The organism is Arthrobacter gengyunqii (assembly GCF_023022985.1).
Classification (GTDB): Bacteria; Actinomycetota; Actinomycetes; order Actinomycetales; family Micrococcaceae; genus Arthrobacter_B; species Arthrobacter_B gengyunqii.
Map to the genome: position 1 here is coordinate 565,863 of NZ_CP095461.1, position 57,140 is coordinate 623,002.

The window sequence follows — 57,140 nt, forward strand, 5'->3', positions numbered from 1 at the left end:
CGTTGCCTGAGGCAAACAACAATCCCTCACCAGACAGGTGCTTCGTGGCAGTAAACCAGCGGTCAGCTGAAGAACTAACAACCCTGATTCACCGGCTGCAGCGGCAGCTCCGCTGCATTGCGCAGAAGATTGACGATCCGCAGGGGCCGGGCACCGCTATGCAGGGGGTGATGCGGGTCATTGGTGACCACGGCGAGATCCGCGCCACCGAATTGGCAGAGAAACTGGGCATCGGAACAGCCGGACTGAGCCGGCACCTCTCCGAGCTCGTCGCCATGGGGTACGTCTCGCGACGTCCCCATCCGGGCGACGGGCGGGCGCATCTGGTCAGCCTGACCACCGCAGGAACCCAGGCGGTTGCGGAAGAGATGCGCCGCCGCGGAGCCGTCCTGCAGCACATGTTGGAGGACTGGACCGAGGAAGAAGCCCGCTCAGCCAGTGAGTCCCTGACCAGACTCACGGACACACTGCAAACATCAATCCGCGCGATGAAGCCGGGTACCCACCCAATGCCCACCCCGGCAGGAGAAGACGCCAAGTGACAGAGTCGCAAAGAACCACCACCGCACAGAGTTCCAAACCCAGCCCCGCCAAGATCCGCAGGAACGGCAAACCTGCCCGCCAGGACCACGTTCCCGGGGAAATGAGCCACCGGCAGATCCTCCAGGCCCTGACCGGGCTGCTGGCGGCCCTGTTTACCGCCATGCTGAGCACCACCATCGTGGCCAACGCACTGCCGACCATCATGGCTGACCTGCACGGAACCCAGACGGATTTCGCCTGGGTGGTCACCGCGGCACTGCTGGCCAACGCCGTCTCCACACCCATCTGGGGCAAGCTGGCGGACCTGTTCAGCAAGAAGCTGCTGGTCCAGCTGAGCATCATCATCTTCGTGATCGGTTCGGTCATCGCGGGGCTGGCGGACAACATGACCGTCCTGCTCTCAGCCCGCGTAGTTCAGGGCCTGGGCATGGGTGGCCTCACCGCGCTGGTGCAGGCCGTCATCGGCTCCATCATTCCGCCGCGCGAACGCGGCCGCTACTCCGGCTACATGGGTGCGGTGATGGCCGTGGCCACGGCCGGCGGCCCGCTTCTCGGCGGTTTCATCGTGGACAGTCCGCTGGGCTGGCGCTGGACCTTCTTCCTCTGCGTCCCGCTGGCCGTGGTGGCGCTGTTCCTGCTCCAGATCACGCTGCGCCTGCCGCACACCCGCCGCAAGGTCAGCATTGACTGGCTCGGGTCGATCCTGCTGACCGCGGGTGTTTCGCTGCTGCTGATCTGGGTGTCGTTCGCCGGTAAGGCCGGCTACTACGAATGGATGTCCTGGCAGACCGCCGCGATGGTGGGAGGCGCCGTCGTGCTCCTGGCCCTGCTGGTCCTGGTGGAATCCAAGGTCCGCGAACCCATCATCCCGCTGAAGATCATCCGCCAGCGCACCACGGCGCTGTCCATCATTGCCTCGGTGGCCGTGGGCATCGCGATGTTCGGCTCCACCACCTTCCTCGGCCAGTATTTCCAGATCGCCCGCGGATTCAGTCCGACGGAAGCCGGGCTTCTGATGCTGCCGATGATTGCCGGCAACCTGGCCGGCTCCGTGGGATCCGGCCAGCTGATCAGCCGGTTCGGCAAGTGGAAGCGGTTCCTGATCGCCGGCACGATCATGGTCATTGCCGGCACCGGCTTGGCCGGAACCATGGACCACGAAACTGACATGCTGCTGGTCAGCCTGTACATCTTTGTCCTCGGCCTGGGCATGGGCCTGCTGATGCAGAACCTGGTGTTGGCCGTGCAGAACACTGTGCGGGTCTCCGAAGTCGGCTCGGCCAGCGCTTCCATCGCGTTCTTCCGCACCGTCGGCGGCGCCGTGGGTGTCTCCGTCCTGGGTGCAGTGATGTCCAGTTCCGTGAGCAGCCGGGCCGCTGACGGCCTGCGTGCCGCCAACATTCCGGTGGCCGACGGCGGAGCGGGCGACTCGCTCGACATCGGCGGTTTGCCGCCTGCCGTCCAGGGCATCTTCCGCGCAGCCTACGGTGATGCCACGGCCACGATTTTCCAGATTGCCGCCGTGGTTTCAGTGGTCGCGCTCATCGCGGTGCTGCTGATCAAGGAACAGGTACTGCGCCGCACACTGGACATCACCCCCACGGCCCAGGCACACGGAAATCCCGACCTGACCGGCGGCTCGGAAACGCTGAGCTCCGGATCGATGTCCGCAGGATCTGTCACCAAGGGGACCGACGACGGCGACGGCGGGCCGGGCGGACGCCCCACCGCCGGCGCCTCCAGAGGCGGGATCGGAAAGGACTGATCCGACCCGTCCTCGGCAGCATCCCGGCCCGGCCCTCCTCAGGGGCCGGGCCGGTGCTCGTTCGGGGCCATTGCACGGGGGAACTTTTCAGCTACTGCATGGTGAACCTGCGCGCCACCAGGTTGCCGGCGGCCGGGGCGCGGAGAATCCGTGCCAGGCCCGCATTCCGGGCGGCCAGCAGCCGCGGAGCCAGCGGACGGCCGAGGGCCATGTTCAGCTGCGCCTGCACGGAGGCGACCCGGGCAGCCCCGCGCCGCTCCCTCTCATAGGCTGCCAAGGACGTTCCGACGTCGCCTCCGCCCAGCGAGGCGGTGATGATGGGAGTCAGTGCTGCCGCGTCGAGCCACCCGAGATTCATGCCCTGGCCGCCGATCGGGCTGACCTCGTGGGCCGCGTCGCCAATGAGCACCGTGCGCCCGCGCACGAGGTTCCGGACCAGCCCCGTGCGTACCGCGAAGGCGCTGAGCATGGTGTTGGAGGCGGGATCGGGGCTGATGCCGGTGCGTTCCCCGATCGTGCGGGCCAGATCCGCTGCGGTAGCCGTAGGCATCAGCTGATCTGTATGGGCCACCCAGCGGCGGATTCCCCCGGGCAGGGGAAAGGACTCCACAATTCCGCCGGACTCCAGATACAGCACGGCCACGCTTCCGTCTCCGGTGCTGTCGGCAAAGTCGCCCATCAAATAGGTGTCCCGCAGGGCGCGGGTCCGGCAGGGAGTTCCGAGCAGTTGCCGGAGGCCGGACCGCGCACCGTCAGCCGCCACGATAATCCGTGCGGAAACTCCAAAATCCTCCGGGCTGCCCGTTCCCGAAGAACCGTCTGCGCCCCGGTCCGAGGTTCGGCCGCCGCTGATCCGGACCCGGCCGCCGTCGTCATGCAGGTCCGTGACCTTCACTCCGCGCACCAGGGCGCCGGGATCCAGCTCATGCAGGCGCGCTTCCAAAATGGCTTCCGTGCGCAGCTGCGGCAGAGTCAGCACATACGGAAACCGTTCGGAAGCGGCCGAAAAGTCCAGTGCCGCTACATGCTGGCCATTGCTGCGGGCCTCGCCGCGGCGGATTTGCACCCCTTCGCCGGTGATTGTTTCATCAACGCCGGCGGCGGCCAGTGCATCGAGTGACGGGGGATGGATGCCGATGGCACGCGAATGTGCCGACCGTTCCAGCCGCTGTTCCAAAACCTGCACGCTGACACCGGCCTGGGCCAGCAGCACACCCAGAAACACGCCAACGGGTCCACCGCCCACCACGGCCACATCAGTTTCCGGACGGGGAACAGCCCCGACGGCGGCAGATTGCGCCGGCGCCGTCACGGCTTCTCTCCGGACGGCGAGTGCATCAGCAGGTTTTGCCACGGCCGGTGCTGCACGCAGTTCCAGCCGGGGGGAGCGGCAGCGGCGAGTTCGTCCGCCGTGTAGCTGCGCCGAATGGAGGTCAGCCCATCCCGGCGGATGAAGCTGCCGGGGAAAAACGGCAGGGTGCCGGCGGAGAAAAGCGCATAACCCCAGCGGCTGCGTTCAATGTCGCTGTGCAGGCTGAGCGTGCTGCCCAGTTGCTCCGAGTCTGCCAGCAGGGAGCGGAACTGTTCGTCGGTGAGGTGGTGCAGGACATGATTGGAAATGACGACGTCGTATGTCCTGCCTTCCGCGACCAGCTCGGAGCTGAACGCCTGCCGGAAAGCCAAACCCGGAAGCGCCGGCTGCGATGAGGCAAACGCATGCGCCCGCTCGTCCGGATCAATCCCCGTAATCTCCACCTGCAGGCCGTCGCGCCGCGCCCAGCGTGCCAGCATCCGGGGAACATCGCCGCCGCCTGAGCCGATGTCCAGCAGCGTATTCACCCGCCCGGCGTCGAAGGAGGGACGCAGGTACCGGACATAGTTGCGCCGCCAGCCGGAGACCACGGCGTTGATCAACCAAAACTGGGCGTAGGTCCTCTGCAGCTTCTCCGGGTCACAATCGGGACGGTCCATTTCTTCCACGGCGCCGGTGTTCCGATCAGTGAGGGATCGAAGGCGCGGCGGAGTGATCCGCCTCGCCAACGGTCCCTGGGACAGTGCGCCCATGGAGGTTTCGGTGCTCACACGCCTGCCGGGGCGGGAACGGAGGGGATTCCTTCAGGCACGGTTCCTTCAGACCCGGTTCCTTCAGCCACCGTTTCCTGAACCGCATTTCCCTTCGCGGCACCGTCAGCCGCTGCAGGATCCGCCGGGCCGCCAACCCGGGTGAACAGACCGGTTTCCACGGTCAGTCCGGGACCGAAAGCCATGGAGCAGATGCGCTCATTTCCGCCGCGGAACGGCTGGTCCATGATGTGCTTGAGTACGAACATCACCGTTGCGCTGGACATGTTGCCCCAGTTCCGCAGGGTTTCGCGGGCCGGAACCAGCTGCTCCTCGGTGAGGTCCAGTTTGGCCTCCACCTTGTCCAGGATGCTGCGGCCGCCGGGATGGATGGCCCAGTGCTCGATGTCGCGGTAGGCCTGCCCGGCGAGGCTCGGGTCCCGGGCCAGCAGGGGTTCGAGGGCCCCGACAATGTGGTCGTCGATGATGTGCGGGACGTAGGTCCCCAACACCATTTCAAAGCCCTCATCACCGATGTTCCAGGCCATGGATTCCTCGCCCACCGGGGTCAGGATGGTTTCAAAATGGTCGAGCTGGATTCCCGGGGCGTTGCCCGGCAGGTCCCGGGCCGTGATCACGGCTGCGGCGGCGCCGTCCGCAAATAGGGACGAGCCCATGATGGTGTCCGGATCATTGGAGGTGCGCACATGCAGGGAGCACAGCTCGGCGCTGACAACGAGCACCACGGCCTCCGGATCCGCCTCGCAGAACGACTTTGCCGCCCGCATCGCGGGGAAGGCCGCGTAACAGCCCATGAAGCCCAAATGGAAACGCTGCACGGAGGGGTTTAAGCCAAGCGCCCGGACCACTTTGTAATCCGGTCCGGGGTTAAAGAATCCGGTGCAGGAAACAGTAATGACATGGGTGATGTCAGCAGGGGAGATGCCTTCACAGGCGTCGACGGCCTTGCGGGCGGATTCAATGAAGAGTTTGGTGGCCTCGGTGGCGAAGATATCGTTCCGGGTTTTGGTGCTGGGACTGAGCATATTGCCGGATTCGGCATCAAAGAATTTCGGATTCTCAGTCCGGTAGGACAGTGAAAGCTCAGCCAGGGCAGTGCGTCGGGTATCGATGGCAGCGGAGTTGAAGCAGGTGGTGACCAGCCTTTGTCCGAGCCTGGTGAGACCGGGTTGGGCGGCAAAGACATCACGTGCTTCGGTTTGTACCAGCACGGTGGGCGGGACAGCAATTTCCAGTGATCTTAGGGTAACCGTCATAGTCCATTCTTAGGGGAATGTTGCGCAGGACACAATGCCGGGGTCCGCAGCTTGCCTTTGACGGGGATTGGGTGTGAGGCGGCCTGCGGCCATATTCGTTACCTACGGCGTCGGCTTCGTGGCGTGGTCCATCGGCGGCATTGTCTTTGGGCACTTTTGGGACAAATTCGGGCGCAAGAAGCTGCTTCAGCGGTGAATGGGGCGTCGCCGTCCTTCCGGTGGCCGAGCTGTTCCCGACCCGCCAGTAACCATGCTCCGCGGAACCTGCTCTTGAACCCACCGGAGCCGGATGACATTCTGAGTCCGGCACCTGCGCACGCGGGTGCCGGATAAGCAAAGGAGCTTACAACCATGGCTGCAGTGGGATGGATCGGACTGGGAAACATGGGCGGCTACATGTCGGCCAACATGGTGAAGGCGGGGCACGCCGTCCGCGGCTACGACGTGAACCCTGCAGCGGTGGCCGCGGCGGAAGAACACGGGGTGGAAGCGGCGGGCAGCATCGCCGATGCGGTGGCCGGCGCCGACGTCGTCTTCACCATGCTGCCCAAAGGGGAGCATTCCCGTTCCGTCTATCTGGGGGATGACGGAGTCCTGGCACATGCCGACACCGGCACCCTGCTGGTCGATTCCTCCACCATTGACGTGGAATCCGCCCAGGCACTGCACGACGCCGCCGCTGCCGCCGGCTTCCGCTTTGTGGACGCACCGGTTTCGGGCGGCATCAGCGGCGCCGAAGCCGGGACACTGACCTTCATGGTGGGCGGTGAGGCCGGCCCGGTGCAGGAAGCAGCTGCCTTTATCGAACCGATGGCGGGGAATGTCATTCCCACCGGCGGAGCCACCACCGGCCAGGCTGCGAAGATCTGCAACAACCTGATGCTGTTCATCAACCTGGCGGCCACGTCTGAGGGTGCTGTCCTCGCCGACCGGCTGGGCCTGGACAAGCAGGTGTTCTGGGACATCGCATCTGTATCCTCCGGCGACAGCTGGGCGCTGCGCACCTGGTACCCCGTGCCGGGCGTGGTGGCGTCGGCCGCGTCCAACAATGACTTCGCCCCCACCTTCACGGCAGAACTGGCGAACAAGGACATCAACCTGGCGATCGCCGCTGCCCGGGACACCGGAACGCCCCTGGAGATCGGCGAGCACGTCCAGCAGCTCTTCCAGCGTCTGGTGGACGCCGGCCACGCAGGCAAGGACTGTTCCATGATCGTTTCTCTGGTGGACGGCAGCCTTGCCGAGGGGGACGCAGCCGAACCCGGGAACGGAGCGCAGATGTCCTCAGGCGGCAGGAGCTAGGCGTACGCGTAAGTGCTCCGCGGCCGGGTGGAGGAATACCACTGCCGGCACAGCAGGAAAATAATCACAATTTCCACCACGCCCCCGCCGTAGTACAGGACCAGGGCTCCTGCCTGGCCGTCGGCCGGCAGGACTCCCGGCGGGGGATCGGCGTAGAGCGTTTTGGCCAGGATGTTGTGGGCGGCAGCGGAGAGGATCAGGACGGCGGCGCGCAGCCGGAAACCGGCGCGGTGCGGCATCGGGTCCCGGCCCACCAGCACAGCGGTGTACAGATACCCCGCGGCGACCAGATGGAAGGTCACCAGCCAGTGAACCGGAGCCGATTCCTGCATGGCGGTGAAGAGGCCGGTCCGAAACATGAGCACCATGCCGCCGATGTTCAGGACCGCGGCCGTCACGGGGAAGGTCAGGACGCGCAGCGGGCGGCTGCGCAGCACCCCGGACAGCCGGCGGGCGGGCACGACGTCCAGGGTGCGCAGCGCCAGCGAGATGGGACGGGAGAGCACCAGCATTAGGGGCCCCAGCATTCCGGCCAGCAGGTGGGCGATGCCCAGAGCAGCGAAATCCTCGTGGCTGCGGGTCGCCAACGGATCCAGGACGGCGGCCAGGACAGCGGCGGTGCCAAAGGTGAACAGCACGGCACGGTGCAGCGGCCACTGCCGGGAGCGGGCGGACAACGTGCCCGCCCAATAAGCGGCAACGGCGGCGGCGGCCGGAATCAGGAACAGGAGTTCGACCCCGAATCCGCCGGCCTGGTGGTCGTGCACCGTCAGGCTCCGGCGCGGTCGCCGTCAGGCTTTGCGTGCCGGGTGCGGTACAGCAGCGCCGCTCCGGCAAGGATCATCGCGGCCGCACTCAGGTTCCACAGCAGGTCATACGGCAGCAGGGGGACGTTGTAACGAATTTGGTGCAGCTCCATGAGCTTGTGCTGCACGGTGCCGTCGTAGAGCTGAAAGGCACCTGTCCCCAGCAGGACAGCCCCCGCCCACCGGGACGGAATCAGGATGGCCCTTCGCCGAAGATCGGCGAAGAGGAACAATCCGGCAACCACGGCAAACCAGCCGAAGGCGTGGAACAGGCCATCGGAAAAGAGCCCGACGGCGGTGGTGGACTTGTCGTAAAAATGGTGCCACTGCAGCAGCTGGTGAAAGACGACTTCGTCAACGAATGCGGCAATACCAATACCGACCAGCACTCCGGAGAGGACATTGCGGCGGCGGGAACGGACAGGAGCTCTGGTGGGAGTGCTCATCCAGTGAAGATATCACCGGGCGCCCGGAGCGACGCAGTAGGGAACTGCCTCCACTGGCATTCCCGGGCTGCCGTGCGCCACCATGGGTGCCATGTGGATGGGCATCATTGAATTCGACCTGCTGCTGGGAGACGTGCACTCATTGAAAGGAAAACGGTCAGTGATTCGGCCGATTCTGGCGGAGGTGCGGCGCAAATTCGATGTGTCCGCTGCCGAGACCGGGAACCCGGAGCTGCACCGGCGGGCCGAACTTGGCGTGGGACTGGTGGCCGCAGACGGCGCCCACATCGCGGAGGTGCTTGACGCCGTCGAACGACTGGTCGCAGCGCGGCCGGAAGTGGAACTCCTCAGTGCGCGGCGGCGGGTGTTCAGTTCCGAGGATTGGTAGGGAGGGGAGCATCATGGGCAGGTTGACCATCTTGGCATTGCGCGTGGTGCTGGCCGGAACCGTGTTCTCTCCAGCGGCTTTCCGCTACGTCGACGTCGTGATCGGCGCCGTGGGCATGGGTGCGCTGCTGATGTTCGGACTGGGGGCGGTCCTCGCTCCGGGAGAGGACGTTGCCCCCGGCGTCGTCCTCCTCATCGGCGGAATGGGCGTAGCCATTGCCGGGGTGGCGCTGATCGTCCTGGTGCTGCGGATGCTGCTGGCCCGCGCCGTCGCCACAGATGTTGAGGCATCTGCGCTGCGTACCCGAAGAGGCGGAGCAAGGTGATCGCTTGGTCCTTCAGATGCCCCTCGTGCGCGAATAGTTGACCAATCCCGCAGGTGGTAGGGAACAATTGGGCGGGTGAGTCTTCCCCCGGTACAGCCCAAGAATGCAGCAGCCGCCTCAACACCGCGACCCGAGCGGGCCGCAGACCGGTCCGATACGGCCGGAGAGCAGGTCACCAACCGCGTGTGCGCGCAGATCGCCGCCGAGCTGGGGGTGACGCCCTGGCAGGTACGTGCCGCCGTGGATCTTTTGGACAGCGGCGCCACGGTTCCCTTTATTGCCCGTTACCGCAAAGAGGTCACCGGAACCCTGGACGACGCCCAGCTGCGCGAACTCGACGAGCGGCTGCGGTACCTGCGGGAGCTGGAGGACCGGCGGCAATCCGTCCGCGACGCTATTGAGAGCCAGGGCAAGCTGACCCCGGAGCTCCGAGCAGCCATCGATGCCGCGGACACCAAGTCCCGCCTCGAGGACATCTACCTGCCGTATAAAACCAAGCGCCGGACCAAAGCACAGATCGCACGCGAAGCCGGGTTGGAACCGCTGGCCGAGGCGCTGCTGGCCAACCCGTCCCTGGTGCCGGAACGCGCCGCCGCCCGGTTTGTGAACGACGTCGTACCGGACACGGCGGAAGCGCTCGCCGGCGCGCGCGCCATCCTGATTGAGCGGGCGGGCCAGGATGCCGATTTGCTCACCGGGCAACGCGAGCGGCTGTGGAAGCAGGGCAAGATGCGCTCGCAGGTGAAGAAGGGCAAGGAAGCGGAAGGCCAGAAGTTTGCCGACTATTTCGCGTTTACCGGCTCGCCCTCGAGCATGCCTTCACACCGGGTGCTGGCCCTGCTGCGCGGTGAGAAGGAAGGCATTCTTGAACTCGAGCTCATGGAGGCCGGTCCGGCTGATGCCTCCGCTCTGGCTGCAGCTCGGCAAAAATATGAGCGGGCAGTGGCCGCGAGCCTGGGCATCGCGGACCGTGGACGGCCGGCCGACGCCTGGCTGCAGCAGACCGTGCAACTTGCCTGGCGGCGCATCCTGGCCAAGCTTTCAGCGGACCTCCGCGTCCGGCTGTTCTCCGCCGCCGAAGCCGAAGCGGTCCGCGTGTTCGCAGCGAACCTGCGCGATGTCCTGCTGGCCGCACCCGCAGGAAACCGTCCCACGCTGGGGCTGGATCCGGGGCTGCGCACCGGCGTGAAGGTTGCGGTCGTGGACGGCACCGGGCAGCCGGTGGCCACCGACACCATCTATCCGCATGCCCCGGCGCGCAAGTGGGACGAGGCCCTGTCCCGGCTGGCTGAGCTGGTGAAGACGCACGGGGTGGAGTTGATTGCGATTGGCAACGGCACCGCGTCGCGTGAAACCGACAAACTGGCCACCGAACTGATCAAGCTGATGCCTCAGGCAGGCCTGCAAAAGCTCGTGGTCTCGGAAGCCGGAGCCTCCGTCTATTCTGCATCCGCCCTTGCAACGGCTGAGCTGCCGGGGATGGATGTTTCCCTTCGCGGTGCCGTGTCGATTGCCCGCCGGCTTCAGGATCCGCTGGCGGAACTGGTGAAAATCGATCCGAAGTCGATCGGCGTCGGCCAGTATCAGCACGACGTCAGTGCCGCCAAGCTGGAACGGTCCCTGGACGCGGTGATCGAGGACTGCGTCACCGCGGTGGGTGTTGATGTGAACACTGCCTCACCGGCGCTGCTGACCCGGGTGGCCGGCGTCGGCCCGCTGCTCAGCGAGAACATTGTAGCCTACCGGAATGAAAACGGGCCTTTTGCCCGCCGCGCGGATCTGAAGAAGGTGCCCCGGCTGGGAGCGAAGGCGTTTGAACAGTGCGCTGGCTTCCTGCGGGTCACCGCCGGGACCGAACCGCTGGACGCCTCCAGCGTTCATCCGGAGTCCTACGGGATTGCACGCCGGATCCTCGCTGCAGCCGGGAGCACCATGAGCCCGGCCGGCGCCTCGCTGGAAAACCTGACCCCGTCATCCTTTGTGGATGATTCGGTGGGGCTGCCCACGATCCTGGATATCGTGGCGGAGCTGCGCAAACCCGGCCGTGATCCCCGTCCGGAGTTCCGCACGGCCACCTTCTCCGAAGGTGTGGAGAAGATCTCCGACCTCCGTCCGGGCATGGTGCTGGACGGCGTGGTGACCAATGTGGCTGCGTTCGGCGCCTTCGTGGACGTGGGAGTCCATCAGGACGGGCTGGTGCACATTTCCGCAATGTCCTCCACCTTCATCTCCGATCCGCACGACGTCGTGAAGTCCGGACAGGTGGTCAAGGTCAAGGTGCTGGAAGCCGATCCGGAACGCAAACGCATTTCGCTGACGCTTCGCCTGGACGACGACGACGCCGCTGCCGCCGCCCGCGAGCCCAAGGCTCTGCGGGAGCGCGTCTCGAAGACCCGCACCGAGTCCCCAACAGGCGGGGGCGGCAAGGGCTCTGCACCCCAGCGCACCGGGAAGGCGGGCATCCCCGCCCCGCGAGGCAACCGCCGCCCGCCGGTTCCGGTACCGGCACAGGCACAGGGGCCGATGGCTGATGCGCTGCGCCGGGCCGGGCTGGTTTAGCCGGGCCCGGCTGGCAGGCTAAACCGGCAGGGCTGGCAGGCTAAACCGGCCTAACCGTCAGAGGACTCCGGCTCGGTCAGAGCATCTTCCGGGGCGGTGCCGCCGGCGTCCGGATCCTCAGGGTCTTTCCCGGAATGGCCGGCGGGAACTGTTCCGCCGGGGGAAGTGCCCTGCGCTTCCCGGATGTTGCCGGCCGGGCGCTTGGCCTGACCGGGCCGGCGCGGGTCGCCCGCGGGCTCGGGCTGCGGTGCACTCGGTCCCAGGGGATCTTCCTCGGCGTTGGCGGGTCCGGTGGGTTCGGTGGTCATGCCGCTGCCAGCTTTCCGAGCATCGAAGTTTCCAGGTTTTCCAGCAGGTCCCGCGGGTTCTCGAAGACCTCGGTGGCACCGGCGTCGCGCAGTTCCGCTTCACTGGTTCCGCCGCAGAGCAGCCCGATGGTGGGGATCTTCAGCTCTGCCGCCGCTTTCACGTCCCACACCGAGTCGCCCACGAAGATCGTTTCTTCAGCGGTGAGGGAGGAGCTGTCCAAGGCTGACTGCAGGATATCGGGGGAAGGCTTGGATTCCTCGGCGTCGGCCGAGCTCGTGGCCGCAGCGATCGCTGAATCGGCGTCGATCACGGTGCGCAGGACTTCCAACTCCGGTCCTGACGCTGAAGACGCCAGCACAACGGTCAGATCCTTGTCCGCGCAGGCCAGCAACAGGTCCCGGGCACCGTCGAAGGAGCGAAGCGCCGGCCACCACGTGGAGAAAATGGCTCCGTGGGTCGCGTCCAGCTTTTCGTCCTGGTCCTTGTCCCGATCCTCGCCCAGAAGATGTTCCACCAACTTGTCACCGCCCATTCCGATCGCCCGGTGTACGGCGGACATCGGAACGTCCAGGTCCATCCGGCGGAAGGCCTGCCACCAGGCAACGGCGTGCAGGTAGTTCGAATCCACCAGGGTTCCGTCAACGTCGAAAAGGACGCCGCGCTTGGCGGTGCTGTTCCGGGCCATGTCTGTCCTGCCTTCGATTGGGGTCTGAAAGCGTCCGGGAGGGAACGGGTTCTCGCGGGCTCAGGTTCGATTCTAGTGACCGGAGGTGCCGCGCGGTCCAAGGAATGCCGCGAGTTGTTCTTCCAAAACGCTGAGGTCCCTTAATTCACACTCCCAAACCGTCAGGGACTCCCACCCGGCTGCGGCAAGAGCTTCCACTGCCGCAGCGTCCCGCAGAGCGGTCCGGCGCCGCTTTTCAGCCCAGAACTCACTGTTGTTCTGCGGCGCATGCTGGCCGGCACGGCAACTGTGCAGGTGCCAGAAGCAACCGTTGACGAAGATGACCTTGCGGCGGGCGGCGAACACCAAATCCGGTTTTCCCGGCAGCAGTTTCCCACCCGCGGCGCCGTGCAGCCGGAAACGGTAGCCTGCTGCGTGCAGCAGGCGGCGGACCAGGAGCTCAGGCTTGGTGTTCTTGCTCCGGATGCGGGACATATTCCGGCTGCGCTGATCAACGGTCACGATATCGGCCATGGCTCCAGTTTAGGCAGGCGCACGCTTTCGGCCGGGTGGAAACCGTCATTCGGAAACCGTCGTTCAGCAACCGGTACAGCCCAGTGCCCTAGCCACCGTCGGCTGTGTCCGCCTACGTTTGCAGGTAGATCTGAACACGCGGAAGGCTGGTCTATGGCATCGATTCGAATACTTGGTACGGGGGGCACGATCGCTTCGCGCAGCGCCGGGCCCGGCGGGTTGGTGGCCGAAGACCGAACGGACGATCTGATCCGCACGTTGTCCCGCCGTCACACCGTCACGGTGCGGGACATCATGGTGAGCGGGAGCTATCTGCTGCAGCTCTCTGACCTTCGGACCATAGCCCAAGCTGCACGGAATGCCGTGTTGGACTCCACCGTGGACGGCGTCGTCATCACCCACGGCACCGACACGATGGAGGAGACGGCTTTCCTGCTGGATTTGGTCCATGGCTCACCCAAGCCGGTGGTGTTTACCGGTTCCCGCCGTCCGGCCGATGCTGCAGCGCCTGACGGTCCGCAGAACCTTGAGGAAGCGGTGGAAGCCGCAGCTTCGCCGGAATTGCGCGGCACCGGAGTGTTGGTTTCCTTTGCCGGGAAGATCCGTTCGGCCCGTGGACTGTTTCTGGCCAGCACCGTGGCAGCAGACCCCTTTGCCGGAGGGACCGAGGTGGCCCATTTCATCGGGGACAGCCTGCATGTGACTGCCAGGCCGCTCCGGCCCTCTCCGATGCGCATGCCGAGCGAAGAATTCGACCAGGCCCGAGTCAGCATCATTGACTGCGCTCTTGGCACCGACACCGGCCTGTTCACGTATGCCGTTCATGCCGGTGCGGATGCCGTTGTCCTTGCCGGCACCGGGCTGGGCAATGCCGGCCCGGGTTTTGTCGAGGCAGTCCAGGACGCTGTGCGCGGGGGATGCTTTGTGGTCCTGAGCTCGCGGGTGCCTTTCGGTCCAGTTGTCCCCACGTACGGCGCCGGCGGCGGGGTGGACCTGGTGCGGGCCGGCGCGATTCCCTCGGGAGACCTCAAACCTTCGCAGGCACGCATTCTTGCGGCACTGCTCACCTCCCAGCCTGCCACTCCCGAACAGATCCATCGCGTCCTCACGGCTGCTCCCGGAAGGCAAGGCGGTCAGTCTGGATAACAAAGATAACGAAGAGGTTGCGGCCTTACCTGTTTGGCAAATGGGTGGTCCCACAACCCCTAAGCTGGCTTACTATTAGGGGCATAGTTGATACCCCTTACAAGGAGGTAAGTGATGTCGGGCTACTTTAAGCTGGTCGACGCCCACGACGGCGCGTTCCGGATCAAGCTCATTTCCGGTGATGGCGCGCTGATGGCAGTGTCAGCGATGTTCCCCACCAAGCAGGCGGCCGTGGCCGGAATTGAACTGATGCGGGAGATCGCAGGCACGGGACCGGTGGTGGACCACAGCCACGATGCGGACCTGCTTGGCGAGGCCAGCAGCAATGATGGACGGGCAAAAGCGTCCTGACCGGGGCGCCACCGCAACAGATTTGAGGAAGGCCTGAGGTTCCCCGCGGAACCTCAGGCCTTCTTCATGAGACAGACGTGACGTGGACGGGCTCAATGTTGCCGGGCGGTATGCCCGCTGCCGCCGCTACTTCTTGTCGGCGTCGTCTCCTTCGGCTGCATCTTGGGCGTGCTGGCGCTGTCCAGTGGAATCAGCGACTGACGTGTCTCCCTCGGACGGAGCCTCGTTGTGGGTGCGGTCCGAGTCTTCGCCGGTTGTGGGGTTTTCCTTCTCGGCCATGGTTTTCTCTCTTCAGGTTGGGGTGGGCTCCGGATTTTTGGAAAAGCAGCCCATACGGCCAAGTCTAGGAAGCGGTGGTCCGGGCAGAAAGAGGCAACCGTCAAGTGACCGGTCCGGCGGAGCAGAGCCGCCGCCGTCGGCCGGGCTGGCAGGCAAATATCGGTCCTAGCCAGAGGGTGAAACTGCCGGTACCGTGAACCGGATGCAGCCAAGCACAGACGCGGACGTCATTGTTGTGGGATCCGGACTGGCGGGATTGACGGCAACCGCCGAGCTGATCGATGCCGGCCGCTCCGTCATCCTCCTGGAGCAGGAGGGGGAGGCAAGCCTCGGCGGCCAGGCGTGGTGGTCCTTTGGGGGGCTGTTCATGGTGGATACGCCCGAACAGCGCAGGCTGCGGGTGAAGGACTCCGTGGACTTGGCGTGGCAAGACTGGCTCGGAACGGCGGGCTTTGACCGGCCGGAAGACTACTGGCCACGACGCTGGGCCGAGGCCTACGTCCACTTCGCGGCGGGCGAGAAACGCGCGTGGCTGCACCAGATGGGTCACCGCGTCTTTCCGGTGGTCGGCTGGGCGGAGCGCGGCGGATACGGTGCCAACGGCCCGGGAAACTCCGTACCGCGCTTCCACATCACCTGGGGCACCGGCCCGGGCATCACCGCGCCCTTTGAAGCGAAGGTGCGCGACGGCGTTGCCCGCGGCCTGGTGCGGCTGGCCTTCCGTCACCGGATGGAGGAACTGACGGTGAGCGGCGGCGTCGTCACCGGGGTGCGCGGCAGTGTGCTGGAACCGACGACGGCGGTCCGCGGCGCGGTCACCAGCCGCATCCCGGTCGGGGAGTTCGAGTTTACGGCCGGCGCCGTCGTGGTCACGACCGGCGGAATCGGCGGCGACCATGCCCTGGTGCGGGCGGCGTGGCCGGAGCAGCTGGGGACGGCTCCGGCCACGATGCTCAGCGGCGTGCCCGAGCACGTGGATGGCCGCGGCATCACCGCTAGTGCCGCGGCCGGCGCCCGGGTCATCAACCCGGACCGGATGTGGCACTACGTGGAGGGCATCAGGAACTGGAACCCGGTGTGGGCCAACCACGGCATCCGGATCCTGCCCGGGCCGTCCTCGCTCTGGCTGGACGCCGCCGGGCACCGGCTTCCGGTGCCCCTGTTTCCCGGCTTTGACACTCTCGGCACCCTGGAGCACCTGCGCACCACCGGCTACGACTACAGCTGGTTTATCCTCAACAAAGCGATCATCCGCAAGGAGTTTGCACTCTCCGGGTCAGAGCAGAATCCGGACCTGACCGGTAAGTCCGTGCGTGATGTGCTGGGCCGTGCCACGGCCGGTGTGCCCGGGCCGGTGCAGAAGTTCCTGGACCACGGCGAGGACTTCATTACCGCCGGCTCGGTGGAGGAGCTGGTAGCGGGCATGAACGCACTGGCGAAGGACTCCACCAACGGAGCTGCTCCGGTACTCTCCGCTGAGGCGATCCGCAGCGAGCTGGAAGCCCGGGACCGGGAAATCGCCAACCCCTTCAGCAAGGACAGCCAGGTTACGGCCATCCGCGGGGCACGGAACTATTTGGGGGACCGGCTCATTCGAACGGCGTCTCCGCATCCGATCCTGGATCCCAAGGACGGTCCGCTCATTGCGGTACGGCTGTCGGTGCTGACCCGCAAAACCCTCGGCGGTCTGGAAACGGATCTGGACTCACGCGTGTTGGGACTGGACGGAAATCCCGTTCCCGGCCTCTTCGCTGCCGGTGAAGCAGCTGGTTTTGGCGGCGGCGGCATGCACGGCTACCGGTCCCTGGAAGGAACGTTCCTGGGCGGTTGCCTGTTCAGCGGCCGGGCGGCCGGACGCGCCGCGGGACGGTAGCCATCATGTGGTCCGTGGCAGCGGGACATATCTGGCCCCTCCCTGACCGACCCAGCCAAAGCTGTAACCCACGCTGACCTCCGGCGCGGGTTCCTGCCCGTCCGGCAGCAGCCCTGAACCGTCAGAAACGCTGCCGGCAGGATCCTCGCCGCCGGCCCCCAGCAGGCTCCTCGTCAACGCCTCACCCTGGCCCATGAGTTCCTGGACCGCTGCGGCCAAATGCTGGTCCCCGGGCTCCTCGCCGGCGTCCACGGCGGCCAGTACTGCACGGCGCACGAGCTCCCGGGCGAAGGACGCGGTGGCACCCTCGGACTGCTCCGCAGCAGCCCGCAGGGCATCCTCGGAAAACACTCCGGCCGGCGCGTAGAGCTCCAGCAGCCGCACCCGGTTCCCGACGTCGGGCAGCGGAATTTCGACGGCGAGGTCCACCCGCCCGGGACGCTGCACGAGTGCCCGTTCCAGGGCCTCTGCCCGGTTGGTGGTCATGAGGAAAACGACGTCGGCGTCGGCGTCCAGCCCGTCCAGGGCGTCCAAGACTTCAAAGAGCAGGGGCTGGGGTCCGTGGCCCATGTTCCGGTCCTCGGCCACCAGGTCAATATCCTCGAGAATCACCATGGACGGCGCCATGGCACGCGCCAGGCGTGCCGCTTCTCCCACCGCGTGCAGCGAGCTACCGGCCAGAAGCACCGCCGTCGTTCCGGCACTGGCGCTGAGCAGGTGGCGGACGGCGTGGGTTTTGCCGGTGCCGGGCGGACCGTAGAGCAGGACACCGCGCTTCAAATGCTGTCCGTGCTTCCGCAGTGTCTCGCGGTTTGCTGCGATGCCCAGGACATGCCGGCCCACCCGGTCCAGAACGCCGTCGGGCAGAATCACTTCATCTGCGGGCAATGAGGGGCGGTGCAGGAACGTGACACCGGCACCCTGCTGGCCGTAAGGGTCAAAGGCGAAGGACACCACCTGTCCGCGCAGAATACTGTTGGTCCGCAGATCCTCCTGGATCGCCGCCAGGAACCGGGCAGCCGCTTCCCGCTCCGGGGCCAGCACGGCAATGTCCGTTCCGTTGCGTCCATACTGCGGGTTGGCTGCGCGCTGCAGCACCGCCAGCGGGGACCCCTCGTAGACAAAGAGCCGCAGCCCCAGCGCCACCACTTCACGGGTACTGTCCGGTCCGACGGCGAGATTCACGAAATCCGGTTGGCCCACGCTTACCGGACCGTACTCCTGCTGCACGAGGTCCGACAGGGATAGGTGGTGACGCTGCTGCCCACCGCCCACACCGATCAGCCGTGCCTGCGGATCCTGCCCGGAGATCTTCTCGACGGCGATGTCCAGATCCGCGAAACGATGGACCGGAAAATCCTGGGCCAGGATGGGAAGGTCAGAGGCGGACATGCCGAGGTGGGCGGTCAGTACGTCCAAGAGACGGACACGTCCCGGAGTTTCGTCCCGGTGCGCCTGTGCCAGATCGATGGCACGGTTGAAGTTGCGGAGGAATTCCCCCAGTTTTTCATCCATGCGGCAAGAGCCTAACAGCAGACGAAAGCCTGGCAGCAGACGAAAACGGCGCCTCCCGGGTGGGGAAGCGCCGTCGTCGTTTTGCGGTGGGGACTGAGCCTCAGCCCACCAGCTCCGCCAGTGCCGAGTATGAGGACTGCGCACCTTCGCGGGTGGCGGCCAGTGCACCGGCTCGGGCCGCGAAGGTTGCCGCCTGCACCAGCGAATCCCCGGCAGCAAGCCGTGCAGCGGTGGCTGCGGTGAACGCATCGCCGCAGCCGGTGGTGTCCACCGCGGTGACACGGGTGGGTGCCACGGAGACCACGCGATCCGTTCCCTGGGCTGTGCCGTCCAGCACGACGGCACCGTCCCCGCCGAGCGTGATGATGGTGCGCCGCACGCCGAGCCGTCCCAGGACAGCGATGACCGCTTCCCAATCGGAGGCGGGATCCGCGAGACCCGTGACCAGCGCCGCTTCGTGGGTGTTGAGCAGCAGGACGTCGGTAAGCGCGAGCAGTTCGGCCGGAACCTCCCGGTACGGGGAGAGGTTCAGCAGGACCTGCGCGCCGGCGTCGTGCCCTGCGCGCGCCGCAGCGGTGACCGCGTCCAGCGGAACCTCAAGGCTCAGCGTAAGGACGGCTGCGTCGTCGAACAGGTTCTCCGGCAGCTCAGCGCCGGTGACGGTGCCGTTGGCGCCCGGGGAAACGATGATGGTGTTTTCCCCGGCGGCGTCCACCACAATCATGGCCGTGCCGGTTGCCGTGTCCGTGCGGCGCAGGACGCGGGAGGCGTCAACGCCGGCAGCGGCCGCGGCCTTCAGCAGCAGATCCCCGTGTCCGTCGGCTCCCACGGCGCCGAACAGTCGAACATCGGCACCCAGGATGGCCGCCGCAGCAGCCTGGTTGGCGCTCTTTCCGCCGGGGACAATGACCAGTTCCGAGCCGTTGAGGGTTTCCCCGGGCTGCGGGAAACGGTCGGTGCGGACAGTCAGGTCAGCATTGAGCGACCCTACAACTACAACTTTTCCGGCGGACATGCGGGAAATTCTCCTTTGGTGGAGGGGATCAGGCGGATGGATAGGTGGGCTGGCTGACGGGCGGGCTAACGGGCGGCAGGCTCGGTGTCCGCGCCCACTTCAGCGTCGACGGGCTTGGGGATCAGGAAGGACGTGGCCAGAGCCAGTACCAGGATGATCAAACCGGCAATCAGGCCGCCGTAGTAACCCTCCGTCCCCGATCCGTCTGCCGAGGTGGTGGCGGTCTTCACAGCGTAGATCACGGCGAAGCTGAGCCCGGCGCCCAGGTTGAACGCACCGGCGTTCAAGCCCGGCAGGAAACCGGGGTTCTCCTTGGGGGAGAGCACAATGCCCAAGCCGTTGAGCATGATGTTGCCGATGCCGGCGTAGGTGATGCCGATCAGCACCGAAACGCCCAGCAGTCCCAGTTTGGAATCGCTGCCGACGACCAGGAGCATCAGGGCCAGGGCCATCACGGAGCCGATCATGCCGATCCGCAGCATCTTGCCGTATCCCCAAGTGGCCGCGAGGCGGCCGGCGATCGGGCCCATAACCAGCCCGGCAATGGCGTACGGGGTGAGGGTCCACCAAGCGGATTCCTCGGCGCCCAGGCCAAAGCCAACGACGCCGTCCTGCGCCAGGGCGGGAATGATGCCGTTCATGATGGCGAAGACGCCGGTCATGGTCAGCAGCGTGGTCAGCAGCAGCGCCCAAGTGGAACGCTGTTTGAGCAGGTGGGTGGCCACCAGCGGCTGCGCCGTCCGGTTTTCAACCTTCCAGAAAACGATGAACGCGATGGCGGAGATGACTATCAGGCCAATCACGAGCGGCCAGTTGGCGTCCGCCAGCTTACCGGCCTCGTTGAAGGCGGTCAGCAGGGTGCCCACGGAGATCACCAGGGGAACAACGCCCACCCAGTCCATCTTTTCCTTCTTCTCGGCCCGGGATTCCGGCGCCAGGAACAGCAGGAGGGCGGTGGCTACGGCGCCCACGGCGGCCATGGCCCAGAACACCGACGCGAAGCCGTGGTTTTCGGCCAGGTAGCCGCCGGCAATCGCGTCAACGCCGGCGATGCCGCCGTTGACGGCAGTGATGACACCCATCAGGGTGCCGTAGAGCTTGGCGTCGCGGATTTCCACGCGCAGCATGATCAGGGTCAGGGGCACCACGGGACCGGAAACACCCTGGATCAGGCGGGCGATGAACAGGACCTCGATGGTCGGGGCCAGTGCAGCCACCACGGAGCCGATGGTGAGGACCACCAGCATGCCGGCCAGGACCTTCTTGCGGCCGATGATGTCACCGAGCCGGGGGAGGAACAGGGAGAACAGGGCTGCCGCGGTAAAGAACGCCGTCTGGGTCAGGCCCACAGCTGCGGAGGTGGTGTTCAGCTCCTCCTCGATCTTCACCAGGGCGGGGGAGAGCATGGAGGCGTTGAGCTGGAAGGCCACGCAGGCAGCCAGCAGGGCCGTCATCAGGGCGGCCACATTGACGCGGCGCTGGGTTGTTGCGGTCACAGGTCTACCTCACCAATTCGCTCCAGAGCGTCGACAACCAGGTCCCAGAACTTCTGGTGATCCAGGTCAACAGCCACGGAGGTGTTGCAGTCATCGGGCGCCGGTGCACGGAAATCCGCCACCGTCATGCCCAGGGTCAGGGTGCCGGTCAGTTCGACATCCAGCGGAACACGCCGAGTGGTCATGACCGAGGGGTCGATGACGTAGGCGACGGCGCAGGGGTCATGGACGGGCGGGAAATCAAAACCCTGATTGTCCCTATAAGCCTGACCGAAGAATTCGAGGAGTTCCCCGACAAACTTGGCCGGCTTGGTGCCCACCGCGGCGATGCGGTTGGCAACCTCGTCCGTGGCCAGAGCCTGATGCGTGAGGTCCAGTCCGACCATGGTCAGCGGCCACTTTTCGTTGAAGACGATGTGTGCGGCTTCCGGATCAATCTTGATGTTGAACTCTGCCACTGCAGACCAGTTGCCTACGTGATAGCCGCCGCCCATCAGGACAACTTCCTTCACACGCTCGGCAAGGCGCGGTTCCTTGCGGACGGCCAGCGCAATGTTGGTCAGCCCGCCGGTGGGAACCAGAGTGACGGTGCCGGGTTCATGGGACATGACAGTGTCGATGATCAGGTCGACGGCGTGCCGCGGGTCCAGCTCGATGGTGGGCTCGGGCAGCTCGGGGCCGTCCATGCCGGATTCCCCGTGAATGTCCGGAGCGGTTTCGATGGTGCGGACCAGGGGCCGGGGACTGCCTGCCGCGAAGGGAACACCTGTGATATTTGCAACACGGGCAATTGCCAGCGCGTTGCGGGTCACCTTCTCCAAGGTCTGGTTTCCGACGACGGTGGTCACCGCCAGAAGCTCGATCTCCGGGCTGCCGTGTGCCAGCAGCAGGGCGACCGCATCATCATGGCCAGGATCGCAGTCCAGGATGATTTTGTGGGGCATTGCATCTCCGCTTCGTTGAGGTTCTCGCTGGGACCGGGGTCCCCGTGGTGCAGTGCCCCGCCTGGGCGGTCCGTTCAGCAGGCGCGGCGAAGCGGTGCGGGCGGAGGCCACGGCGGAGTGCGGCGCGTTGTGGAACGGGTTCGGGCGGTGGCCGGAAAACCGTTCAAAGGGCAGCACTTTCCCCCGAGGGGAGGGGGCACTGCATTAAAGATATCGGCGATTTTCGGCCTCTATTTCCTGATGCTGCTCTCCCCTCCCACCGCAGCCTCCGCCGATTTGCCTGCGGTCCGGGCAGGCCCTAATCTGTGCGCTGCGGCTCTTAGCGGAGCGCAGGTTCAGCGTCGGTGCGCCGTTCTGATTCTGCGGCTTCTTCAGGGGCGGCGTCTCCTTCAGCATCTCCCGGTTTGGGGATCAGGAAGGAGGAGGCCAAAGCGAGTACCAGGATGACCAGGCCGGCGATGATGCCGCCGTAGTAGCCCTCGGTACCCGATCCGTCCGCCGCGGTCGTGGCGGTTTTAGCCGCATAAATCACGGCGAAGCTCAGGCCGGCGCCCAGGTTGAACGCACCGGCGTTCAGTCCCGGCAGGAAGCCCGGGTTCTCCTTGGGGGACAGCATCACGCCCAGACCGCTGAGCATGACGTTGCCGATGCCCGCGTAGGTGATGCCGATCAGCACCGAGACGCCCAGCAGGCCCAGCTTGGAATCGCTGCCGACAACCGGAAGCATCAGGGCCAGCGCGATGACAGAACCGATTGTGCCGATGCGCAGCACCTTCGCATAGCCCCAGCTGCCCGCAAGGCGGCCGGCGAAGGGGCCGATAACCAATCCGGCGAGGGCATAGGGAGTAATGGTCCACCAGGCGGAGTCCTCGGCGCCCATGCCGAAGCCAATGACGCCGTCCTGCGCCAGGGCGGGAATGATGCCGTTCATGACGGCAAAGACGCCGGTCATGGTCAGCACGGTGGTCAGCAGCAGCGCCCAGGTGGAACGCTGCTTCAGCAGACGGGTGGCTATCAGCGGCTGCTCGGTGCGGTTCTCAACCTTCCAGAACGCGGTGAAGGCGACTCCGGAAACGATGATCAGTCCGATCACGAGGGGCCAGTTGGCGGCTCCCAGCTTGCCGGCCTCGTTGAAAGCGGTGAGCAGGGTGCCCACCGAGATCACCAGGGGAACAACACCTGCCCAGTCCATCTTTGCCTTTGTCGGCGCTGACGATTCCGGGACGACCAGGATGACCAGGACAGCGGCAAGGACCCCAACGGCGGCCATGGTCCAGAAGATTGAGGCGAAGCCGTAATTCTGCGCCAGGTAACCGCCGGCAATTGCGTCAACGCCGGCAATGCCCCCGTTGACCGCGGCGATGACGCCCATCAAGGTGCCATAGAGCTTTGGTTCGCGGATTTCCACCCGCAGCATGATCATGGACAGCGCTACCGTGGGTCCGGAGACGCCCTGGATCAGCCGTGCGAGGAACAGCACTTCGATGCTTGGGGCCAGCGCGGCAAGCACGGAGCCGATGGTAAGAACCACCAGCATGCCGCCCAGGACCTTCTTGCGGCCGATGATGTCACCGAGGCGGGGAAGGAAAAGTGAGAAGAGCGCTGCTGCGGTGAAGAACGCGGTTTGGGTCAGGGCTACGGCCGCTGAGGTGGTGTTCAGTTCTTCTTCGATGGTGAACAGTGCGGGGGAGAGCATGGAGGCGTTCAGTTGGAACGCCATGCAGGCGGTCAGCAGCGCCGTCATCAGCGCTGCAACGTTGACGCGGCGTTTGGTTGTTTCACTCACAGGTGTATTACGTCAATTCATTTCGGGGGGATCTTAACCGTGTCTCGGAACCTCGAAGGGGTTCGGTACCGCTTAACGATATCCGCGTTCGGGCACGGGTTTACCGCCGGACGGCCGTACGCGGCCCCCGGCAAGGAATAACGGCGGACCTGCAGGGGTTGCAGGAGGCAAGACTAAGTAGATGCAAAAGCATGAACTAGAGGAGGTCGCCGGTATGGCGGATCGCAGAATCGTAGTCGTGACGGCGGGTTTGGGTGTTCCCTCGTCCAGCCGCATGCTTGCCGACCAGTTGGGGGAGGCTGCCCGCCGGGCGCTGGAAACTTCCGGTGGCTCCGCGTCGGTGAGCACCTTCGAACTGCGGGAATTCGCCGTGGATATCGCCAACAACATGGTGACCGGCTACGCGCCGCCGAAGTTGGAGGCGCTCATCAATGAAGTGGTGGCCGCAGATGCTCTGGTGGCGGTGACGCCAGTCTTCACTGCGTCCATGAGCGGGCTGTTCAAATCGTTTTTCGATGTGATCGACAACACCGCCCTGGACGGAAAACCCGTGATCCTGGGTGCCACGGGCGGCAGTTCGCGGCATTCCCTGGTGCTGGACTTCGCGATGCGCCCCATGTTCAGCTATCTGCGGACCAAACCCACGCCGACGGCGGTCTATGCGGCCCCGGAGGACTGGGGCTCAGCCGGTGATGTCGCGGCCAGACCCGCCGGCACCGCTGCACTGGATACACGGGTGCGCCGTGCGGCCTCCGAGCTCGCCGCCTTATTGGGAACCCCGGGAACCCAGGGAACCCAGGAAGCGCAGCGGCCCGCGGAGCGTCCGGATCCCATGGCTTCGCTGCCGTTTGAGCAGTTGCTCGCCCAAACCCGACGGGGATAGGGCACCTCTTCTAACGGTGTCCGGCCCGAACTAAACTCGACGAAAGCCGTCCAGACCGGGTCGGCCTATCTGGGTCCGATTACCGGAGCCCAGCCCCCGGGGACCTGCCACTGTGCCGGGAACCTCACCAGCCGCAGGAGCCGTATATGGCGAAGCATGCTGAATCCGAGTCCTCCGCCGGTTCATCCAGGAGACTGTCCGCCGTCCGCGGAGATCCGGTGCCCACGGACGATCCGTTTACACCCACCGCGCCTGCCCCCTCCATCGCCATCCTTCCGGCTCCCACGGCCGAGCTGGTTTCAGCAGTTGCCGAGGGCGGAGGGGTTGTCGAGCCTTTGTCGGACACCACCGCCGGTATTGTGCTGGCGGACGTCGTCGGACCAGAGGATGTGGAGCGGGCGGTGGTGGGGCGCGCGAACATCCGCTGGGCCCAGTTGCCTCTGGCCGGCGTGGATCAGTACGACGAGGTGATGCGGGCCCACCGGGACGTCGAGTGGACCAGCGGAAAGGGCGCCTTCCGGCAACCGGTGGGGGAGTTCGCCCTTACCCTGACCCTTGCCCTCCTGCGCAGCGTTCCGGTTTTTGCGCGGGCTCATACCTGGGGTCCCCCACGGGGTACCTCGCTGCACAACCGCCGCGTGGTGCTGGTGGGTGCCGGCGGTGTGGGGGAGGAAATCCTGCGGCTCCTGAGTGCCTTTACTGAGCACGTCACTGTGGTCCGGGCGCATGACCGTCCGGTCCCGGGAGCCGAACGAACGGTCACCGATACGGGATTGGATGATGCCCTGAAAACGGCCGACGTCGTGATCCTGGCCGCTGCCATGACGAAGGGAACCAAGCATCTGATGGACGCCCGGCGGTTGGCGCTCCTGAAGGACGACGCCTTCCTCATCAATGTTGCCCGCGGCCCGTTGGTGGATACGGAAGCCCTGGTGCAGACGCTTGCCGCGGGCAAACTGGCCGGCGCTGCCCTGGACGTCACGGATCCCCAACCGCTGCCGGACGGGCATCCACTGTGGTCCGAGCCAAGGGTCCTTCTCACGCCTCACACCGCCGAGACCCCGGACATGGTGGCGCCGCTGCTGGCCGGCCGTGTGCGCGACAACGTGCGCCGGCTCGCTGCGGATCAGCCGCTGGACGGCGTCGTGGACGTTGACGCGGGGTACTGACCCGTCACCGGCCGCGTTCCACCAGCGCCATCACTCGGGCAGGGCTTGCGGTGCCGCCGGTGATCTTCAGGGGCGCAACAACGATCAGAGCGCCGGTGGGTGGAAGCTGGGCCAGGTTCTGAAGCAGGGTGACGCCGTACTTGTTGTTGCCCAGCAGGTAATAGTGCGCGGGGAAGGGTGGATCGAAGGCTCCCGCGTTGCCGGCGTCGATTCCCACTGTCTCCACCCCCAGTCCTGCGATTCCCGTCTCTTCACCCAGCCATTTGGCGCACTTCGCAGAGATCCCAGGGGTGTGCGAGCCGGCGTCGTCCATATTGAGGAAAGCATCGGGGTCCTGGGCAAACTTGTCCCAACCGGTGCGCAGGAGCAGCCACCCGCCGTCGGGCAGCGCTCCGTGCTCGACTTCCCAGGCCTTGATGTGCTCGATCTCGAGCACAAAGTCCGGATCCGCGGCGGCCTGGGCGCTGAAGTCGAGGACGACGGCGGGCGCCACCAGCCGGGTCAGCGGAAGTTGTGAAACGTCGTCTCCGTCGCGTCCGGTAATCCAGTGCGACGGCGCATCCACGTGCGTGCCGATGTGCTCGCCGGTATGGATGTTGTTGTGCTTCCAGAACGGGCCCGGCTCGTCGAAGGCACTGACCGCTTCCAAGCTGAAATCAATCAGGTTTACGAACGGTTCCGGGAGCTTCAAGGTGGGGGTCCCGCTGCTCAGCGGAGCCGTCAGGTCCACGATTTCCAGCGTTCCGCCGGCAACGGCGGCCAGCAGGGTATTGATCAAACCGGAATCAGTGCGGTCAAGGCTCATGTTCGGGTCCTGTTCACGGGAGGAGGCTTTGCCTGAGAATACCCGTGCCTCCGAGGCGCCGTGTCATCCACGCGTCATATGGAGCACAACATGTCGGCAGAGTCAGGCCGATACAGGCGGGTCCTCCGCCGATCCGTCCCAGCCCAGGTTGGTCGCCATCCGCTGCAGCACTGCAACCAGGGCGCCGTATTCATCCTCGGAAACGTTCTCAGTGAGTTGTTCCCGGATGCGTTCGACGGCGCCGCGCAGGTTTTCCAGGCTGCGCCGGCCCAGATCGGTCAACTGGTACTGGCTGTCATCCAGGGACACCCAGCCGCTTTCCCGCAGCTCTTCGATCAGTTCCGCCGAGGTGATGCTGCCCTCGACCACGGGAAAGAACGGCTTTAAAGCGTCGGAGAGCTGCTTTTCCGAGGCAGGGCCGTCCGTCAACAGGTTCATCATCTGCCATTGCCGTCTGGTGACGCCGTGCTCCTCGAAACTGGCGCCAAACTGATCATCAACCAGTTGGTCCACAAGCTTGAGCCAGAATCCGATGGGACGTTCGTCAGTAGCCATCACCCCACTGTACAAAGCAATGCGGATCTGGGGAATGGCTCGGGGGACGGCGGGAAGCGGTTACAGCAGCGCGCGGGTTCCGCACTTTGGGCACGGGCCGGAGCGGGCCAGGTCCACGCAGACCATGCAGACCGGAAGATGGCCGTTGTCGTCACGGAGCGGGCGATTCGGCATGGTTTTCCCGCAGTAGGGGACAGGTCGTTGCGCATGGTGCATGGCCCGGCGCTTGCAGGGAGTGCAGAAGACGTGGACAAGTTCATCTTCGTCCTTGGCAGTCACGTCCAACGGACGGATGAGGGTTGATTCGGAAGTGCTCATTTTCCTTCCTGATGGCGGCACAGGATGATCGGTTCCGGGCACGCACAAACCGCATCAACGGCGGCTGGATGCATGCAATACTTTTCCAGAATAATAATTCTCCGGCGCGTTCCCGGACCCGGTGGAAGAACCCGCTGAAGGCCCGCAGATGCCTGCAACGGCGCGGTTCTGAGCACTTCCGCAGGGTCGGCGCTATGCCCAAAGTCATAGCTTTCAGCCCGGCTTCGCCGGGATCCGGAATGCTGCTCCTAGTCCAGCAGTGCCCGGATGTCGTCGGCAGTGAGCGCTGAGCTAAACACGGCGGCGTCGTCCATCACTGAGCTGAAAAGCTTGGCCTTCTGCTCCTTGAGCGCCATCACTTTTTCCTCGATGGTTCCGCGGGCAACCATCCGGTAAACCATCACGTTGCGGGTTTGGCCGATGCGGTGCGTTCGGTCCACCGCCTGCGACTCCGCAGCCGGGTTCCACCACGGATCCAGCAGGAACACATAGTCCGCCTCCGTCAGGTTCAGGCCGAAACCTCCGGCCTTAAGGCTGATAAGGAACACCGGAGCCTGGCCGTCCTTGAAGGAAGCGATGACTTCGCCGCGGTCCCGGGTGGAACCGTCCAGATAGGCGTAGGGAATGCCCGCGGCGTCCAACCGGGCTGCGGCCTTCTTCAGGAAGGAGGTGAACTGGCTGAAAATCAGGGCACGGTGACCCTCGGCGGTGACATCTTCGAGCTGCTCAAAGAGGGCATCGAGCTTGGCTGAAGGAACCCCGGCGTAGTCGTCGTCCACCAGCGACGCATCCAGGCTGAGCATCCGCAGCAGGGTCAGGGAACGGAAGACGATCATCCGGTTGCGGTCCAGATCCTTGATCAGGCCCATCAGTTTTTGGCGTTCGCGCTGCAGATGCATCTCATAGATCTTGCGGTGCTTCGGGCTCAGCTCCACCTCCAGCACCTGCTCCTGCTTCTCCGGCAGGTCCTTGGCAACGGCTTCCTTGGTGCGGCGCATCAACAGTGGGCGGATGCGTCGGCGCAGCCGGGCCAGGAGCTTGTTGTCCTCACCGCGTTCAATGGGGCGCTGGTATTCCTCGATGAACTTCCGGGCGGAGGGAAACAACCCTGGCGCCACGATCGCGAACAGGCTCCACAGCTCCAACAGGTTGTTTTCCATGGGGGTGCCGGTAATGGCCAGTTTGAAGGGCGCGTTGAGGTCGCGTGCGCACTGGTGGGCCCTGGTGGTGCGGTTCTTCACGAACTGCGCCTCGTCCAAGATGAGCCCGTCCCACTCCAGGGCGCGGTATGAGGCAAAGTCGAGCCGGAACACGGCGTAGGAGGTGACCACGATGTCGGCATCCGCAGTGAGTTCGGCCAGCGGCACTTTTGACTTGGCGGTGGTGTCTGGAATGGCGACTGCACGGAGTCCGGGGGTGAAGCGGGCCGCTTCGGAGAGCCAGTTCGGCACCACCGAGGTGGGGGCTACGACCAGGAAGGGCCTGCGTGCCTGGGTGTGTTCTTCCGCGCTGGAGCTGCCAGCGGACGTGCCGTCACCGTCGGCCCCCGCCATGCCGCCGTCGGCAACCGGCGCTGCGCCGCCGTCGGGCTGGGATGTCTGCTCCCGCGCATAAGCCAGCAGGGCCAGCGTCTGAAGTGTCTTGCCCAGGCCCATGTCATCTGCCAAGATGCCGCCGAGCCCGTGCTTCCAGAGGAACGCCAGCCAGTTGAAGCCCTCGGCCTGATAGGGGCGGAGGTCTGCTTTCAGTCCGGCGGGCAGCGGCACCTGCTCTACTGAATCCAGTTCCAGCAGGCCGGTGACTGAAGCACGCCAGGCTGCGGCCTGTTCGGTTTCCTCCGCCAGCTCCTCCAACTCGGACCACAGGCCGGCCTGGTACCGGCTGATGGTCATTTCGCCCGTTTCCCATTCCTGCAGCCCTTCGGCTTCTTCCAGCAGGGCGTGCAGCTGGGCAAACTCAGGCCGGTCGAGCGAGAGATAGGTGCGGTCAACGAGCAGGATCTTGGTTTTGCCCTGGGACAGTGCCTTGAAGACGTCGGCGAAGGGCACGAGCCGGCCTTCGACGGTGATCATGATGCCGAGGTCGAACCAGTCCCGGCGCTCGGTTTCCACCGTGGTGATCTTTAGTTCGGGGACGCTGGTGAGCTCGCGGTAAGCGGGGCGCTCGCCAACAATGTCCACCCGTACGCCGTCGACCTTTTCGATTTTGGGGAGCAGATACTCGGTGAACTCTGCTGTGTCGATGCCCTGATAGGAGCGGCTGCGCGGCACCGCCCCCAGCACTTTGCCAACGGCGGTGAGCAGGTCAGCTTCAGTTGCCACATCCCGGTAGCTGGACGCGGGATCTGCCCGGGTGCCCAGCGGGATGCGGTTGAGGTCATCTCCCTGCCGGTATTCCCATTCCCAGTCCAGGAAGAGGGAGTCGTCCGGCTGGAAGGAGGCCGTGAGCACCAGCAGGGGCGGGGAAATCTCGGGGAACTCCACCGAATCGTCGCTGCTGGTGACTGGCAGGACTTGGCGGAGCTTGGGATAGAACTTTTCCAGGAAGACCGGGGCGTCCTCTTCGGGGATCATCACCGGTGCGCTGTTCAGCAGCAGGCCCTTGTCCTGATCGGTCAAGGGGCGGGCCGTGGGCGCCAGCGTGATGACGTTCTCCGGACTGCGCACGTAGATGCCGTGCCCGGCGATCAGTCCGGCGGCGTCGGCAGGGTACGGTTCGCCGTCGATCTCCAGAACAGGAAGCAGCTGCAGAGGCACGGCGCCTGCCGTTCCAGGGGATTCCTTGGCGAGGGAATCTTTGGCGGCACGGACATCGAGGGACAGTGCAGCCCGCTGCCCCAGCCGGACGCTCGTGTCTTTCTTGGTGCCGACAAACTGCACGCCGATCCGCTGCGCTTCTTCCAGCAGTTGCCACAGCAGGGGGTTGGAGAAATCGTCCAGATAAAGCCACGAGTCGTTCTGGCCGAAGTAGCTGACGCCGTTGGAGCGGTGCAGAGCGGGGAACTGGGAAAACCAGCGGTGCTGCTCCGGATCCAGCTGCAGCCCGTATGTCTGGTAAGCAATGTTGCTCCACGCCAGGTTGTTCTTGACCCAGTTGCCCTTGGTGTTGCGGACCACCGGGCGGACGCCGAGCCGAAAGGAAGTGTTGCGGTGGGCGCTTCGCGGAGCCGGAGCACCCCAGCGGGCGCTGATTCCCGCGTCCGTTGTCCTCACCTCAAATTGGAGCGCCAAAGGTGTGGCCGAGGCCTTGGTGCTTCCCGTCAGCGCGTGGAGGTCAGCGTCAATGAGTGTCTGCAGGGACTCCTGCCAAGCCGGCACCGTTGGTCCGGTGGAAGCTGAAGGTCGGATGAATTCCTGCCGCGCCACCAAATGGTCGGTATTGCTTTGCAGTGCGACGGCGGCAACGTGCTTGCAGTCGAAACCGACCGGGCAGCTGCAGTGGTTGTCCAGCAACCGGTAGTCGCCCTGCCGTTTTTCTCCCAGCTGCAGCATGGTCCGGTACGGCACGGAGGAATGTCCGCGGACCTTGGCGCGCAGTACTTCGGCCTCAGGCTCCCAGGCCAGCTCAACCACGGCACCGCCTTTGGCGTATGTTTGGCCGCGTTGAAACGCGGATCCGCCGACGACCCGGATGATGTCCGTGACGTCGATCAGAGGCGGTGAAGAAGGCATGTTTTTATCGTCTCACGCAGCCCCGACACTTCCGTGACGGGCATCCGGGGGCTTGGTTTGCAGGTCTCCGGCGGCGATCTGGATCGGGGATATCGGGAGCGTCGGCGGGCCTTCCCTGCAAAGCGTTCGAATTCTCGCTAGCATCGTGGGCAACGCAGATCACAATGGCGTGATCTGCGTGTACTTTCTTTTCGATGATTACCTGCTCCGCCCGGTCGTCTTCAGGCAGCAGAAGACGAGTAAGCGGTGGGGCATAATTGCGCACAGGGACCATAGCCGTCCCTCGTATCCGGGGGGAAACGCATGAAAGTACAGAGCAGGCTGCAGCGCACAGTCCTGGCCGCCGTCGTCGTCTTATTGCTCACGGCCTGCACTGGGGAGGCCGGTGATGGTGGCACTGCGAACAGCACGGCTGCTCCGAGCAAGCCTGCCGTAGCCATAGGACCTGTTGCGGCGACCTTCGCCGGTGAAGGCAACGGAATTGGCGGAGATAAGGGAGTGCTTCCGGGTTGGGCCGATAAGGGTCAATGCGCGGTTGCTGCGAACCTCCGCACGTTGTGCCACTGGTCCGGCGGCGGTGCGGGAAGCACATTGACCTTCGACGGGATTTTTACCTATGACCAGTATCGGAATCCGGTAGCGCTGGAGGAGAACCCTCCGGCCGCCGTCGAGGGTCTGCCGCCAGACGCGATCATTCTCTTTGCCGAGCCGACTGCCGATGGCTTTGTCTTGGTCTACAGCGAACAGTATGGCGGCCAGCACACCATCCTCTTGACGGATTTCGAGGGAGCCCAGGTGTGGAGTGTGCCGGCTCCGGCACGCGTTGTCGATCTTGCGGTCACGGCCACTCAGATCCTTGTGTCCACTGATGAAGCAGTGGTGGAGATTGATCCGGGCACGGGTGCCTCCCGGGACGCCGCTCCGGGCGGAACCACCCTGCTGGGCTACAAGAATCCGCTCTCTGGACACGCCACATACCTTCCGGACCAGCGGGGACTTGCGGAAGCCGACGGCGGCCAGTTGGTGGATCCCCGGCCGCTGGTACTGCGGATGCTGAACTCTTGTTCCGATGATGCCGTCTGCTCCGGGCCGGCTGCCCTGTTGGCCGACCGCGAGCACGCCCTGATCACAGGTTCCACAGGTGATGTTTCCACGGGTGACCGGGAACGAACCCTCACAGCATTCACGTCCGACGGCGATCCGGCCTGGACGCTGCCCGGAACACCCAACAGTGCGGTGCGTTATCAGGACACCTATGTGCTGGGTTTCGATGGGGATGCGGCGGGTCCTGCCCGTCTGATTGCGGTCAACGCACAGACCGGGGAAAAGATTGGCGAAAGCCTGTTTTCCGGTGACAAGGCAATGGTTTTGGGTGCCGTGGAACAGGGTGTCCTGGTTCGTTATGCCGCTGATGTCGGGGGTGCTTATGACTCCATGCAGACCGTACTCGCGGTAACAGTCACCGAAGGCGAGCTGGCGGCCCGGGAGGAACCGTCGGCGTCGGCGTCGTCGTCGGCGGGACCGCGGACGGCTGGTTCCGGGGAATCTTCCGGTGCCTCGGGATCGTCCGCTGCGCCGCCCCGGCTGAGCGGCACGGGTCTTCCGCCGGGCTGGAGCACCTATGAAGGCGAGGACGATCCCTTCCGCCTTGACCTTCCGCCCGACTGGACCGTGGAGTTTGTGCCCGGTGACGGTGCACCCGTAGGAAACAGATATACCTTCCGTGACGGCGACGGCGTGGAAAGCGCCGGACTCATGACCAATATGAGCGGCTTGGGCGGCATATGCGGGGGCTCGCCTCCTTGGCCGGTATCGGAGCACAGGATTGCCCTGCCACATATGAACAGGGCGGCGACGCCGATTGCCAAGGAGCCTCTCTACCTGGAGACAGTCGCGGATGAACAGGGCGGGTTCTCGTACAGAGTCACTGACCTTCTGGGGCATCCGGGGGTCTGTCCCATCCACAAGCTTGCGGAGCCGGGCGGAGGTCTGGGCACCACCAGTTTCTCCGGTCAGATCACCGCTTCTGAACAGTCCACAGCTTCCGGTCTTTCCAGTGCCTCGGGGAGGGAGCAGTCCAAAGCCGCAGAGCTGCGGGCGATGATGCTCTCCTTCCGCGTGGAACGGTGAATCTTAGAAAGGCGGTGGATCGTCGCCGTAGTCATCAGGTGCCGAGATGCCGGACGGCGTTAGCAGGAGCGCCTTCGTCGGATCTTCCGGCCGCTGAGAGCTGGAAGGCTGGCCGCGCTTTGCTTGTCCCGACATCGCCTGTCCCAGGGGCTGGTTAGAGGCCAGAGTGAGGTGCGGGTCGGTGCGGTAGGTCCTTCCGCCGGGCGAGGTCCACTCGATAATCCCCGGTGAGTGTTGTCGTGCTTTCCAGAAGCCGCGGGTTTTGAACATGTGATGCCGCCGGCAGAGGTGTTCGAGGTTGTCGTGGTCGGTGGTGCCGCCTTGGGACCACGGTTTGGTGTGGTCAATCTCGGAGATCACCGCGTTGGTCCTGCACCCGGGGAATCGGCAGGTTCCGTCGCGGGCCCGGAGCCAGCGCTGCAACCCGGCAGGAACTTTCCGTCGCCGGCCGACCCGCAAAATCTCGTCGCTGCCCGGGTGACGTTCCACCGCTGTCCAGCGGGCTGCCTGCCGGGCAAGCCTGCGGGCGGTTTCGGGGCTGATGGGCCCGTACCCGTGCAGTTCCGCCGGCTGTTCATCAGCTCCGAAGAGGGTTTCCGCGGTGATCAGGACCAGGATTTCGGTGCGAGCCCTGGCCTTGGTGTCCTTGGTGCGGCTTTCGTGGGTGTTCCGGCCGTCGGGTTTATCATCGCGGACCAGGTCGCCGTTGGCGGGGCCATCGCTAGGTCCGCTGGGCCCGGCTGTACCGCTGCCCTCCCTCCCGCTCCTGGCATCCACATCAGCTTCTCCACCGTCATCCCCACCCTCGAGCAGATCCGCCAGGATGTCCGCCCGCAACTCATCCACCCGCCGCGGGTCCCCGGCCGCCTGTTCCCCCCCGCGCAGCGGTCGTCAACTGCGTATAAATCAGCTGGGCACGGGCAGCCGGCAACAACGCCGACAACCAGGACATGCCATCCTCGTCCGGTGCCAGACAGACCCGGCGCCGCTCAAACGCTGTCTTATGCCGGACCTTGATCGTTTCCGGATATGTCTTTTCCCGCATCCGGCGGGCCTTCACCCGGAACTGCGACGACGTCTGACCCGCCACCGCAACCGCCAACAGATCCTTTTCAAAGCCAGCCAGCGCGGCCTCGGGGACATTCTGGGACTGATCCAGCACGGTTTGGACATGCCCGTAACTGAGGGTGCCCGCTTCCAAACCAGCCAGGGTTGCCGTGTGCGTGGAACACAACTGTCCCGCGTCACTCATCAGCATCTTCGCCGTGTTGGTAGGCAGGCACAGGATCGCGGCAGCTTCCTCCGCAGCAAGACTGAACGTCAGCCCCGGATCCTCCCTGCCAACGTCTTCCAGCAGGTCATCGCGGAAGACGGTCTCCATCCGGTGAAGGATTTTCGCTTGCTGGGCCTGCGCCCACCGCACCAAAGCATCCAACCGGGACAACACCACCCCGGCTTCGTCCTGGGTCAGGGACTCAGCCGACTGCAAACTCAACGACCCGGTAAACCCGTCCCGGTATGAGGGACCAAAGCCGGCGGAGGCCTGCGCAGGACCATTCTGGGCGGGATCGCTATGAGCGGTACAGGAATCGGCCCTTCCGGGCTCCGCTTGGTAGACCGAGAGACTCGGCCCAGCAGCCTGTCCGGTACCGGTGGGTTCACCAGTGTCGCCGCGCCGCCGAGAAGATCCGTTCTGATCCATGTCTACAGGCTTTCACCCGCCACTGACATTTCCGTCCCAGAAACAGCCCCAGAAGGCCCAAAACGCCCCCTTTTGAGGCCCTTCAAATACCCGACTTTTCGCACCTAAGTACCTGCTCAGAAAGCCACATACCTAGGGATAACCCATGTCTGTGCAGATGTGGTCCAGGCGCCCCGCGGACGGCACAGCCTTAGGGCAGGACGGGGCAGGACGGAGAGTCTTGCAAGCCGAAGATCAGCTCTGAGGCTTGACCACGGGAAAACGGCCGCTGGGCTCTTCGTCTTCGTCGAAATTGTTGGCGGCGGGTCCCACAATCAGCGGATCAGGGGCGTGCGCAACAGACGTGTCTTTATTCGGATAATCCACGCTGTGCAGGACAAACCGCATGGCTTCCAGTCGGGCGCGCTTCTTGTCATTGGATTTCACGACGGTCCACGGGGCGTCGCCGGTGTCGGTGTAAAAGAACATGGCCTCTTTGGCCTCGGTGTAGTCGTCCCACTTGTCGAGGCTGGCAAGGTCTGTGGGGGAGAGCTTCCACTGTTTGACCGGGTCAGTTTCACGGGCCGCAAACCGTGCCACCTGCTCCGCTCGGCCCACCGAAAACCACAGTTTGTTGAGCAGAACCCCGGAGTTGACCAGCATGCGTTCCAACTCCGGCACCTCACGCATGAACTCCAGATACTGGGCAGGGGTGCAATAGCCCATGACACGTTCCACGCCTGCACGGTTATACCAGGACCGGTCCATCATGACGATTTCACCGCCGCTGGGAAGCTTCGCCACATAGCGCTGGAAATACCATTGGGTGCGCTCGTTGTCAGTAGGCTTTTCGAGCGCCACGATGCGGGCACCGCGCGGATTCAGATGTTCATTGAAGCGCTTGATTGCTCCGCCCTTGCCGGCCGCGTCCCGGCCTTCAAAGATAATGAGCATTTTCTGGCCGGTGTCTTTTACCCAGAGCTGCATCTTCAAGAGCTCTATCTGCAGCGCACGCTTTTGTTTCTCATAGCTGCGTCGGCTCAGCTTTTTGTCGTACGGGTAATTGTGGCGCCAAGCATCGTCGTCGGCATTTGTCTTGATCTTCTTGCTTTTGATCTTTAGCTCGCGAAGTTCATCGAGCTCATTCGTGTAATCCTCCGTGACGGACACCCGCCTGACCTCTTCGGAGACCTCACCATTTACCCCGGTCTCCTGCTCGGGCAGCTGCTCAGCAAGCTGTTTGTCATCTTCTTTGACGGTGGTCTTGTTGGTAGCCATGGAGATCTCCTGAGCACGGGACGGTGACTACGAATCTACGTGTCCACGGCAGGCCAGGGAAGGGGGAGTCTGCACGAGATAGCCGAGGGGAGGCCCGGAAAACCGGACCTCCCCTAAAGAGAGACAGCCCCCAGACGGGTGGCTCGCCTCATGATGTGCCTCAGGACCTCTGATTGACGGCTCTGACCTTTCCTATTTCGCGGCAGCAGTCATCAGGCGGGCACGCCGGTGGGCACTCCCGGCTGCAGCGTCGTCCATAATGAATATCGATGACTTCTCTACGCACCAAAGTTCTGTCCCTTCTCGCAGTGCCCGCAATCCTGTTTGGTTCCTCGGCCTGCACCCCTCTGACGGATACCGGAACCGGAGCAAATGCCGGGGTTGGAACCGGGGACGGAAACAGCAGCTCATCGGTGCAGGACGCAGCGGCGGGATCTGCGCTGGAACAGCTGGACACTCTTCCGGTCAAGGGCCGCGCACCGAAGACCGGGTATGACCGGGACCAGTTCGGACCGTCCTGGGCCGACGTGGACCGCAACGGCTGCGACACCCGCAATGACATCCTGGCCCGCGACCTCACCGCCATCGTCTATAAGGATGGAACCAAGGAATGCGTGGTGGCTTCCGGAACCTTTGCCGACCCCTACACAGGCACGGTCATCAGCTTTGTGCGAGGCAACGAAACAAGCACCGCCGTCCAGATCGACCACATCGTGGCGCTCTCCGACGCGTGGCAAAAGGGTGCGCAGCAGCTGTCCGCCGAGGAGCGCCGCCAGCTCGCCAACGACCCGTTGAACCTCATGGCCGCTGACGGTCCGGCCAATGGGGCGAAGTCGGATTCCGACGCCGCCACCTGGCTGCCTGCCAACAAGGCCTTTCGCTGTGAATATGTGGCCCGCCAGGTCGCTGTCAAAGCCCGGTACGAGCTGTGGGTGACCCAGGCTGAGCGCAACGCCATCGCCGGTGTCCTCGAGTCCTGCCCCGACCAACCGGTTCCCGACGGAAGCCGCAGCGCGGAGGCTGCGGTTGCGAATCCGCCCGCCGCCGAAGCCGGAAACGCACCCGTCTATGCCAACTGTGCGGCGGTCAAGGCTGCCGGCGCGGCGCCCATCCGTCCCGGCGATGCTGGCTGGGACCCCAAGTTCGACGGCGACGGCGACGGCGAAGGCTGCACCTCCTAGCGGGCGCTGTCGTTGATGGTCAGCGCCGCGGTCATCAGCGCGAGGTGGGACAACCCCTGCGGGAAGTTCCCCAGGAAGGCATGGTCGTCCTCGGCGACCATTTCGGTGAAGAGCCCGACGTCGTTCGCCAGCGGCACCAGCTGGTGAAGCTCTCCTCCGGACGCATCTCGATCCGGCCGCCGTCGTCGGCATCCAGCAACGCGGCAAAGGAAGGAACCGAGTCAAGGTCCGGGGTGGGATACCAGTCCACTGCACCGTCCCGGGCAACCAGTGCGACGGTGCGTCCGTCCCCGATCGCAGCGTAAGAACGCAGATCCGCATAACCGTTGATTCGCTCGTCCGGACCGGTTGTCGTGGGGCTTTCGGCAGTCATTGCGGCCTTCCGTTGATGAGCAGGTCGGTTTATCCATCCTAGAACCCCGGTCAACGAGGCAGGAGTGGTCGTAGGATGGGCCTTCAGCGTTCCGGCGGGTGCGGAGCAAATGTGTTTTCCGCAGCCGCCGTCTTTTGTTGGAAACACCCGTTCTCTTTTTCGAAATGTCTGGCTGTCAGGATCGGAATATGACTTCTTCTCTCACTATTGGATATGCGGCAATGCTGGAGCAGTTCCATCCCACTGAAGCGGTGGCGCTGGCGGAATATGCGGAGAGCAAGGGGTTCTCCGGAGTCATGGCTGCGGATCACTTCCAGCCGTGGGTTCCAGCGCAGGGCCAGTCCGCCTTTGTCTGGAATGTGCTGTCCGCCCTGGGCGAGCGCACCAAGGGAGACATCGGCCCGGGCGTTACGGCCCCGACCTTCCGCTGGCATCCGGCCATGGTCGCCCAGGCCTCGGCCACGCTCGCTGCCATGTATCCCGGCCGGCACTGGCTGGGGCTGGGATCCGGCGAGGCGCTGAACGAGCACATTACCGCCCAGTATTGGCCCGAAGCACCGGAGCGCATCAACCGGATGTTCGAGGCCATCGACATCATCACCAAGCTCTTCACCAACTCCCTGGCCGGCAAGGACGTGCGCCACAAGGGCGAGTTCTACAAGATGGAGTCCACCCGCCTGTGGACCATGCCGGAGACGGCTCCCGAAATCCTGGTGGCCACCGCCGGACCGGTCACGGCAAAACGGGCCGGCCGGCACGCCGACGGGCTGATTACGGTGGGCGCTCCGCTGGAGAAGATCGGAATGCTCTTCGACAAGTTCGACGCCGGAGCCCGCGAAGCAGGCAAGGATCCGGACACCATGCCCAAGGTTCTCCAGTTGCACATGAGCTGGGCCGAAACGGACGAAGAGGCCCTCACCAACGCCATGGTGGAATGGCCCAACGGCGGCATGAAGTTTCCCAAGGGGGACATCCGGTCTCCGTTCGAGCTGGAGCAGATGGCCAAGCTCGTCCGTCCCGAAGACTTCGAGGGCCGGATGGTCATATCCAGCGATCCCGATGTCCACCGCGCCTACATCCAGAAGTTCGTGGACCTGGGCTTTGACCGCATCTACCTGCACAACGTGGGACGGAACCAGCGCCAGTGGATTGACGTGTTTGGCGCCAGCGTCCTGCCGGCACTGCAGCGCTGACCGATGCGCAGCATCACGGTTTTCGCCCTCCCCGGCATCAGTGAAATCACCCCCGGCACCGATCTGGTGTCCGTCATCCTGGCCGCCGCGGCGTCAACTCCGGACGCGGCGCTGCGGCCCGGAGACATTCTGGCGGTCACCTCCAAGATTGTCTCGAAGGCCGAAGGCCGGCAGGTGGCGGCGCAGGACCGGGAACAGGCGATCACCGAAGAAACCGTCCGGGTGGTGGCCAGCAAGGTTCATCCCGGGGGAGTGACCCGGATTGTGGAGAACAAACTCGGCATCGTGGCCGCCGCTGCAGGGGTGGATAACAGCAACACCCCTGCGGGCACGGTCCTGCTGCTTCCCGTTGACCCGGATGCCTCGGCCCGCGCGCTGTGTGCCGGGCTGCGCCGGGAGCTGGGATTCGACGTCGGAATCCTGATCACCGATACTTTGGGCCGGCCGTGGCGCGAAGGGCAGACCGACGCCGCCATCGGAGCCGCCGGGGTGAACGTTCTGCTGGATCTGCGGGGAACATCGGATGCCTTTGGCCAGGAGATGAAAGCCACCATGACGGCAGTGGCGGACGAGATTGCCGCCGCCGCGGACCTGGTGAAAGGCAAAACCAGCCAAAGCCCGGTGGCGGTGCTGCGGGGGTTGCCGGATTTGGTCCATCCTGAAGGCTGTTTCAGTGCAGACAAGGGTGCCCGGGCGATGGTCCGCCCGCCGGCACAGGACATGTTCCGGCTCGGCAGCGCCGAGGCATGGCGGGAAGGCTATGCCGCGGCCCGCCTGGACGCCGGGCTGCCGGAGCCGCGCTGGCTCTAGGCGGATACCTCCAGACGGCGGTGCGCCTCGTCCGCAGAGGCCGGAAGGGACAGCGCAATCAGCGGCCGCCCTGTGGCGGGATGCACCAGCACGTGCGCCTGCACCCCGTACACCTCGCGGATCAGCTCGGCGGTCAGCACGGTCCGAGGATCCCCGGCAGCAACCACCGTGCCGCGGGACAGGACAATGACGTGGTCGCAGTGGGCCGCGGCATGGGTCAGATCATGAAGGGCGGCGACGACGGCAATGCCGCCTCCGGCCAGCTCCCGCAGCAGCCGCAGCGTGGTCAGCTGGGCGTGCGGATCGAGGTGGTTGGTGGGCTCATCCAGGAGCAGCAGCTGTGGGCGCTGCGCCAGAGCCCGGGCCAGCTGGACCCGCTGTCGCTGCCCGCCCGAGAGTTCGGAAAACATCCGGTCCGCCAGCTCAGACACGCCGGCGGTCTGCAGCGCTGCCGCCACCTCGGCGTCGTCGTCATTGCTGCCAAACCCCAGCAGCGAACGGTGCGGCATGGTGCCCAGGGCCACGACGTCCCGCACGGTCAGCGGAGCATCGGTTGCGGATTCCTGCTCCGCCAGGGCAGCAATGCGGGCGCGCTCGCGGCGGGGACGGCGCAATAAGTCCTTTCCTTCCCACAGCACGGTGCCTGCGCGCACGGGAACCACGCCGGCCAGCGCCCGCAGCAGCGTGGACTTGCCGGCACCGTTGGGGCCCACCAGGGCCGAGAAGGCGCCGGCCGGAACCGTGCAGTCCACGCCGTCCACCACGAGCTTGCCGCCCAGCCGCACCTCAAGCTTCACGGCGTCCAGCGTCTTCGCCTGCTGAATGGCTGCCGGTGTGCCGCTCATGCTCCGCCCTTCCGCCGGGCCAGCACGTAGGCGAACACCGGCGCCCCAATGACGGCGGTGACCACCCCGACAGGCAGTTCCCGGGGTTCAAAGGCCGCCCGCGCCGCGGTGTCGGCCCAGATCAGGAAGACCGCGCCAAGCAGTGCGGACAGCGGCAACAGGCTGCGGTGGCCGGGGCCGGTGATCAAGCGGACCACGTGCGGAAACACCAGGCCGATAAAGCCGATGGCTCCGCTGACGGAAACCATGGCCCCGGTAAGCAGCGCGGTGGCGGCGAGCATCGACCACCGCACGGCCGGAACGGAAATGCCCAGGGCGGAGGCGGCGTCGTCGCCGAAGGCAAAACCGTCCAGGATACGGGCGGTGCCCAGCAGCGGAACGCCCACCAGCAGCAGGGCGCCGGCGGCTATGCCCACGCTGGACCACTGGGTGCCGCTCAGGGAACCGAGCAACCAGCCCAGGATGTTGCGGTAGGAATCTCCCGTGGCGGTCCAAAAGATCACCAGGCTGGTCAGTGCGCTGCCCAGCGAGGACACAGCGACTCCGGCCAGGACGGTGCGCGAGGGCGTGAGCCCGCCGGCCAGCCGTGCCAGCAGCAGGGTTGCCGCCAGCGCGGCCAGCGCACCGATGAACGCCGCCAGCGGCAGCAGCAGCTGAACACCCAGCAGCAGCACGCAAACCGCCCCCAGCGAAGCACCCGAGGACAGGCCCAACAGGTAGGGGTCCGCCAGTGCGTTGCGGGTCAGTGCCTGCATGACCGCACCGCTGAGGGCCAGTCCTGCGCCCACGGCAGCCGCGGTGAGGACCCGCGGCAGGCGCAGCTCCCAAATGATGCCGTCCTGCAGGGCGGAGAGCGGGCTGGTGCCGATGCCCAGGTGGGCGAGGATGGAGCGGAAGGCATCCGGCACGCTGATGTCCGCCGGGCCCACGGTTGCAGCGGCGGCGATCGACACCAGCAGCGCGGCCGCCAGCACCGCCGTTGCCGAGCCTGTGCGGAAGCGGCGCCGCGCCGGGGGCGGAGAGTCCTCGGGAGAGAGGGCAGCAGTGTCCCTGCGGTGCAGGCTGAGGGCGGTCACGGCAGCTTGGCGAGCTGGTCGGCGAGGTCGGCCACCGCGTCAGCGTTGCGGACCCCGGCTTCACCCGCGGCGAAGGGAAGGATCAGGTAACGCTCGTTGATCACCGCGTCCATGCCGGCGGTGGCCGGGTTGGCGGCCAGCAGCTCCTTCTTGGACTCTGCGGTGTTCCGGTCCGCGTCGACCAGCACGATGACGTCCGGATTGGCCGCAACCACGGTCTCCCAGCCCAGCGAAGCCCATGATTCCTCCACATCTGCGGCAATGTTCTCCAGGCCCAGCGTCTCCATCATCATCTCGGGCGCACCGAGACCGGCCCCCGCATAGGGGGTGTCCCGGCCGGAGGAGAACCAGAACGCGGTCTGCCCGGCTCCCGCCGGTTCGACGCCGGCCAGGGTCTTGCGTTGTTCAGCCACCAGGGCGGCCGCGGCATCCGGCGCGCCCAGCAGGGCGCCGGCTTCGGTGATGTCGGCAAACACGGATTCGAAGGTCAGCTTTCCGGGAACTCCTTCTTCCCGGCACGCGGCCGGAGAGACGTAGGTGCTGACCCCCAGCGAGGCCAGTACATCGCGCTCGCCGGCGGCTTCGGCGCTCAGATTGGATTCCCAGCCCGCATAAATCAAGTCCGGTTCGCTCTCCAGCACCACCTCCTGCGAGGGAGCGGCGTCGGACAGGGACGGCAGGCCCTCCGCCTCCGCCGCCAGCGGCTCGGGCACGGGGCCGTCCAGGAACGCCGTGCCCACCACTTTGCCGCCCAGCCCCAGCGCCAGGACTGTTTCGAGCGAGGTGGATTTGATGGCCACGATGCGTTCCGGCGCAGCGGTGAGGGTCACCTCCGTTCCGCAGTTGGAGACGGTGATTGGGTACGACGACGGCGACGGGTCGGCGTCCGGCTGCGCGGTGGGTTGGGCGGCAGGTTGCGCGGCGGGTTGGGCGGCGGGCGCTGCGGGCGCGGAACAACCAACTACCCCGGCAAATCCGGCGGCCAGGAGCAGGGAAAGGGCAGACGCGTGGAATCGGTTCATAGGTCCTCTTTGTGCGGCGGGTAAGCGGAGGGATCTATGGTCCAAATCGAGACCAGCGCTACCGGCCAAACGCGGCCGGTGATCTTTCGAGGAAGGCTAGCACTCCTTTGTTTCCAACGGCTTCCCTGCGTCCCGGTTGTTACTTCCGGTTATTTCCGACGTGCCGGAACGGAATCCAAAAAAAGGAGCGTCCCAAAACCCTTGCGGGTTGCTGAACAAGGGCGAAGGATGAAGCCACCCGCGGCACATGCCGCATCAGCTTTAACGCCGCGGAAATGTTGGGGAAACGTTCAGCACAAAGACTGATAACGGTCCTTGAAACGGCCGATCGACACTGCGGCACGCAATGCCGCTACTAGGAGGCGCAATGACAATCATCCGCACAGCCCTGACCCAGACAACGTGGACCGGGGATGAAGAATCCATGGTTGCCAAGCACGAGGAGTTTGTCCGCAAGGCAGCTGCCGAGGGCGCACAGATCATTTGCTTCCAGGAACTCTTTCACGGTCCGTACTTCGGAATCGTCCAGGACAACAAGTATTACGACTATGCGCAGAAGGTCCCGGGTCCCCTGACCGAGCGGTTTTCCAAGCTCGCCGCCGAACACAACATGGTGATCATCCTGCCGATTTACGAGGAAGAGCAGCCCGGTGTCCTCTACAACACGGCAGCGGTGATCGACGCCGACGGAACGTATCTGGGCAAATACCGAAAAAACCACATTCCGCACGTGGAGAAATTCTGGGAGAAGTTCTATTTCCGTCCGGGAAACATGGGCTGGCCCGTCTTCGACACCGCCGTCGGAAGCGTGGGAGTGACCATTTGCTATGACAGGCATTTCCCCGAGGGGTGGCGCGTCCTGGGTTTGAACGGTGCCCAAATTGTCTTCAACCCGAATGCTTCCAAGCCCGGGCTGTCCAACCGGCTCTGGGAATTGGAGCAGCCCACGGCCGCTGCGGCAAACGGCTACTACGTGGTGGTGCCCAACCGGGTGGGCAGCGAAAGCAATGAATTCGGCGACGAAGCCGTTGATTTCTACGGAACTTCCTACATCGCCGATCCGCAGGGCAACTATGTGGGGGAGCTGGGGGACCGCCACAACGAGGAACTGATGATCCGCGATTTGGACATGGATCTGGTCCGCACCGCCCGCAACAACTGGCAGTTCTACCGTGACCGCCGTCCGGACGCTTACACGCCCATTACCAATCCCTAGGCATTCGGGTTCGGGATTCGGACAGGACACGTTTGTGTAAGACAGCCAGCTTTTGCGTAAGACAAGGGAGTCGTTTTGAGTACAACACTGATCACCGGAGGAACAGTTGTCACCTCCACCGGCCGCAGCGAAGCGGACGTCCTCATCGACGGGGAGAAGATCGCGGCGGTACTCGCACCCGGTTCCACCCTGCTCGGCCATGACCTGGCCGGCTCCGTGGACACGGTCCTGGATGCCCGCGGCAAATATGTGATTCCGGGCGGCATTGATGCCCACACCCACATGCAGATGCCGTTTGGCGGCACTGAAGCCTCCGACACTTTTGAAACCGGGACCCGCGCCGCCGCATGGGGAGGCACGACGACGATCGTGGACTTTGCCATCCAGCGGTACGGCGAGCGGGTGATGGACGGCCTGGACGCGTGGCATGAGAAGGCCGCGGGGGAATGCGCCGTCGACTATGGATTCCATCAGATTGTGGGCGACGTCAACGATGATTCGCTCAAGGCGATGGCCGGGCTTATTGATGAGGGAGTGTCCAGCTACAAGCTGTTCATGGCCTATCCGGGCGTTTTCTACAGCGACGACGCACAAATCTACAAGGCCATGCGGGTAGGCGCGGAAACCGGCCTGATGACCATGATGCACGCCGAGAACGGTCCCGCCATTGACGCCATGGTGTCCGAGCTGCTGGCGCAGGGCAAAACCGATCCCTACTACCACGGGGTCGCACGGGCCTGGCAGATGGAGGAGGAAGCCACCCACCGTGCCATCATGCTGGCGAACCTCACCGGCGCGCCGCTCTACGTGGTCCATGTGTCGGCGAAGCAGGCCGTTGAGCAGCTCGCCGCCGCCCGCGACAACGGCCAGAACGTTTTCGGAGAAACCTGCCCGCAGTACCTGTACCTGAATCTGGAGGACCAGCTCGGCGCCGACGGTTTCGAGGGAGCCAAATGGGTCTGTTCCACGCCGCTGCGCTCCAAGCACGAACACCACCAGGACCACATGTGGCAGTCGCTGCGCACCAATGACATCCAGATGGTGGCCACAGACCACTGCCCGTTCTGCATGAAGGGGCAAAAGGACCTGGGCCAGGGGGACTTCTCCAAGATCCCCAACGGCATCGGCTCGGTGGAACACCGCATGGACCTGATGTACCAGGGCGTGGTGGACGGCAAGATTTCGCTTGAACGCTGGGTGGAAATCACCAGTACGACGCCGGCCCGGATGTTTGGCATGTACGGCGCCAAGGGCGTTATCGCCCCGGGAGCCGATGCCGACGTCGTTGTTTATGACCCCAACGGCCACACCTCGATCGGGCTCGAGAAAACCCATCACATGAACATGGACTACTCGGCGTGGGAGGGCTACGAGATCGACGGGCACGTGGACACGGTGCTGTCCCGCGGACGGATCCTCATCAATGACAACGAGTACCTCGGATCCAAGGGCCATGGGCGGTACGTCCGCCGGGCTCCCAGCCAGTACCTGATCTAAGCCAGTACCTTACAAGGAGCGGAACAGCATGGAATTTGGAGCAGTACTGCAGTGCAATCCGCCCGCTGCCCGGACGGTGGCGCTCGCGAAGCGGGCCGAGGAGTTCGGGTTCGACTACGTGTGGACGTTTGATTCGCACATCCTGTGGCAGGAACCCTATGTGATTTACAGCCAGATCCTGGCCGAAACACAAAACATCAAGGTGGGGCCCATGGTCACCAATCCGGCCACCCGGGACTGGACCGTCACCGCCTCCACCTACGCCACGCTGAACTCGATGTACGGCAACCGCACGGTGTGCGGCATTGGCCGGGGCGATTCGGCGCTGCGGGTCAGCGGAGGGTCGCCCACCACCCTGAAGACGCTGCGCGAGTCGATCCACGTTATCCGTGAGCTGGCGAACTCCCGGTCGGTGGAATACAACGGGCGGACCATCCAGTTTCCCTGGAGCACCGGCTCGGAACTGGAAATGTGGGTGGCCGCGTACGGGCCGCTGGCGCTGAAACTCACCGGCGAAGTGGGAGACGGCTTCATCCTGCAGCTGGCGGATCTGGACATCGCGGAATGGATGATTGCCACCGTGCGCACCGCCGCCGCCGCTGCCGGCCGCGATCCGATGGCAATCAAGTTCTGCGTGGCAGCGCCCATGTATATAGGGGAGGACTGGGAGCACATGCGGGACCAGTGCCGCTGGTTCGGCGGCATGGTGGGCAACCATGTGGCGGACATCGTGGCCAAGTACGGCGCCGACGCCGCGGTGCCGCAGGCGCTGACCGACTACATTGCCGGCCGGGAGGGCTACGACTACAACGAGCACGGACGGGCGGGAAACACGCACACCTCCTTTGTCCCGGACGAGATTGTGGACCGGTTCTGCCTGATGGGCACCGCCGAGCAGCACATTGAAAAGCTCGAAAAACTCAAGGCCCTGGGAGTCACCCAGTTTGCCGGCTATCTCCAGCACGACAATAAGGAGGAAACCCTGCGGGTCTACGGCGAGAGCATCATCCCCGCACTGCGTGAGCACGTGAGCGCGACCGCATGAGCAGGGCATGAGGACGACGGCGGGGCCGGCCGCCCGGATTGGCTGGGTGGCCGGCGGAGCCCTGGCGCCGGTGCTGCTCTGGGAAGGGTACAAACTCGCCGGTCCGGTGAACGGACTAAACGTGGCCGGGATACCCCTGCTGCCGCGCAACTCGGACCTGGCCATGCCGCACATCTGGACCATGCTCGGGAGGCTGGCCGAGCCGGTCACCTCGGCGGCGGGGGCGGCGCCGCTGTGGGCTGCAGTGCTGCAGGCTGCAGCCTTCACCCTGGGCATCGCGGCGCTGGGCTGGCTGATCGGAGTGCTGGTGGGCCTGGGTCTGGCCATGGTGATGCAGCGCTTCCGGTCCGCCGGATCCGCGCTGCTGCCGTGGATCATCCTGAGCCAGACCGTTCCCTTGATTGCCATAGCGCCGCTGGTGCGGCGCTGGGGATCTCAGCTGGAGATTGGCTCCTTCACCTGGGAAAACTGGATGTCCGTGGCGGTCATTGCCTCCTATCTGGCCTTCTTTCCCGTGGCCATAGGCGCCCTGCGCGGGTTTTCCTCGCCGGAGAACGGCCATGTGGACCTGATGCACAGCTATTCCGTGGGCTGGTGGCGCAGCTTCCTGTTCCTGCGGTTGCCGGCCAGTGTTCCCTTCCTGCTGCCGGCCCTGCGCCTGGCTGCGGCAAACGCCGTCATCGGGGCCGTGGTTGCTGAGGTGTCCATCGGCCTGAAGGGCGGGATCGGCCGGATGATCGTGGAGTATGCCGCCGCGGCCGGCGGAGACCCGGGCAAACCCTGGGCACCCATATTTGGAGCCGTCCTGCTCGGACTGGCAGCAGTCGCTGCCACCACCGTCCTGGGACTGTTCCTGCACCGCTACCGCAGAGGAGAGCAGGCATCATGAGCAGCGGACCAGTTGAACCGGCCGTGCAAACACCAGAGGTGACCATGGCCGAACCCGCAGTCCAGGTCCGGAACGTGCACCGGGTGTTCTCCACCGGCCGCGGAACAGTGACAGCGCTGGAAGCGGCAAACCTGACGGTGGCGCCGGGTGAGTTCGTCTCGCTGATCGGGCCCTCGGGCTGCGGCAAGTCCACCCTTCTGCGCCTGATCGCCGACCTGGATGAACCGACGTCCGGAACCATCAGCGTCTTCGGCCGCACCGCCCGGCAAGCCCGCCGGGAGCAGGCCTACGGGATTGCGTTCCAGCAGGCGGGGCTGCTGCCGTGGCGCACCGTGCGGGCAAACATTGAGCTGCCGCTTCAGCTGCACGGTGCCGCGGCGGCCACCCGCCGCGCCCGGGCCGAGGAGCTGTTGGACATGGTGGGCCTGACCGAGTTTGCCGATTCCTTTCCAGACCAACTCTCCGGCGGCATGCAGCAGCGAGTGGCTATTGCCCGTTCCCTGGCTGAGAGCCCTCGGCTGCTGCTGATGGATGAACCGTTTGGCGCCTTGGACGAAATGACCCGCGAACGGATGCAGAACGAGCTGGTGCGGATCTGCGCCGAGACCGGTGCCGCCGTCGTTTTTGTCACCCACTCCATTCCGGAAGCGGTTTTCCTTTCCGACCGGGTGTTCGTGATGTCTGCGCGGCCGGGCCGCATCAAGGACGTGCTCCAGATGCGGCTGGGTGCGGCGGGGGAGCGAGGGGAGAACCTGCGTGAAGAAGCCGCCTTCTATGCAGCCATTACCTCCGTTCGGGAGTCCCTGCACGGCACCGAGGTTGCACAGCTTCGCGGGGTGGAGACGCGGTGACCGTGCTGAAGCCGTCCGCAGTGAAGGCAACACCTGCCGCTGCGGCAGCCACCTCACCGGCCCTCTTGGGACGGGCTGTCGACGGCGGCCGGCAAGCGGCGCTTCCGCTGCTGCTGGGACTGGCCGTGATGCTCATCTGGCAGGGGGCCGTGAGCGGGTTGGCGGTTCCGCCGTTCGTGCTGCCGGGGCCGTTCGCCATCGCCACGGAATTCTTCGGCAACGCAGGCAACATAGCGTCCGCCTCCCTGGTCACCGGCACCAACGCACTCGTGGGGCTGGTGGCCGGCGGCCTCATCGGGGTGCTGGCCGCCGTCGTCGCCGCCTTCCTGCCGGTCTTTGACCGGCTCGCGGGACCCACTGTCACCGCGCTGTCGGTGGTGCCGATCGTGGCGGTGGCTCCGGTGCTCTACACGATGTTCGGCGCCGGAGAGGAAGCACCGCGGCAGATCGTGGCCGGAATCGCGGTGTTTGTCCCGGTCTACGTGAATTCGCTGCGCGGTTTCCGGCAGGTCCGGCCGGTGCACCGCGACCTCATGCGGTCCTATGCCGCCGGCCGCTGGCAGGTAACCCGCGCGGTGACCCTGCCCAGTGCCGTGCCCTACATGTTTACCGGGCTGCGGATCGCGTCCTCGCTGGCCGTGATTTCGGCGCTGATTGCCGAGTATTTCGGCGGCCCGGTGGGCGGACTCGGTAAATCCATCACGTCGGCGGCCGCCGGCAGCAACTACACACTGGCCTGGGCCTACGTGCTGGGCGCCGTCGTCGTCGGCCTCCTCTTCTTCTGTGCAACCGCAGCACTGGAGAAATACAGTTCCCGGCACTGACCCTGCCGGTCCGCGCACCCGTTCCGTGCGCACGTCCCCTCACACCCGCTCACCCCACTGGAGGCAATGAAATGGCATCTGGAAAACGCATACGCACAGCAGCAGCCGCAGGAACCGCCGCGATACTGGTCCTGGCCGGCTGCGCCTCGGGCAGCAACGCAGAAGCCGAGGGCGAATCGGCCGAAGGGCTGACCCCGGTCAAACTGCAGCTGCAGTGGTTCTCGCAGGCACAGTTCGCCGGCTACTACGCGGCATTGGACCAGGGCTTCTTTGAAGACGAGGGCCTGGACGTGGAGATCGTCGAAGGCGGGGCGGACATCGTGCCGCAGGACGTGCTCGCCTCCGGAGACGTGGACTATGCGATCTCCTGGGTGCCGAAGGTCCTGGGCTCGATCGAACAGGGCGCCAACATCACCAACGTGGCGCAAATCTTTGAACGCAGCGCCACGCTGCAGGTGGCCATGGCGGATTCCGGCATCGACGGTCCGGAAGACCTCGCCGGAAAGAAGGTGGGGTCCTGGGGATACGGCAACGAATGGGAGCTCTTCGCCGGAATGCAGGACGCCGGCGTTGGGCCCGGGGACATTGAACTGATTCAGCAGGCGTTCGACATGAACGGCTTCCTCTCCGGGGACATCGACGCAGCGCAGGCCATGACCTACAACGAATATGCCCAGGTCCTGGAAACCGTCAATCCGGACACGGGGGAGCTGTACCAGCCGGATGACCTGACCGTCATTGACTGGAATGACGAGGGGTCGGCCATGCTGCAGGACGCCATCTGGGCGGACGCGGGCCGGCTCGCCGATGACTCCGAGTACCAGGAGACCACCACGGCGTTCATCAAGGCTGCGATCAAGGGCTGGATCTACGCCAAGGACAATCCGGAGGACGCGGCACGCATCGTGACCGAATCCGGATCCACCCTGGGCCAGAGCCACCAGCTGTGGATGACCAACGAGACCAACAAGCTGATCTTTCCTTCCACCAACGGCGTCGGCATGATCGACGAGGCCGCGTGGGAGAAGACGGTGGACATCGCCATGGGAACGCAGAACGAGACCGGAGCCACCATCCTCACGACCGAGCCGCCGGAAACCGCCTACACCAACGAGTACGTGGAGAAGGCGCTGGCAGAGTTGGAAGAGGAAGGCGTGGACACCAAGGGCGCTGACTACAAGCCCGTGGAGGTGACCCTGGCCGAGGGCGGGAACTAAGGCAGGAAACCAGGCTAGGGAAATCGCTAGGGAAATCAAGGAACGGACGACGAAGGAACGGACGACGGCGGCCGGCAGCTCGAACTGCCGGCCGCCGTTGGTCTTTCCGGTGCCAGGGCCGGCCGCCTGAACGTCGGCCGGGAGCCGATTTGCGCGGCCCTGAAACCCCGTGTAGAGTCTTCTAAGTCGCCGCGGCCGGGAGTTGGAAAACTTACCGAGCAGGGCGGCCAAACCCCACCAAAAACATTCTGGTGATCCTGCCTGTGCCGAGTGCACGGACACGGAAAGCCGGGGCTTTTGCGCGGGCTCAGCCGGACAAAATGAAGCAGACTTCGGGAATTATCCCGAATTGCCAAATAGGGTCCGGATGAAATAGAATAAAGAAACACTGCAGCGAAGAGAAAAGAAAAACATTGTTTGTTTTTCCGAGTATTTCGGATGCATCTGTTGTTTGAGAACTCAATAGTGTGCCAAGTTTATTGATACCAATTATTTTAATTGGTTGAACTGGTTGTTACCGCCCACCCCGTGGGTATGGGACAGCTTTTTTAGCTGGTTTCGAATTTAGTGCAGGACTGTGCAGCCAATTTTCCTTGGCTCCGGTGCTGTGTCTGTAACACATTTACGGAGAGTTTGATCCTGGCTCAGGATGAACGCTGGCGGCGTGCTTAACACATGCAAGTCGAACGATGACTTTTGTGCTTGCACAAAATGATTAGTGGCGAACGGGTGAGTAACACGTGAGTAACCTGCCCTTAACTTCGGGATAAGCCTGGGAAACCGGGTCTAATACCGGATACGACGGATCCCCGCATGGGGGTTCGTGGAAAGCTTGATGCGGTTTTGGATGGACTCGCGGCCTATCAGCTAGTTGGTTGGGGTAATGGCCCACCAAGGCGACGACGGGTAGCCGGCCTGAGAGGGTGACCGGCCACACTGGGACTGAGACACGGCCCAGACTCCTACGGGAGGCAGCAGTGGGGAATATTGCACAATGGGCGAAAGCCTGATGCAGCGACGCCGCGTGAGGGACGAAGGCCTTCGGGTTGTAAACCTCTTTCAGCAGGGAAGAAGCGAAAGTGACGGTACCTGCAGAAGAAGCGCCGGCTAACTACGTGCCAGCAGCCGCGGTAATACGTAGGGCGCAAGCGTTATCCGGAATTATTGGGCGTAAAGAGCTCGTAGGCGGTTTGTCGCGTCTGCTGTGAAAGCCCGGGGCTCAACCCCGGGTCTGCAGTGGGTACGGGCAGACTAGAGTGCAGTAGGGGAGACTGGAATTCCTGGTGTAGCGGTGAAATGCGCAGATATCAGGAGGAACACCGATGGCGAAGGCAGGTCTCTGGGCTGTAACTGACGCTGAGGAGCGAAAGCATGGGGAGCGAACAGGATTAGATACCCTGGTAGTCCATGCCGTAAACGTTGGGCACTAGGTGTGGGGGACATTCCACGTTTTCCGCGCCGTAGCTAACGCATTAAGTGCCCCGCCTGGGGAGTACGGCCGCAAGGCTAAAACTCAAAGGAATTGACGGGGGCCCGCACAAGCGGCGGAGCATGCGGATTAATTCGATGCAACGCGAAGAACCTTACCAAGGCTTGACATGAACCGGAAAGACCTGGAAACAGGTCCCCCACTTGTGGCCGGTTTACAGGTGGTGCATGGTTGTCGTCAGCTCGTGTCGTGAGATGTTGGGTTAAGTCCCGCAACGAGCGCAACCCTCGTTCTATGTTGCCAGCGGGTTATGCCGGGGACTCATAGGAGACTGCCGGGGTCAACTCGGAGGAAGGTGGGGACGACGTCAAATCATCATGCCCCTTATGTCTTGGGCTTCACGCATGCTACAATGGCCGGTACAAAGGGTTGCGATACTGTGAGGTGGAGCTAATCCCAAAAAGCCGGTCTCAGTTCGGATTGAGGTCTGCAACTCGACCTCATGAAGTTGGAGTCGCTAGTAATCGCAGATCAGCAACGCTGCGGTGAATACGTTCCCGGGCCTTGTACACACCGCCCGTCAAGTCACGAAAGTTGGTAACACCCGAAGCCGGTGGCCTAACCCCTTGTGGGAGGGAGCCGTCGAAGGTGGGACCGGCGATTGGGACTAAGTCGTAACAAGGTAGCCGTACCGGAAGGTGCGGCTGGATCACCTCCTTTCTAAGGAGCACCTCAAAGTGGCCCGTCCTTCCACAGTGTTGGATGTGTGCTTTGCAGGAGATGCCCATGTCGGAAACGTTTGTTTTCCGGTGGGTGCTCAAGGGTGGAATATCAATAGGCAGGTGCCCGGCGTTGAGCCCGGCAGCAGAGTACGCCGTACTCCTGGTCTTCTTTTTCTTCGGAAAAGGGCGGTCCACGGGGGATGGTTGGAAATGGTGTCCGGTGTCTTCAAGTACCGGGTTTTTCCGTTTGGCACACTGTTGGGTCCTGAAATAACAGGACCGAAGAATTTTCAAGCCTTTTTTGGAAGGGTTGGGAAGGGCACGGGTTTCGTGTTGTTTCTGATTGTTCCTGCGCAGGCCTGAGACTGTCCACGGTGAATACGTGGTGGTGGAGGGGTGTGACGGGGTTGTTGTTTGAGAACTACATAGTGGACGCGAGCATCTTAAATTATTAAGTGCAATTTCAGATAAACCTGGTGACCGGATTTGTTTCCGGCCTCCATGGTTTTCTCGATAGCGATAATATATTGATCTTTGTGGTCAAGTTTTTAAGGGCACACGGTGGATGCCTTGGCATCAGGAGCCGAAGAAGGACGTAGGAATCTGCGATAAGCCTGGGGGAGTTGATAACCGAGCGTTGATCCCAGGATGTCCGAATGGGGAAACCCCGCCCGGCGCGCGAGTGACCGGGTGACCCGCATCTGAACACATAGGGTGCGTGGAGGGAACGTGGGGAAGTGAAACATCTCAGTACCCACAGGAAGAGAAAACAACAGTGATTCCGTTAGTAGTGGCGAGCGAACGCGGAAGAGGCTAAACCAGTGGTGTGTGATAGCCGGCGGGCGTTGCATCACTGGGGTTGCGGGACTTTCCGTATCGATTCTGCCGGATCGGTGAAGTGAGTGCAGGTGCATAGGTGAACGGGTTTGAAAGCCCGGCCGTAGAGGGTGTTAGCCCCGTAACCGGAATGTATGCTGCCGCTTGGAGAGGATCCCAAGTAGCACGGGGCCCGAGAAATCCCGTGCGAATCTGCCAGGACCACCTGGTAAGCCTAAATACTCCCTGATGACCGATAGCGGACAAGTACCGTGAGGGAAAGGTGAAAAGTACCCCGGGAGGGGAGTGAAACAGTACCTGAAACCGTGTGCCTACAATCCGTTGGAGCAGGGCGATGCCACTTGTGGTGTTGTGCTTGTGACAGCGTGCCTTTTGAAGAATGAGCCTGCGAGTTAGTGTTACGTCGCGAGGTTAACCCGTGAGGGGAAGCCGTAGCGAAAGCGAGTCTGAACAGGGCGATGCAGTGGCGTGATCTAGACCCGAAGCGGAGTGATCTACCCATGGCCAGGTTGAAGCGCGTGTAAGAGCGCGTGGAGGACCGAACCCACTTCAGTTGAAAATGGAGGGGATGAGCTGTGGGTAGGGGTGAAAGGCCAATCAAACTCCGTGATAGCTGGTTCTCCCCGAAATGCATTTAGGTGCAGCGTTGCGTGTTTCTTACCGGAGGTAGAGCTACTGGATGGCTAATGGGCCCTACAAGGTTACTGACGTCAGCCAAACTCCGAATGCCGGTAAGTGAGAGCGCAGCAGTGAGACTGTGGGGGATAAGCTTCATAGTCGAGAGGGAAACAGCCCAGACCACCAACTAAGGCCCCTAAGCGTGTGCTAAGTGGGAAAGGATGTGGAGTTGCTCAGACAACCAGGAGGTTGGCTTAGAAGCAGCCATCCTTGAAAGAGTGCGTAATAGCTCACTGGTCAAGTGATTCCGCGCCGACAATGTAGCGGGGCTCAAGTACACCGCCGAAGTTGTGGCATTCAAATATTAGCCAAGCGGATGGTTTATCCATTTTCGTTCAAGCGTTTGGATGGGTAGGGGAGCGTCGTGTGGGCAGTGAAGTCGCGGTGTAAACCAGCGGTGGAGCCTACACGAGTGAGAATGCAGGCATGAGTAGCGAAAGACGGGTGAGAAACCCGTCCGCCGAATGATCAAGGGTTCCAGGGTCAAGCTAATCTGCCCTGGGTAAGTCGGGACCTAAGGCGAGGCCGACAGGCGTAGTCGATGGACAACGGGTTGATATTCCCGTACCGGCGAAAAACCGCCAATACCAAGCGGGGGATACTAACCGCCCAATACCTGACCGGCCGCCCTTGTGGCGACCCGGTTTTTGGTGGAGCGCGGGACCGTAACCTGGGAGGTAAGCGTATTAACAGGTGTGACGCAGGAAGGTAGCCGGGCCGGGCGATGGTTGTCCTGGTCTAAGGATGTAGGGTCAGCGATAGGTAAATCCGTTGCTGTGTCTTTGATGACGATCCTGAGATCTGATGGGACCCCTTTAGGGGGGAATCCGGTGATCCTATGCTGCCTAGAAAAGCATCGGCGCGAGGTTTTAGCCGCCCGTACCCCAAACCGACACAGGTGATCAGGTAGAGAATACTAAGGCGATCGAGAGAATTATGGTTAAGGAACTCGGCAAAATGCCCCCGTAACTTCGGGAGAAGGGGGGCCCCAACCTTGATGGACACTTGCTGTCCGGAGGGGATCGGGGCCGCAGAGACCAGGGGGAAGCGACTGTTTACTAAAAACACAGGTCCGTGCGAAGTCGCAAGACGATGTATACGGACTGACTCCTGCCCGGTGCTGGAAGGTTAAGAGGACCGGTTAGCCCTTACGGGCGAAGCTGGGAATTTAAGCCCCAGTAAACGGCGGTGGTAACTATAACCATCCTAAGGTAGCGAAATTCCTTGTCGGGTAAGTTCCGACCTGCACGAATGGAGTAACGACTTCCCCGCTGTCTCAACCATAAACTCGGCGAAATTGCAGTACGAGTAAAGATGCTCGTTACGCGCAGCAGGACGGAAAGACCCCGAGACCTTTACTATAGTTTGGTATTGGTGTTCGGTGTGGCTTGTGTAGGATAGGTGGGAGACTGTGAGACCCGGACGCCAGTTCGGGTGGAGTCATCGTTGAAATACCACTCTGGTCATACTGGATATCTAACTTCGGCCCGTAATCCGGGTCAGGGACAGTGCCTGATGGGTAGTTTAACTGGGGCGGTTGCCTCCTAAAGAGTAACGGAGGCGCCCAAAGGTTCCCTCAGCCTGGTTGGCAATCAGGTGGCGAGTGTAAGTGCACAAGGGAGCTTGACTGTGAGAGAGACATCTCGAGCAGGGACGAAAGTCGGGACTAGTGATCCGGCGGTACATTGTGGAATGGCCGTCGCTCAACGGATAAAAGGTACCTCGGGGATAACAGGCTGATCTTGCCCAAGAGTCCATATCGACGGCATGGTTTGGCACCTCGATGTCGGCTCGTCGCATCCTGGGGCTGGAGTAGGTCCCAAGGGTTGGGCTGTTCGCCCATTAAAGCGGTACGCGAGCTGGGTTTAGAACGTCGTGAGACAGTTCGGTCCCTATCCGCTGCGCGCGCAGGAAATTTGAGAAGGGCTGTCCTTAGTACGAGAGGACCGGGACGGACGAACCTCTGGTGTGTCAGTTGTACTGCCAAGTGCACCGCTGATTAGCTACGTTCGGATGGGATAACCGCTGAAAGCATCTAAGCGGGAAGCCCGCTTCGAGATGAGATTTCCATACACCTTGTGTGTGAGAGGCCCCCAGCCAGACCACTGGGTTGATAGGCCGGATGTGGAAGCGGGGACTAAAGACCCGTGAAGCTGACCGGTACTAATAGGCCGATAACTTACACCACACCATGATCTGGGCAGGAAACGACTTCAAACGTTCCCGCCAAAGAAGGATCATGTTGATCATGCTGCTTGCGTCCACTATGTGGTTCCCGGATAACAAACCCGTTGTGTGGTTTGTCACCGAAGGAACTGGTACTGAATCATCTGTTATGGGTGGTTTGGTGCCGTAGAATAAAGGAAGTGTTCATTCTTACGCGTGAACATCTTTTTCATGACAGGCACCCCGTAAAGGGTGTGTTTGGTTGTGACCCATGTTTTCCCCTCCACCAGGAGTTTTGGCTGGTGGTGCGGGTGGTAGGGTTACGGCGGTCATAGCGTGGGGGAAACGCCCGGTCCCATTCCGAACCCGGAAGCTAAGACCCACAGCGCCGATGGTACTGCATCCGGGAGGATGTGGGAGAGTAGGTCACCGCCGGACAATATTTTGGTTGAGAGGTTGAGGCCCGTATCTTTTGGTACGGGCCTCAACTGTTTAACCCGATAGTTTTTTCACCTGATAGTTTTTCGTGGCCGGGGATTCCTTACCCCTCGGAGATCCACACTCCGCGGCGCAGAACGCGGCTCAAGCGAAGGTTCGCGTCCAGCAGCAGGAGATCGGCCGAGGCGCCGGCGGCCAGGGTGCCGATCCGACCGGACATCCCCAGGATTCGGGCGGGAACTGTCGTAGCTGAATGCAGGGCGTCTTCCATCGGGACGCCGGCAGCCACGGCATTGCGGACGAGGTCCAGCATGCTGGCCGTGCCGCCCGCCAGCGCCCCCGACTGCAACCGGGCCACGCCGTCCGATACGCTCACCTCGGCCGGTCCCAGCCGGTACTGTCCGTCGGACAGGCCTGCCGCAGCCATCGCGTCCGTAACCAGGACAATGTTGTCGGCCCCGAGCAGCTCGAACATGGACGCCACCAGATAGGGATCCAGATGCGTGTTGTCGGCAATCAGTTCCACTATGGCAGTACCGGCCCGCGCTGCCCGCAGAGCTGCAGCGACAGCGCCGGGGGAGCGGTGGTGGAGGGGGTCCATCCCATTGAACAGATGGGTCACCGTGGGAACCGCAGCCCGCCTGCCGGCCACTGCCCCGTGGCGGGAACCCAATCCGAAGGCTGCCCGCTTGAGGGAAGCTCCGGCGTCGTCCGCTGAGGCTGCGGTGTGCCCCAGCGAGGGAATCACTGAGTGCGAGATCAGCAGGTCCACCAGATCAGGGGCCCCGGGCAGTTCGGGAGCATACGTCATGGTGCGCAGGTGCCCGCGGGCTGCGGTGATCAGTTGTTCGGCGAAGTCAGCATCGGGGGAGCGCAGCCACCGCGGATCCTGCGCGCCGCACCGGGCAGCGGACAGGAACGGTCCCTCCAGATGGATGCCTGCGACATCACCGGTTT

At 64.0% G+C, this 57,140-nt stretch carries 48 protein-coding genes, 3 rRNA genes and 2 pseudogenes (1 of these 53 only partly in view); 26 read left to right on the forward strand and 27 right to left on the reverse strand.

Features of this window, described 5'->3' with window-relative positions; all coding sequences use genetic code 11:
- Positions 1-44: 44 nt before the first annotated feature.
- Complete coding sequence (locus MUG94_RS02675) at positions 45-542, forward strand: MarR family winged helix-turn-helix transcriptional regulator (RefSeq protein WP_227909006.1); 498 nt, start codon at positions 45-47, stop codon at positions 540-542.
- A gap of 101 nt (positions 543-643) precedes the next feature.
- Positions 644-2,305: pseudogene (locus MUG94_RS02680) on the forward strand (MDR family MFS transporter); the annotation flags it as partial.
- 94 nt (positions 2,306-2,399) lie between these two features.
- Here the strand turns inward: MUG94_RS02680 and MUG94_RS02685 are convergent.
- From MUG94_RS02685 to MUG94_RS02695, 3 genes are all read right to left on the reverse strand, one after another.
- Entirely contained in the window at positions 2,400-3,662 is a 1,263-nt protein-coding gene (locus MUG94_RS02685; protein WP_247098829.1) for an FAD-dependent oxidoreductase, read from the reverse strand.
- Positions 3,617-4,279, reverse strand: coding sequence for a class I SAM-dependent methyltransferase (locus tag MUG94_RS02690; RefSeq protein ID WP_231705324.1), 663 nt, complete (start codon positions 4,277-4,279; stop codon positions 3,617-3,619). The genes MUG94_RS02685 and MUG94_RS02690 overlap by 46 nt, the downstream gene beginning before the upstream one ends.
- A 107-nt stretch (positions 4,280-4,386) precedes the next feature.
- Entirely contained in the window at positions 4,387-5,646 is a 1,260-nt protein-coding gene (locus MUG94_RS02695; protein ID WP_227909003.1) for a type III polyketide synthase, read from the reverse strand.
- A 73-nt stretch (positions 5,647-5,719) separates the two neighbouring features.
- On the opposite strand from MUG94_RS02695, the gene MUG94_RS17180 reads away from it, so the two are divergent.
- Together MUG94_RS17180 and mmsB are read left to right on the forward strand one after the other, a co-directional pair.
- Entirely contained in the window at positions 5,720-5,842 is a 123-nt protein-coding gene (locus MUG94_RS17180) for a hypothetical protein (protein ID WP_269438507.1), read from the forward strand.
- Positions 5,843-5,997: 155 nt separating this feature from the next.
- Positions 5,998-6,948: a 3-hydroxyisobutyrate dehydrogenase gene (mmsB, locus tag MUG94_RS02700; RefSeq protein ID WP_227909002.1), complete on the forward strand. Its 951-nt coding sequence runs from the start codon at positions 5,998-6,000 to the stop codon at positions 6,946-6,948.
- Here the strand turns inward: mmsB and MUG94_RS02705 are convergent.
- Positions 6,945-7,715, reverse strand: a complete 771-nt coding sequence (locus MUG94_RS02705) for a cytochrome c oxidase assembly protein (protein ID WP_227909001.1) — start codon at positions 7,713-7,715, stop codon at positions 6,945-6,947. The genes mmsB and MUG94_RS02705 overlap by 4 nt on opposite strands.
- Before the next feature lie 2 nt (positions 7,716-7,717).
- On the reverse strand, positions 7,718-8,200 hold the full coding sequence (locus MUG94_RS02710) for a DUF2243 domain-containing protein (protein WP_227909000.1): 483 nt from the start codon (positions 8,198-8,200) through the stop codon (positions 7,718-7,720).
- 91 nt (positions 8,201-8,291) lie between these two features.
- On the opposite strand from MUG94_RS02710, the gene MUG94_RS02715 reads away from it, so the two are divergent.
- The 3 genes from MUG94_RS02715 (at position 8,292) to MUG94_RS02725 (ending at position 11,472) form a co-directional block, all read left to right on the forward strand.
- A complete protein-coding gene (locus MUG94_RS02715) occupies positions 8,292-8,588 on the forward strand; it encodes a DUF503 domain-containing protein (RefSeq protein ID WP_227892695.1) in 297 nt (98 codons plus the stop codon).
- A gap of 13 nt (positions 8,589-8,601) precedes the next feature.
- Positions 8,602-8,913, forward strand: coding sequence for a DUF2975 domain-containing protein (locus tag MUG94_RS02720; RefSeq protein WP_227908999.1), 312 nt, complete (start codon positions 8,602-8,604; stop codon positions 8,911-8,913).
- Positions 8,914-9,096: 183 nt separating this feature from the next.
- On the forward strand, positions 9,097-11,472 hold the full coding sequence (locus MUG94_RS02725) for a Tex family protein (protein ID WP_227909036.1): 2,376 nt from the start codon (positions 9,097-9,099) through the stop codon (positions 11,470-11,472).
- Positions 11,473-11,522: 50 nt separating this feature from the next.
- Here the strand turns inward: MUG94_RS02725 and MUG94_RS02730 are convergent, their stop codons facing one another.
- From MUG94_RS02730 to MUG94_RS02740, 3 genes are all read right to left on the reverse strand, one after another.
- On the reverse strand, positions 11,523-11,780 hold the full coding sequence (locus MUG94_RS02730) for a hypothetical protein (protein WP_227908998.1): 258 nt from the start codon (positions 11,778-11,780) through the stop codon (positions 11,523-11,525).
- Positions 11,777-12,466, reverse strand: coding sequence for an HAD family hydrolase (locus MUG94_RS02735; RefSeq protein WP_227892646.1), 690 nt, complete (start codon positions 12,464-12,466; stop codon positions 11,777-11,779). The genes MUG94_RS02730 and MUG94_RS02735 overlap by 4 nt, the downstream gene beginning before the upstream one ends.
- A 72-nt stretch (positions 12,467-12,538) precedes the next feature.
- A complete protein-coding gene (locus MUG94_RS02740; RefSeq protein WP_227908997.1) occupies positions 12,539-12,979 on the reverse strand; it encodes a very short patch repair endonuclease in 441 nt (146 codons plus the stop codon).
- 153 nt (positions 12,980-13,132) lie between these two features.
- On the opposite strand from MUG94_RS02740, the gene MUG94_RS02745 reads away from it, so the two are divergent.
- A complete protein-coding gene (locus MUG94_RS02745) occupies positions 13,133-14,125 on the forward strand; it encodes an asparaginase (protein ID WP_227908996.1) in 993 nt (330 codons plus the stop codon).
- A 114-nt stretch (positions 14,126-14,239) separates the two neighbouring features.
- A complete protein-coding gene (locus tag MUG94_RS02750; RefSeq protein WP_227892649.1) occupies positions 14,240-14,476 on the forward strand; it encodes a YegP family protein in 237 nt (78 codons plus the stop codon).
- Positions 14,477-14,602: 126 nt separating this feature from the next.
- On the opposite strand, the gene MUG94_RS02755 is transcribed toward MUG94_RS02750, so the two are convergent.
- Entirely contained in the window at positions 14,603-14,755 is a 153-nt protein-coding gene (locus tag MUG94_RS02755; protein WP_227892650.1) for a hypothetical protein, read from the reverse strand.
- Positions 14,756-14,957: 202 nt separating this feature from the next.
- Here MUG94_RS02755 and MUG94_RS02760 point away from each other — a divergent pair, with 202 nt between their 5' ends.
- Positions 14,958-16,628: an FAD-binding dehydrogenase gene (locus MUG94_RS02760; protein ID WP_227908995.1), complete on the forward strand. Its 1,671-nt coding sequence runs from the start codon at positions 14,958-14,960 to the stop codon at positions 16,626-16,628.
- A 3-nt stretch (positions 16,629-16,631) separates the two neighbouring features.
- On the opposite strand, the gene MUG94_RS02765 is transcribed toward MUG94_RS02760, so the two are convergent.
- From MUG94_RS02765 to uriT (MUG94_RS02785), 5 genes are all read right to left on the reverse strand, one after another.
- Positions 16,632-18,143, reverse strand: coding sequence for an AAA family ATPase (locus tag MUG94_RS02765; protein ID WP_227908994.1), 1,512 nt, complete (start codon positions 18,141-18,143; stop codon positions 16,632-16,634).
- A 100-nt stretch (positions 18,144-18,243) separates the two neighbouring features.
- The gene (locus MUG94_RS02770) at positions 18,244-19,158 is read right to left on the reverse strand and encodes a ribokinase (RefSeq protein WP_227908993.1); all 915 of its coding nucleotides are present in this window, start codon (positions 19,156-19,158) and stop codon (positions 18,244-18,246) included.
- Between the two features lie 65 nt (positions 19,159-19,223).
- Positions 19,224-20,654: a uridine transporter UriT gene (gene uriT, locus MUG94_RS02775; protein ID WP_423724446.1), complete on the reverse strand. Its 1,431-nt coding sequence runs from the start codon at positions 20,652-20,654 to the stop codon at positions 19,224-19,226.
- Entirely contained in the window at positions 20,651-21,598 is a 948-nt protein-coding gene (gene uriH / locus MUG94_RS02780) for a uridine-preferring nucleoside hydrolase UriH (protein WP_227908992.1), read from the reverse strand. The genes uriT (MUG94_RS02775) and uriH overlap by 4 nt, the downstream gene beginning before the upstream one ends.
- 319 nt (positions 21,599-21,917) lie before the next feature.
- Complete coding sequence (uriT, locus tag MUG94_RS02785) at positions 21,918-23,384, reverse strand: uridine transporter UriT (RefSeq protein ID WP_247098830.1); 1,467 nt, start codon at positions 23,382-23,384, stop codon at positions 21,918-21,920.
- A gap of 214 nt (positions 23,385-23,598) precedes the next feature.
- Here uriT (MUG94_RS02785) and MUG94_RS02790 point away from each other — a divergent pair, with 214 nt between their 5' ends.
- Positions 23,599-24,267 carry a CE1759 family FMN reductase gene (locus MUG94_RS02790; RefSeq protein ID WP_227908991.1) on the forward strand — a complete coding sequence of 223 codons (669 nt, stop codon included), beginning with the start codon at positions 23,599-23,601 and terminating at the stop codon, positions 24,265-24,267.
- Between the two features lie 146 nt (positions 24,268-24,413).
- Entirely contained in the window at positions 24,414-25,436 is a 1,023-nt protein-coding gene (locus MUG94_RS02795; protein ID WP_227908990.1) for an NAD(P)-dependent oxidoreductase, read from the forward strand.
- A gap of 4 nt (positions 25,437-25,440) precedes the next feature.
- Here MUG94_RS02795 and MUG94_RS02800 read toward each other — a convergent pair whose 3' ends face one another.
- The 4 genes from MUG94_RS02800 to MUG94_RS02815 form a co-directional block, all read right to left on the reverse strand.
- Entirely contained in the window at positions 25,441-26,241 is an 801-nt protein-coding gene (locus MUG94_RS02800; RefSeq protein ID WP_227908989.1) for a cyclase family protein, read from the reverse strand.
- Between the two features lie 102 nt (positions 26,242-26,343).
- Positions 26,344-26,796 (reverse strand): MarR family winged helix-turn-helix transcriptional regulator, encoded by a 453-nt coding sequence (locus MUG94_RS02805; RefSeq protein ID WP_227908988.1) that lies wholly within the window; start codon positions 26,794-26,796, stop codon positions 26,344-26,346.
- Between the two features lie 60 nt (positions 26,797-26,856).
- Complete coding sequence (locus tag MUG94_RS02810) at positions 26,857-27,114, reverse strand: hypothetical protein (protein ID WP_227892661.1); 258 nt, start codon at positions 27,112-27,114, stop codon at positions 26,857-26,859.
- 248 nt (positions 27,115-27,362) lie between these two features.
- The gene (locus tag MUG94_RS02815; RefSeq protein WP_227908987.1) at positions 27,363-30,785 is read right to left on the reverse strand and encodes a DEAD/DEAH box helicase; all 3,423 of its coding nucleotides are present in this window, start codon (positions 30,783-30,785) and stop codon (positions 27,363-27,365) included.
- A gap of 303 nt (positions 30,786-31,088) precedes the next feature.
- On the opposite strand from MUG94_RS02815, the gene MUG94_RS02820 reads away from it, so the two are divergent.
- Entirely contained in the window at positions 31,089-32,915 is a 1,827-nt protein-coding gene (locus MUG94_RS02820) for a hypothetical protein (RefSeq protein WP_227908986.1), read from the forward strand.
- A gap of 3 nt (positions 32,916-32,918) precedes the next feature.
- Here the strand turns inward: MUG94_RS02820 and MUG94_RS02825 are convergent, their stop codons facing one another.
- The 3 genes from MUG94_RS02825 to ppk2 all read right to left on the reverse strand — a co-directional run bounded on the left by MUG94_RS02825 (position 32,919) and on the right by ppk2 (position 35,874).
- Complete coding sequence (locus MUG94_RS02825; RefSeq protein WP_227908985.1) at positions 32,919-33,761, reverse strand: HNH endonuclease signature motif containing protein; 843 nt, start codon at positions 33,759-33,761, stop codon at positions 32,919-32,921.
- A complete protein-coding gene (locus tag MUG94_RS02830; protein ID WP_227908984.1) occupies positions 33,754-34,410 on the reverse strand; it encodes a DUF222 domain-containing protein in 657 nt (218 codons plus the stop codon). The genes MUG94_RS02825 and MUG94_RS02830 overlap by 8 nt, the downstream gene beginning before the upstream one ends.
- Before the next feature lie 441 nt (positions 34,411-34,851).
- Positions 34,852-35,874, reverse strand: coding sequence for a polyphosphate kinase 2 (gene ppk2 / locus MUG94_RS02835; protein WP_227908983.1), 1,023 nt, complete (start codon positions 35,872-35,874; stop codon positions 34,852-34,854).
- Between the two features lie 269 nt (positions 35,875-36,143).
- Here ppk2 and MUG94_RS02840 point away from each other — a divergent pair, with 269 nt between their 5' ends.
- The gene (locus MUG94_RS02840) at positions 36,144-37,055 is read left to right on the forward strand and encodes a GmrSD restriction endonuclease domain-containing protein (protein ID WP_227908982.1); all 912 of its coding nucleotides are present in this window, start codon (positions 36,144-36,146) and stop codon (positions 37,053-37,055) included.
- Here MUG94_RS02840 and MUG94_RS02845 read toward each other — a convergent pair.
- Positions 37,052-37,192, reverse strand: a complete 141-nt coding sequence (locus tag MUG94_RS02845) for a glycoside hydrolase family 15 protein (RefSeq protein ID WP_227909037.1) — start codon at positions 37,190-37,192, stop codon at positions 37,052-37,054. The two genes, MUG94_RS02840 and MUG94_RS02845, sit on opposite strands and share 4 nt — an antisense overlap.
- Before the next feature lie 71 nt (positions 37,193-37,263).
- Positions 37,264-37,428: pseudogene (locus MUG94_RS02850) on the reverse strand (hypothetical protein); the annotation flags it as partial.
- A gap of 188 nt (positions 37,429-37,616) precedes the next feature.
- Between MUG94_RS02850 and MUG94_RS02855 the strand changes: the two are divergent.
- Positions 37,617-38,621 carry a TIGR03557 family F420-dependent LLM class oxidoreductase gene (locus tag MUG94_RS02855; protein WP_227892675.1) on the forward strand — a complete coding sequence of 335 codons (1,005 nt, stop codon included), beginning with the start codon at positions 37,617-37,619 and terminating at the stop codon, positions 38,619-38,621.
- Between the two features lie 3 nt (positions 38,622-38,624).
- A complete protein-coding gene (cofE, locus tag MUG94_RS02860; RefSeq protein WP_227908981.1) occupies positions 38,625-39,431 on the forward strand; it encodes a coenzyme F420-0:L-glutamate ligase in 807 nt (268 codons plus the stop codon).
- On the opposite strand, the gene MUG94_RS02865 is transcribed toward cofE, so the two are convergent.
- The 3 genes from MUG94_RS02865 to MUG94_RS02875 are packed head-to-tail and all read right to left on the reverse strand — an operon-like array spanning position 39,428 to position 42,374.
- Entirely contained in the window at positions 39,428-40,276 is an 849-nt protein-coding gene (locus tag MUG94_RS02865) for an ABC transporter ATP-binding protein (RefSeq protein ID WP_227908980.1), read from the reverse strand. The genes cofE and MUG94_RS02865 overlap by 4 nt on opposite strands.
- Positions 40,273-41,352 (reverse strand): putative F420-0 ABC transporter permease subunit, encoded by a 1,080-nt coding sequence (locus MUG94_RS02870; RefSeq protein WP_423724445.1) that lies wholly within the window; start codon positions 41,350-41,352, stop codon positions 40,273-40,275. The genes MUG94_RS02865 and MUG94_RS02870 overlap by 4 nt, the downstream gene beginning before the upstream one ends.
- Positions 41,349-42,374: a putative F420-0 ABC transporter substrate-binding protein gene (locus tag MUG94_RS02875; RefSeq protein ID WP_227908979.1), complete on the reverse strand. Its 1,026-nt coding sequence runs from the start codon at positions 42,372-42,374 to the stop codon at positions 41,349-41,351. The genes MUG94_RS02870 and MUG94_RS02875 overlap by 4 nt, the downstream gene beginning before the upstream one ends.
- Before the next feature lie 367 nt (positions 42,375-42,741).
- Between MUG94_RS02875 and MUG94_RS02880 the strand changes: the two genes are divergently transcribed.
- The 10 genes from MUG94_RS02880 to rrf all read left to right on the forward strand — a co-directional run bounded on the left by MUG94_RS02880 (position 42,742) and on the right by rrf (position 56,183).
- On the forward strand, positions 42,742-43,590 hold the full coding sequence (locus MUG94_RS02880; RefSeq protein ID WP_227892682.1) for a nitrilase-related carbon-nitrogen hydrolase: 849 nt from the start codon (positions 42,742-42,744) through the stop codon (positions 43,588-43,590).
- 75 nt (positions 43,591-43,665) lie between these two features.
- Positions 43,666-45,087, forward strand: coding sequence for a dihydropyrimidinase (gene hydA / locus MUG94_RS02885; RefSeq protein WP_227892684.1), 1,422 nt, complete (start codon positions 43,666-43,668; stop codon positions 45,085-45,087).
- A 28-nt stretch (positions 45,088-45,115) separates the two neighbouring features.
- Entirely contained in the window at positions 45,116-46,132 is a 1,017-nt protein-coding gene (locus tag MUG94_RS02890; RefSeq protein WP_227892686.1) for a TIGR03842 family LLM class F420-dependent oxidoreductase, read from the forward strand.
- A gap of 7 nt (positions 46,133-46,139) precedes the next feature.
- A complete protein-coding gene (locus tag MUG94_RS02895) occupies positions 46,140-47,021 on the forward strand; it encodes an ABC transporter permease (RefSeq protein WP_227908978.1) in 882 nt (293 codons plus the stop codon).
- On the forward strand, positions 47,018-47,872 hold the full coding sequence (locus tag MUG94_RS02900) for an ABC transporter ATP-binding protein (RefSeq protein WP_227908977.1): 855 nt from the start codon (positions 47,018-47,020) through the stop codon (positions 47,870-47,872). The genes MUG94_RS02895 and MUG94_RS02900 overlap by 4 nt, the downstream gene beginning before the upstream one ends.
- A complete protein-coding gene (locus MUG94_RS02905; protein WP_227908976.1) occupies positions 47,869-48,696 on the forward strand; it encodes an ABC transporter permease in 828 nt (275 codons plus the stop codon). The genes MUG94_RS02900 and MUG94_RS02905 overlap by 4 nt, the downstream gene beginning before the upstream one ends.
- Before the next feature lie 71 nt (positions 48,697-48,767).
- Entirely contained in the window at positions 48,768-49,913 is a 1,146-nt protein-coding gene (locus MUG94_RS02910; RefSeq protein WP_227908975.1) for an ABC transporter substrate-binding protein, read from the forward strand.
- Positions 49,914-50,534: 621 nt separating this feature from the next.
- Positions 50,535-52,062, forward strand: a 16S ribosomal RNA gene (locus MUG94_RS02915).
- A gap of 540 nt (positions 52,063-52,602) precedes the next feature.
- A 23S ribosomal RNA gene (locus tag MUG94_RS02920) occupies positions 52,603-55,767 on the forward strand.
- A 299-nt stretch (positions 55,768-56,066) separates the two neighbouring features.
- A 5S ribosomal RNA gene (gene rrf / locus MUG94_RS02925) occupies positions 56,067-56,183 on the forward strand.
- Together the 16S, 23S and 5S rRNA genes form the textbook arrangement of a ribosomal RNA operon.
- A 103-nt stretch (positions 56,184-56,286) precedes the next feature.
- Here the strand turns inward: rrf and MUG94_RS02930 are convergent.
- A protein-coding gene (locus MUG94_RS02930) for an N-acetylglucosamine-6-phosphate deacetylase (RefSeq protein WP_227909294.1) crosses the window boundary here: on the reverse strand, positions 56,287-57,140 show its 3' portion. 400 nt of this gene lie beyond the right edge of the window; 854 of the gene's 1,254 nt are visible here — the last part of the coding sequence; the start codon falls outside the window, past its right edge; its stop codon occupies positions 56,287-56,289.

What these genes read in the sequence shown, in the direction of transcription:
- MUG94_RS02765 (WP_227908994.1), bottom strand. Translation starts at nt 18,143, where the DNA reads ATGGATGAAAAACTGGGGGAATTCCTCCGCAACTTCAACCGTGCCATC.
- MUG94_RS02715 (WP_227892695.1), top strand. Translation starts at nt 8,292, where the DNA reads ATGTGGATGGGCATCATTGAATTCGACCTGCTGCTGGGAGACGTGCAC.
- MUG94_RS02865 (WP_227908980.1), bottom strand. Translation starts at nt 40,276, where the DNA reads ATGAGCGGCACACCGGCAGCCATTCAGCAGGCGAAGACGCTGGACGCC.
- MUG94_RS02805 (WP_227908988.1), bottom strand. Translation starts at nt 26,796, where the DNA reads ATGGCTACTGACGAACGTCCCATCGGATTCTGGCTCAAGCTTGTGGAC.
- MUG94_RS02750 (WP_227892649.1), top strand. Translation starts at nt 14,240, where the DNA reads ATGTCGGGCTACTTTAAGCTGGTCGACGCCCACGACGGCGCGTTCCGG.
- mmsB (WP_227909002.1), top strand. Translation starts at nt 5,998, where the DNA reads ATGGCTGCAGTGGGATGGATCGGACTGGGAAACATGGGCGGCTACATG.
- MUG94_RS02770 (WP_227908993.1), bottom strand. Translation starts at nt 19,158, where the DNA reads ATGTCCGCCGGAAAAGTTGTAGTTGTAGGGTCGCTCAATGCTGACCTG.
- MUG94_RS02690 (WP_231705324.1), bottom strand. Translation starts at nt 4,279, where the DNA reads ATGGACCGTCCCGATTGTGACCCGGAGAAGCTGCAGAGGACCTACGCC.
- MUG94_RS02815 (WP_227908987.1), bottom strand. Translation starts at nt 30,785, where the DNA reads ATGCCTTCTTCACCGCCTCTGATCGACGTCACGGACATCATCCGGGTC.
- MUG94_RS02890 (WP_227892686.1), top strand. Translation starts at nt 45,116, where the DNA reads ATGGAATTTGGAGCAGTACTGCAGTGCAATCCGCCCGCTGCCCGGACG.
- MUG94_RS02800 (WP_227908989.1), bottom strand. Translation starts at nt 26,241, where the DNA reads ATGAGCCTTGACCGCACTGATTCCGGTTTGATCAATACCCTGCTGGCC.
- MUG94_RS02730 (WP_227908998.1), bottom strand. Translation starts at nt 11,780, where the DNA reads ATGACCACCGAACCCACCGGACCCGCCAACGCCGAGGAAGATCCCCTG.
- cofE (WP_227908981.1), top strand. Translation starts at nt 38,625, where the DNA reads ATGCGCAGCATCACGGTTTTCGCCCTCCCCGGCATCAGTGAAATCACC.
- MUG94_RS02855 (WP_227892675.1), top strand. Translation starts at nt 37,617, where the DNA reads ATGACTTCTTCTCTCACTATTGGATATGCGGCAATGCTGGAGCAGTTC.
- uriH (WP_227908992.1), bottom strand. Translation starts at nt 21,598, where the DNA reads ATGCCCCACAAAATCATCCTGGACTGCGATCCTGGCCATGATGATGCG.
- MUG94_RS02820 (WP_227908986.1), top strand. Translation starts at nt 31,089, where the DNA reads ATGAAAGTACAGAGCAGGCTGCAGCGCACAGTCCTGGCCGCCGTCGTC.
- MUG94_RS02745 (WP_227908996.1), top strand. Translation starts at nt 13,133, where the DNA reads ATGGCATCGATTCGAATACTTGGTACGGGGGGCACGATCGCTTCGCGC.
- MUG94_RS02695 (WP_227909003.1), bottom strand. Translation starts at nt 5,646, where the DNA reads ATGACGGTTACCCTAAGATCACTGGAAATTGCTGTCCCGCCCACCGTG.
- MUG94_RS02875 (WP_227908979.1), bottom strand. Translation starts at nt 42,374, where the DNA reads ATGAACCGATTCCACGCGTCTGCCCTTTCCCTGCTCCTGGCCGCCGGA.
- MUG94_RS02760 (WP_227908995.1), top strand. Translation starts at nt 14,958, where the DNA reads ATGCAGCCAAGCACAGACGCGGACGTCATTGTTGTGGGATCCGGACTG.
- MUG94_RS02755 (WP_227892650.1), bottom strand. Translation starts at nt 14,755, where the DNA reads ATGGCCGAGAAGGAAAACCCCACAACCGGCGAAGACTCGGACCGCACC.
- MUG94_RS02720 (WP_227908999.1), top strand. Translation starts at nt 8,602, where the DNA reads ATGGGCAGGTTGACCATCTTGGCATTGCGCGTGGTGCTGGCCGGAACC.
- ppk2 (WP_227908983.1), bottom strand. Translation starts at nt 35,874, where the DNA reads ATGGCTACCAACAAGACCACCGTCAAAGAAGATGACAAACAGCTTGCT.
- MUG94_RS02880 (WP_227892682.1), top strand. Translation starts at nt 42,742, where the DNA reads ATGACAATCATCCGCACAGCCCTGACCCAGACAACGTGGACCGGGGAT.
- MUG94_RS02840 (WP_227908982.1), top strand. Translation starts at nt 36,144, where the DNA reads ATGACTTCTCTACGCACCAAAGTTCTGTCCCTTCTCGCAGTGCCCGCA.
- MUG94_RS02740 (WP_227908997.1), bottom strand. Translation starts at nt 12,979, where the DNA reads ATGGCCGATATCGTGACCGTTGATCAGCGCAGCCGGAATATGTCCCGC.
- MUG94_RS02810 (WP_227892661.1), bottom strand. Translation starts at nt 27,114, where the DNA reads ATGAGCACTTCCGAATCAACCCTCATCCGTCCGTTGGACGTGACTGCC.
- MUG94_RS02900 (WP_227908977.1), top strand. Translation starts at nt 47,018, where the DNA reads ATGAGCAGCGGACCAGTTGAACCGGCCGTGCAAACACCAGAGGTGACC.
- MUG94_RS02710 (WP_227909000.1), bottom strand. Translation starts at nt 8,200, where the DNA reads ATGAGCACTCCCACCAGAGCTCCTGTCCGTTCCCGCCGCCGCAATGTC.
- MUG94_RS02790 (WP_227908991.1), top strand. Translation starts at nt 23,599, where the DNA reads ATGGCGGATCGCAGAATCGTAGTCGTGACGGCGGGTTTGGGTGTTCCC.
- MUG94_RS02910 (WP_227908975.1), top strand. Translation starts at nt 48,768, where the DNA reads ATGGCATCTGGAAAACGCATACGCACAGCAGCAGCCGCAGGAACCGCC.
- MUG94_RS02895 (WP_227908978.1), top strand. Translation starts at nt 46,140, where the DNA reads ATGAGGACGACGGCGGGGCCGGCCGCCCGGATTGGCTGGGTGGCCGGC.
- MUG94_RS02735 (WP_227892646.1), bottom strand. Translation starts at nt 12,466, where the DNA reads ATGGCCCGGAACAGCACCGCCAAGCGCGGCGTCCTTTTCGACGTTGAC.
- MUG94_RS02795 (WP_227908990.1), top strand. Translation starts at nt 24,414, where the DNA reads ATGGCGAAGCATGCTGAATCCGAGTCCTCCGCCGGTTCATCCAGGAGA.